General features: G+C 71.4%; 40 protein-coding genes, 7 tRNA genes and 1 riboswitch. Of the genes, 25 read left to right on the top strand and 22 right to left on the bottom strand.

Features of this window, described 5'->3' with window-relative positions; genetic code table 11:
- Positions 1 to 32: 32 nt before the first annotated feature.
- Positions 33 to 104 (bottom strand) — tRNA-Gly (locus ACZ5NW_RS13195).
- A 123-nt stretch (positions 105 to 227) separates the two neighbouring features.
- On the bottom strand, positions 228 to 545 hold the full coding sequence (locus ACZ5NW_RS13190) for a histone-like nucleoid-structuring protein Lsr2 (RefSeq protein WP_468743920.1): 318 nt from the start codon (positions 543 to 545) through the stop codon (positions 228 to 230).
- 269 nt (positions 546 to 814) lie between these two features.
- Between ACZ5NW_RS13190 and purS the strand changes: the two genes are divergently transcribed.
- The 3 genes from purS to purL are packed head-to-tail and all read left to right on the top strand — an operon-like array spanning position 815 to position 4,010.
- Positions 815 to 1,078 (top strand): phosphoribosylformylglycinamidine synthase subunit PurS, encoded by a 264-nt coding sequence (gene purS / locus ACZ5NW_RS13185; RefSeq protein ID WP_015659417.1) that lies wholly within the window; start codon positions 815 to 817, stop codon positions 1,076 to 1,078.
- Positions 1,075 to 1,755, top strand: a complete 681-nt coding sequence (gene purQ, locus ACZ5NW_RS13180; protein ID WP_468743919.1) for a phosphoribosylformylglycinamidine synthase subunit PurQ — start codon at positions 1,075 to 1,077, stop codon at positions 1,753 to 1,755. Before purS ends, purQ begins: the two co-directional genes overlap by 4 nt.
- Positions 1,752 to 4,010, top strand: a complete 2,259-nt coding sequence (gene purL, locus ACZ5NW_RS13175; RefSeq protein WP_468743918.1) for a phosphoribosylformylglycinamidine synthase subunit PurL — start codon at positions 1,752 to 1,754, stop codon at positions 4,008 to 4,010. The genes purQ and purL overlap by 4 nt, the downstream gene beginning before the upstream one ends.
- A 72-nt stretch (positions 4,011 to 4,082) precedes the next feature.
- Here the strand turns inward: purL and ACZ5NW_RS13170 are convergent, their stop codons facing one another.
- Complete coding sequence (locus ACZ5NW_RS13170) at positions 4,083 to 5,546, bottom strand: MFS transporter (protein WP_468743917.1); 1,464 nt, start codon at positions 5,544 to 5,546, stop codon at positions 4,083 to 4,085.
- A gap of 78 nt (positions 5,547 to 5,624) precedes the next feature.
- Between ACZ5NW_RS13170 and ACZ5NW_RS13165 the strand changes: the two genes are divergently transcribed.
- The 4 genes from ACZ5NW_RS13165 to purM all read left to right on the top strand — a co-directional run bounded on the left by ACZ5NW_RS13165 (position 5,625) and on the right by purM (position 9,966).
- On the top strand, positions 5,625 to 6,269 hold the full coding sequence (locus ACZ5NW_RS13165; protein WP_468743916.1) for a TetR/AcrR family transcriptional regulator: 645 nt from the start codon (positions 5,625 to 5,627) through the stop codon (positions 6,267 to 6,269).
- A 113-nt stretch (positions 6,270 to 6,382) separates the two neighbouring features.
- Complete coding sequence (locus ACZ5NW_RS13160; RefSeq protein ID WP_468743915.1) at positions 6,383 to 7,177, top strand: maleylpyruvate isomerase family mycothiol-dependent enzyme; 795 nt, start codon at positions 6,383 to 6,385, stop codon at positions 7,175 to 7,177.
- 154 nt (positions 7,178 to 7,331) lie between these two features.
- Positions 7,332 to 8,861: an amidophosphoribosyltransferase gene (gene purF, locus ACZ5NW_RS13155; RefSeq protein WP_468743914.1), complete on the top strand. Its 1,530-nt coding sequence runs from the start codon at positions 7,332 to 7,334 to the stop codon at positions 8,859 to 8,861.
- Between the two features lie 34 nt (positions 8,862 to 8,895).
- Positions 8,896 to 9,966, top strand: coding sequence for a phosphoribosylformylglycinamidine cyclo-ligase (purM, locus tag ACZ5NW_RS13150; RefSeq protein ID WP_468743913.1), 1,071 nt, complete (start codon positions 8,896 to 8,898; stop codon positions 9,964 to 9,966).
- A 101-nt stretch (positions 9,967 to 10,067) separates the two neighbouring features.
- Here purM and ACZ5NW_RS13145 read toward each other — a convergent pair whose 3' ends face one another.
- Together ACZ5NW_RS13145 and ACZ5NW_RS13140 are read right to left on the bottom strand one after the other, a co-directional pair.
- The gene (locus ACZ5NW_RS13145; RefSeq protein ID WP_468743912.1) at positions 10,068 to 10,328 is read right to left on the bottom strand and encodes a DUF3073 domain-containing protein; all 261 of its coding nucleotides are present in this window, start codon (positions 10,326 to 10,328) and stop codon (positions 10,068 to 10,070) included.
- 340 nt (positions 10,329 to 10,668) lie between these two features.
- Positions 10,669 to 11,763: a Leu/Phe/Val dehydrogenase gene (locus ACZ5NW_RS13140; RefSeq protein WP_468743911.1), complete on the bottom strand. Its 1,095-nt coding sequence runs from the start codon at positions 11,761 to 11,763 to the stop codon at positions 10,669 to 10,671.
- Between the two features lie 222 nt (positions 11,764 to 11,985).
- Here ACZ5NW_RS13140 and ACZ5NW_RS13135 point away from each other — a divergent pair, with 222 nt between their 5' ends.
- Both ACZ5NW_RS13135 and bldC read left to right on the top strand, forming a co-directional pair.
- Entirely contained in the window at positions 11,986 to 12,828 is an 843-nt protein-coding gene (locus tag ACZ5NW_RS13135) for a DUF8083 family protein (RefSeq protein ID WP_468743910.1), read from the top strand.
- Positions 12,829 to 13,359: 531 nt separating this feature from the next.
- A complete protein-coding gene (gene bldC, locus ACZ5NW_RS13130) occupies positions 13,360 to 13,566 on the top strand; it encodes a developmental transcriptional regulator BldC (RefSeq protein WP_003949541.1) in 207 nt (68 codons plus the stop codon).
- A gap of 461 nt (positions 13,567 to 14,027) precedes the next feature.
- On the opposite strand, the gene ACZ5NW_RS13125 is transcribed toward bldC, so the two are convergent.
- The 8 genes from ACZ5NW_RS13125 to ACZ5NW_RS13090 all read right to left on the bottom strand — a co-directional run bounded on the left by ACZ5NW_RS13125 (position 14,028) and on the right by ACZ5NW_RS13090 (position 21,085).
- Positions 14,028 to 14,219, bottom strand: a complete 192-nt coding sequence (locus tag ACZ5NW_RS13125) for a DUF6274 family protein (protein ID WP_468743909.1) — start codon at positions 14,217 to 14,219, stop codon at positions 14,028 to 14,030.
- A gap of 295 nt (positions 14,220 to 14,514) precedes the next feature.
- Positions 14,515 to 14,589 (bottom strand) — tRNA-Asp (locus tag ACZ5NW_RS13120).
- 95 nt (positions 14,590 to 14,684) lie between these two features.
- Positions 14,685 to 18,662 carry an ATP-dependent RNA helicase HrpA gene (hrpA, locus tag ACZ5NW_RS13115; protein WP_468743908.1) on the bottom strand — a complete coding sequence of 1,326 codons (3,978 nt, stop codon included), beginning with the start codon at positions 18,660 to 18,662 and terminating at the stop codon, positions 14,685 to 14,687.
- Between the two features lie 77 nt (positions 18,663 to 18,739).
- The gene (locus ACZ5NW_RS13110; RefSeq protein ID WP_468743907.1) at positions 18,740 to 19,045 is read right to left on the bottom strand and encodes a hypothetical protein; all 306 of its coding nucleotides are present in this window, start codon (positions 19,043 to 19,045) and stop codon (positions 18,740 to 18,742) included.
- Between the two features lie 76 nt (positions 19,046 to 19,121).
- A tRNA-Phe gene (locus ACZ5NW_RS13105) sits at positions 19,122 to 19,195 on the bottom strand.
- A gap of 24 nt (positions 19,196 to 19,219) precedes the next feature.
- Positions 19,220 to 19,294: transfer RNA gene (locus ACZ5NW_RS13100), tRNA-Asp, on the bottom strand.
- Between the two features lie 37 nt (positions 19,295 to 19,331).
- A tRNA-Glu gene (locus ACZ5NW_RS13095) sits at positions 19,332 to 19,404 on the bottom strand.
- 79 nt (positions 19,405 to 19,483) lie between these two features.
- Entirely contained in the window at positions 19,484 to 21,085 is a 1,602-nt protein-coding gene (locus ACZ5NW_RS13090) for a metallophosphoesterase family protein (protein WP_468743906.1), read from the bottom strand.
- A 105-nt stretch (positions 21,086 to 21,190) separates the two neighbouring features.
- Between ACZ5NW_RS13090 and ACZ5NW_RS13085 the strand changes: the two genes are divergently transcribed.
- The 7 genes from ACZ5NW_RS13085 to ACZ5NW_RS13055 all read left to right on the top strand — a co-directional run bounded on the left by ACZ5NW_RS13085 (position 21,191) and on the right by ACZ5NW_RS13055 (position 31,490).
- Positions 21,191 to 21,541, top strand: a complete 351-nt coding sequence (locus ACZ5NW_RS13085; protein ID WP_468744475.1) for a metallopeptidase family protein — start codon at positions 21,191 to 21,193, stop codon at positions 21,539 to 21,541.
- An 87-nt stretch (positions 21,542 to 21,628) separates the two neighbouring features.
- On the top strand, positions 21,629 to 22,174 hold the full coding sequence (locus tag ACZ5NW_RS13080; RefSeq protein WP_468743905.1) for a hypothetical protein: 546 nt from the start codon (positions 21,629 to 21,631) through the stop codon (positions 22,172 to 22,174).
- Positions 22,175 to 22,435: 261 nt separating this feature from the next.
- Positions 22,436 to 24,646: a DEAD/DEAH box helicase gene (locus ACZ5NW_RS13075; protein ID WP_468743904.1), complete on the top strand. Its 2,211-nt coding sequence runs from the start codon at positions 22,436 to 22,438 to the stop codon at positions 24,644 to 24,646.
- A gap of 232 nt (positions 24,647 to 24,878) precedes the next feature.
- A complete protein-coding gene (locus ACZ5NW_RS13070) occupies positions 24,879 to 27,980 on the top strand; it encodes an FG-GAP repeat domain-containing protein (RefSeq protein ID WP_468743903.1) in 3,102 nt (1,033 codons plus the stop codon).
- A gap of 66 nt (positions 27,981 to 28,046) precedes the next feature.
- Positions 28,047 to 29,567: an amino acid permease gene (locus tag ACZ5NW_RS13065; protein WP_468743902.1), complete on the top strand. Its 1,521-nt coding sequence runs from the start codon at positions 28,047 to 28,049 to the stop codon at positions 29,565 to 29,567.
- Positions 29,568 to 29,664: 97 nt separating this feature from the next.
- Positions 29,665 to 29,737: transfer RNA gene (locus ACZ5NW_RS13060), tRNA-Lys, on the top strand.
- Positions 29,738 to 30,206: 469 nt separating this feature from the next.
- Positions 30,207 to 31,490 (top strand): peptidase, encoded by a 1,284-nt coding sequence (locus ACZ5NW_RS13055; protein ID WP_468743901.1) that lies wholly within the window; start codon positions 30,207 to 30,209, stop codon positions 31,488 to 31,490.
- 96 nt (positions 31,491 to 31,586) lie between these two features.
- Here the strand turns inward: ACZ5NW_RS13055 and ACZ5NW_RS13050 are convergent, their stop codons facing one another.
- Together ACZ5NW_RS13050 and ACZ5NW_RS13045 are read right to left on the bottom strand one after the other, a co-directional pair.
- Positions 31,587 to 32,228, bottom strand: a complete 642-nt coding sequence (locus ACZ5NW_RS13050; RefSeq protein WP_468743900.1) for a GTP cyclohydrolase II — start codon at positions 32,226 to 32,228, stop codon at positions 31,587 to 31,589.
- A gap of 149 nt (positions 32,229 to 32,377) precedes the next feature.
- Positions 32,378 to 32,896 (bottom strand): MarR family winged helix-turn-helix transcriptional regulator, encoded by a 519-nt coding sequence (locus ACZ5NW_RS13045; protein WP_468743899.1) that lies wholly within the window; start codon positions 32,894 to 32,896, stop codon positions 32,378 to 32,380.
- Positions 32,897 to 32,969: 73 nt separating this feature from the next.
- On the opposite strand from ACZ5NW_RS13045, the gene ACZ5NW_RS13040 reads away from it, so the two are divergent.
- From ACZ5NW_RS13040 to ACZ5NW_RS13025, 4 genes are all read left to right on the top strand, one after another.
- Positions 32,970 to 34,100 carry a dihydrofolate reductase family protein gene (locus ACZ5NW_RS13040; RefSeq protein WP_468743898.1) on the top strand — a complete coding sequence of 377 codons (1,131 nt, stop codon included), beginning with the start codon at positions 32,970 to 32,972 and terminating at the stop codon, positions 34,098 to 34,100.
- A 112-nt stretch (positions 34,101 to 34,212) separates the two neighbouring features.
- A tRNA-Met gene (locus ACZ5NW_RS13035) sits at positions 34,213 to 34,286 on the top strand.
- A gap of 316 nt (positions 34,287 to 34,602) precedes the next feature.
- A riboswitch (cyclic di-AMP (ydaO/yuaA leader) is annotated at positions 34,603 to 34,762 on the top strand.
- Positions 34,763 to 34,769: 7 nt separating this feature from the next.
- The gene (locus ACZ5NW_RS13030) at positions 34,770 to 35,798 is read left to right on the top strand and encodes a M23 family metallopeptidase (RefSeq protein ID WP_468743897.1); all 1,029 of its coding nucleotides are present in this window, start codon (positions 34,770 to 34,772) and stop codon (positions 35,796 to 35,798) included.
- A gap of 69 nt (positions 35,799 to 35,867) precedes the next feature.
- A complete protein-coding gene (locus ACZ5NW_RS13025) occupies positions 35,868 to 36,812 on the top strand; it encodes an aldo/keto reductase (protein WP_468743896.1) in 945 nt (314 codons plus the stop codon).
- Positions 36,813 to 36,840: 28 nt separating this feature from the next.
- Here ACZ5NW_RS13025 and ACZ5NW_RS13020 read toward each other — a convergent pair whose 3' ends face one another.
- The 4 genes from ACZ5NW_RS13020 to ACZ5NW_RS13005 all read right to left on the bottom strand — a co-directional run bounded on the left by ACZ5NW_RS13020 (position 36,841) and on the right by ACZ5NW_RS13005 (position 41,883).
- Positions 36,841 to 38,163: a PrsW family intramembrane metalloprotease gene (locus tag ACZ5NW_RS13020; protein WP_468743895.1), complete on the bottom strand. Its 1,323-nt coding sequence runs from the start codon at positions 38,161 to 38,163 to the stop codon at positions 36,841 to 36,843.
- 63 nt (positions 38,164 to 38,226) lie between these two features.
- Positions 38,227 to 39,054 carry a tRNA (guanosine(46)-N7)-methyltransferase TrmB gene (gene trmB, locus ACZ5NW_RS13015; protein ID WP_468743894.1) on the bottom strand — a complete coding sequence of 276 codons (828 nt, stop codon included), beginning with the start codon at positions 39,052 to 39,054 and terminating at the stop codon, positions 38,227 to 38,229.
- Between the two features lie 82 nt (positions 39,055 to 39,136).
- Positions 39,137 to 40,357 carry an L-2-hydroxyglutarate oxidase gene (gene lhgO / locus ACZ5NW_RS13010; RefSeq protein ID WP_468743893.1) on the bottom strand — a complete coding sequence of 407 codons (1,221 nt, stop codon included), beginning with the start codon at positions 40,355 to 40,357 and terminating at the stop codon, positions 39,137 to 39,139.
- A gap of 101 nt (positions 40,358 to 40,458) precedes the next feature.
- Positions 40,459 to 41,883: an MFS transporter gene (locus tag ACZ5NW_RS13005; protein WP_468743892.1), complete on the bottom strand. Its 1,425-nt coding sequence runs from the start codon at positions 41,881 to 41,883 to the stop codon at positions 40,459 to 40,461.
- 706 nt (positions 41,884 to 42,589) lie between these two features.
- Here ACZ5NW_RS13005 and ACZ5NW_RS13000 point away from each other — a divergent pair.
- Complete coding sequence (locus tag ACZ5NW_RS13000; RefSeq protein ID WP_468743891.1) at positions 42,590 to 44,749, top strand: asparagine synthase-related protein; 2,160 nt, start codon at positions 42,590 to 42,592, stop codon at positions 44,747 to 44,749.
- A 380-nt stretch (positions 44,750 to 45,129) separates the two neighbouring features.
- Entirely contained in the window at positions 45,130 to 48,462 is a 3,333-nt protein-coding gene (locus ACZ5NW_RS12995) for a BTAD domain-containing putative transcriptional regulator (RefSeq protein WP_468743890.1), read from the top strand.
- On the opposite strand, the gene ACZ5NW_RS12990 is transcribed toward ACZ5NW_RS12995, so the two are convergent.
- Both ACZ5NW_RS12990 and ACZ5NW_RS12985 read right to left on the bottom strand, forming a co-directional pair.
- Positions 48,449 to 50,356: a sigma-70 family RNA polymerase sigma factor gene (locus tag ACZ5NW_RS12990; protein WP_468743889.1), complete on the bottom strand. Its 1,908-nt coding sequence runs from the start codon at positions 50,354 to 50,356 to the stop codon at positions 48,449 to 48,451. The two genes, ACZ5NW_RS12995 and ACZ5NW_RS12990, sit on opposite strands and share 14 nt — an antisense overlap.
- Positions 50,357 to 50,688: 332 nt before the next feature.
- The gene (locus ACZ5NW_RS12985) at positions 50,689 to 51,438 is read right to left on the bottom strand and encodes a TetR/AcrR family transcriptional regulator (protein ID WP_468743888.1); all 750 of its coding nucleotides are present in this window, start codon (positions 51,436 to 51,438) and stop codon (positions 50,689 to 50,691) included.
- Between the two features lie 380 nt (positions 51,439 to 51,818).
- On the opposite strand from ACZ5NW_RS12985, the gene ACZ5NW_RS12980 reads away from it, so the two are divergent.
- Positions 51,819 to 53,243, top strand: a complete 1,425-nt coding sequence (locus ACZ5NW_RS12980; protein ID WP_468743887.1) for an NAD(P)/FAD-dependent oxidoreductase — start codon at positions 51,819 to 51,821, stop codon at positions 53,241 to 53,243.
- 243 nt (positions 53,244 to 53,486) lie between these two features.
- The gene (locus ACZ5NW_RS12975; RefSeq protein ID WP_468744474.1) at positions 53,487 to 55,139 is read left to right on the top strand and encodes an ATP-binding SpoIIE family protein phosphatase; all 1,653 of its coding nucleotides are present in this window, start codon (positions 53,487 to 53,489) and stop codon (positions 55,137 to 55,139) included.
- Positions 55,140 to 55,214: 75 nt separating this feature from the next.
- Here the strand turns inward: ACZ5NW_RS12975 and ACZ5NW_RS12970 are convergent, their stop codons facing one another.
- A complete protein-coding gene (locus ACZ5NW_RS12970) occupies positions 55,215 to 56,477 on the bottom strand; it encodes an MFS transporter (RefSeq protein ID WP_468744473.1) in 1,263 nt (420 codons plus the stop codon).
- A 151-nt stretch (positions 56,478 to 56,628) separates the two neighbouring features.
- On the opposite strand from ACZ5NW_RS12970, the gene ACZ5NW_RS12965 reads away from it, so the two are divergent.
- Positions 56,629 to 57,189: a MarR family winged helix-turn-helix transcriptional regulator gene (locus tag ACZ5NW_RS12965; RefSeq protein WP_468743886.1), complete on the top strand. Its 561-nt coding sequence runs from the start codon at positions 56,629 to 56,631 to the stop codon at positions 57,187 to 57,189.
- Positions 57,190 to 57,671 lie beyond the last annotated feature (482 nt).

The following is a 57,671-nucleotide window of genomic DNA, read 5'->3' as shown; positions in this document are numbered from 1 at the left end:
GATCCACAACAGTGGTCGTGACGGCGATGCAGAGCGGGTGACAGGAATCGCACACTGCGCCTTCCCCCTGGAAGGGGGATGTTCTGCTACTGAACTACACCCGCACGGCCTTCGTGAGCTGGGCCTTTCGGCCTCGCCCCTCGGCGTGTTCCAGACTCTAGCTGATCGGGAGGGGTGCAGCGCAAGTCGGTTGTCCCGAGGGGCGGGTGAGCCGCCGGAGGCGGGGGTCACTGGGCCGCGGTGAACGCCTCGTAGACCTTCTTGGGGATCCGGCCGCGCGCGGGCACGTCCATCTTGTTGGCCTGGGCCCAGGCCCGCACGGCCGCCGGGTCGGGAGCCACCTCCGTCTGCTTGAACGCCTTTCCGGACCTCGACCGCTTGCGGCCGGCCTCCACGTAGGGCTCGAGCGCCTTACGCAGTTTCTTGGCATTGGCTTCATTGAGGTCGATCTCGTACGACTTGCCGTCCAGTCCGAAGGCGATCGTTTCCGCCGCTTCCGAGCCGTCGATGTCGTCAAAGAGAGTGACCACGACCTTCTGCGCCACGAATATCGGTCCCTTCATGCGGCACTTGCCAATTCATTTGTACAGTGCCCAGCAATGCAATGTGAAGCCTGACTAAATCCTTCCGCGTGTCCGAACGCAATAGGTTTCGGGTGTCGATCTGGGGATCTTTCCCGGAAATTTTGGTCACGGGGCCCCCGGATGCCGGATCGTGACGTGGGTCATGTAGTTTCCTACAAGTCGACGCGCGTAGAAATTTTGTGCGGGTAGTCTGAAGGAACCTGCTCAGCACCACACCACCGGGAGTGCCAGTGGCACGCGTCGTAGTCGACGTCATGCTCAAGCCGGAGATCCTCGACCCCCAGGGCCAGGCGGTGCAGCGTGCACTGCCGCGGCTGGGTTTCGAAGGGATCTCCGACGTACGTCAGGGAAAGCGATTCGAACTCGAAGTTGACGGGCCGGTCGACGAGGCCGCGCTCGCCCGCATCCACGATCTTGCGGAATCCTTCCTCGCCAACACGGTGATCGAGGACTTCACGGTGAAGGTCGAGGAAGTCGCGGAGGCCGCGAAGTGACCGCTCGTATTGGCGTCGTCACTTTCCCGGGCAGCCTCGACGACCGGGACACCCAGCGTGCGATCCGCCTCGCGGGCGCCGAGCCGGTCGCCCTCTGGCACAAGGACAAGGACCTCCACCAGGTCGACGCGGTCGTCCTCCCCGGTGGTTTCTCCTACGGCGACTATCTGCGGGCCGGGGCCATCTCCCGTTTCTCGCCGGTGATGGAGACCGTCATCGAGCAGGCGAAGGCGGGCATGCCGGTCCTCGGCATCTGCAACGGCTTCCAGATCCTCACCGAGGCCCACCTCCTCCCGGGCGGGATGCTCGGCAACGACCACCTCCACTTCATCTGCCGCGACCAGAAGCTGCGGGTGGAGAACGCGGACACCGCCTGGACCGCCGACTACGAGCAGGGCCAGGAGATCCACATCCCGCTGAAGAACATGGACGGCCGGTACGTCGCCGACCAGTACACGCTGGACAAGCTGGAGGCGGAGGGCCGGGTCGCGTTCCGGTACCTCGACTTCAACCCGAACGGCTCGCTCAACGACATCGCCGGCATCACCAACGAGGCCGGGAACGTCGTAGGCCTCATGCCGCACCCGGAGCACGCCGTCGAGCCGCTCATCGGCTCTGGCCGCACCGACGGCCTCCCCTTCTTCACCTCGATCCTCAAGAAGCTGGTCAACGCATGAGCCGGACGCCTCTGGACACGGTCGAGCACGCGGCCGCGACCCCCGACGTCGAGCTGCCCTGGGCCGAACTCGGCCTGAAGAAGGACGAGTACGAGCGGGTCGTGGAGATCCTCGGCCGCCGGCCCACCGGTGCCGAGCTCGCCATGTACTCCGTCATGTGGTCCGAGCACTGCTCCTACAAGTCCTCCAAGGTCCACCTCCGCCAGTTCGGCGAGAAGGCCCCGCAGAGCGACGCGCTGCTCGTCGGCATCGGCGAGAACGCGGGCGTGGTGGACGTCGGCCAGGGCTACGCCGTGACCTTCAAGGTCGAGTCGCACAACCACCCCTCCTACGTCGAGCCCTACCAGGGCGCGGCCACGGGTGTGGGCGGCATCGTCCGCGACATCATCGCCATGGGCGCCCGCCCGGTCGCCGTCGTCGACCCGCTGCGCTTCGGCGCCGCCGACCACCCCGACACCAAGCGCGTCCTGCCGGGTGTCGTCGCCGGCATCGGCGGCTACGGCAACTGCCTCGGCCTGCCCAACATCGGCGGTGAGGTCGTCTTCGACTCCTGCTACCAGGGCAACCCGCTGGTCAACGCCGGTGCCATCGGCGTCATGCGGCACGAGGACATCCACCTCGCCAAGGCGTCCGGCGCCGGCAACAAGGTCATCCTCTACGGGGCCCGAACCGGCGGCGACGGCATCGGCGGCGCGTCCATCCTCGCCTCCGAGACCTTCGACGACGCCAAGCCCTCCAAGCGCCCGGCCGTCCAGGTCGGCGACCCCTTCCAGGAGAAGCTCCTCATCGAGTGCACCCTGGAGGCCTTCAAGGAGAAGCTGGTCGTCGGCATCCAGGACCTCGGCGCGGCCGGCCTGTCCTGCGCCACTTCGGAGCTGGCCTCGAACGGCTCCGGCGGCATGCGCGTGACGCTGGACGACGTCCCCCTGCGCGACTCCACGCTCTCGCCCGAGGAGATCCTCATGAGCGAGTCGCAGGAGCGCATGTGCGCGGTCGTGGAGCCGGAGAAGGTCGAGCGGTTCCTGGAGATCTGCGACAAGTGGGACGTCATCGCCACGGTCATCGGTGAGGTGACCGACGGCGACCGCCTGGAGATCTACTGGCACGGCGGCAAGATCGTCGACGTCGACCCGCGCACGGTCGCGCACGACGGCCCGGTCTACGAGCGGCCGTACGCCCGTCCGGAGTGGCAGGACGCCCTTCAGGCGGACGACGCGAACAAGCTGCCCCGGCCCACGACTTCGGACGAGCTGAAGCAGCAGGTCCTGAAGCTGGTGTCGTCCCCGAACCAGGCGTCCAAGAAGTGGATCACGTCTCAGTACGACCACTTCGTGCAGGGCAACACGGTGCTGGCCCAGCCCGAGGACTCGGGCATGATCCGCATCGACGAGGAGACCGGGCTCGGCGTCGCCATCGCGACCGACGGCAACGGCCGGTACGCGAAGCTCGACCCGTACACGGGCGCGCAGTTGGCGCTCGCGGAGGCGTACCGCAACGTCGCCACCACCGGTGCCAAGCCGCTCGCCGTGTCGGACTGCCTGAACTTCGGCTCGCCCGAGGACCCGGCCGTCATGTGGCAGTTCGCCGAGGCCATCCGTGGACTGGCCGACGGCTGCCAGCAGTTGGGCACCCCGGTCACCGGCGGCAACGTCTCGCTCTACAACCAGACGGGCGAGGTGGCCATCCACCCGACGCCGGTCGTCGCCGTCCTCGGCGTGATCGACGACGTGGCCCGCCGCACGCCGGTCGCCTTCCAGGAGGAGGGCCAGCTGCTGTACCTCCTCGGCGACACCCGTGAGGAGTTCGGCGGTTCGGCCTGGTCGCAGGTCGTCCACGACCACCTGGGCGGTCTGCCCCCGAAGGTCGACCTGGAGCGCGAGCGCCTCCTCGCGGAGATCCTGATCTCGGCCTCCCGCGACGGCATGATCGACTCCGCGCACGACCTGTCCGACGGCGGTCTGATCCAGGCGGTCGTCGAGTCGGCGCTGCTCGGCGGCAAGGGCGCGCGTCTGGTCGTACCGGACGGGCTCGACGCGTTCACCTTCCTCTTCTCGGAGTCGGCGGGCCGTGCGGTCGTCGCCGTCCCGCGCTCGGAGGAGGTCCGCTTCAACGACATGTGCGGCGCGCGGGGTCTGCCCGTCACGCGCATCGGTGTCGTGGACGGTGACGCCGTGGAGATCCAGGGCGAGTTCGCGCTCACCCTGGACGAGCTGCGCACGGCCCACGAGGAGACGATCCCGGCGCTGCTGGCGTAAGCGTCCTCCAGCGGTACGACGAAGGCCCCGCCCGTTCTCCCTACGGGCGGGGCCTTCGCGTGCCCGGGGGCGTCACACGCCCACCGGCTCCAGCACCGGTTCCGCCTCCGCGCGCCGGGGCTTCGGCAGACGCAGGGCCAGCAGGACGCACAGCGCCATCACGCCGGCCCCGCACACGAACAGCAGGTCCATGGCGGAGACGTACGCCTCGATGCCGGACGTGTGCGCCGCGCCCCGCAGCGAGGCGAGGGAGCCGACGTCGCCGGGGCCGTCGTAGAGCCTCGTCAGGAGGGTGCCGAAGAGGGCGGCGCCGAGGGCCGTGCCGAGGGTCTGGAAGAAGCGGACGGCGGTCGTGGCGACGCCGAGCTGGTGGCGCGGGGCCGCGTCCTGGACGACCTGGATGAGCTGGCCGAGGAGCTGGCCGAAGCCGATGCCGACGAGGAGGAGTTCGGCGCGCAGCAGCCACAGGGACGTGCCGGTGCCGGTGGTGGCGAACAGCAGGAAGGCGGTCATGCTGACGGCGGCACCGCTGATCACGAACGTCCGCTCGGACCAGCCGCGCTCGGTGAGCTTGCCGGAGACGATGCCGACGACGGTCATGCCGATCGCCATGGGGATCAGGTACAGGCCGGCCGAGGAGCTGCTCATGCCGCGTACGACCTGGAGGTAGAGCAGGACGTAGTACATCGCGCACATCATGGACGCGCCCATCAGGCCCTGGACGGCGAAGCCGAGCCGCAGCTCGCGCACCCGGAACATCGACAGTGGCAGGATCGACTCGGCGGCCGTGCTCTGGCGCCACAGGAACAGACCCAGGGTCGCGGCGCAGAGCACGGCGAGGCCGGTGATCTGCGGGGACGTCCAGGCGTACTCCTTGCCGCCCCACTCGGTGACCAGCAGCAGCGCGGCGGAGAAGGCCGCGGCGAGGCCCGCGCCGAGGAAGTCGATCGGCCGGCGCTCGGTCTGCCGGGGCAGCTTCAGCACGAGCGCGCCGAGGGCGATGACGGCGATGCCGAGCGGCAGGTTGACGTAGAAGATCCAGCGCCAGTTCGCGTGGTCGCAGAGCACGCCGCCGAGCCAGGGGCCGAGGGCCATACCGCCGCCGGCGACGATCCCGCCGGTGCCCGCGCCCCTGCCCTTGTCCTCCTGGGGTCCCTTGAGCTGGGCGAGCACCACCATGGTGACGCTCATCAGACCGCCGGCGCCGATGCCCTGGACGGCCCGGGCGGCGATGAGCTGGCCGATGGACTGGGCGGCCCCGCACAGCGCCGAGCCGACCAGGAAGGCGCCGACGGCACCGAGGAAGACGCGCTTGGCGCCGACGGTGTCGCAGAGCTTGCCGTAGAGCGGGAGGACGGCCGCCGACGCCAGAGCGAAGGCGCTGACCAGCCAGGGGATCTTGTCGATGCCATGGGCCGGATCCAGGTCCCGGACGATCGGGACGGTGGCCGCGGACACGATCTGCATGTCCAGGACGGCCAGGACGATCGTGACGAGACAGACGATGAAGCCGATCTTGCGCTGGGTTTCGGTCATGGCACCACCATGCCCTGATTCGTGTACCGAGTCAATCTTTCATCCAGGCAAAAGATTCATCTTGGTACAGTGGGTGGCATGGCCAACGCGATGGGACTGCGCGAGCGCAAGAAGCAGCAGACCGCGATGCGGATCTTCCGGACCGCGGTGGCGCTGTTCAGCGAGAAGGGCTTCGACAACGTCTCCGTGCAGGAGATCGCCGATGCCGCCGAGGTCTCCAAGATGACCGTCTTCAACTACTTCGGCACCAAGGAGGACCTGGTCTTCCTGCCCGTGGAGGAGCACTTCGGCGACGCGGCCCGCGCGGTGCGCGAGCGGCAGCCGGGTGAGTCGGCCGTGGCCGCCGTGCGCCGGCAGTTCCTGGAGCTCGTCGAGGCGCGCGACCCGGCGGTCGGCCTGCACGCCGAGCCGTTCGCCCGCCAGGTGCGCCAACTCGTCGCCGAGACGCCGGTGCTGATGGAGCGTGCCTTCATCGCCGCCCAGAAGGGCACCCGCGACCTCGCCGCCCTCCTCGCCGAGGAGACCGGCGACCCGATGCTCGCCACGATCGCCGCCGCCACGCTGAGCGCCGCCCGCAACTCCCTCATCGAGGAACACCACCGCCGCATCGGCGAGGGCGAGCCTGCGGACAGGGTGGCAGCGGACGCCCCGGAGCGAGCCAGACAGGCTTTCGCGCTGATCGAAAACGGCTTGAGGGACTACGCGACCAGGCCGACCCCCTGAGGAAGCGACAAAGCCCCGCAGGGGCGAGTCGAAAGGGGCGCGGGGAACTGCGCGACCAGCCACAGCGCACCCGCACCCACAAGACCGCACCAGCCACCCCGGAGCCCCTCACCATGCCGCCCACCAAAAAGCGCCGCACCTACGACCCCACCAAAACCCGCACAGCCGTCCTCACCCAGTTCACCCACATCCACGAGGCGCTCCCCAAGCTCACCCCCGAGCACCTCACCCACCCCACCCGCCTCGCCGACTGGACCGTCCGCGACCTGCTCGCCCACGTGGCGATGGCGATGGAGTCGGTCAGCCGCAACATCGACCGCGAAGAGCCCCCCAAACCCGACCTCACGCTCCTCGACTGGCCCTCGGCCACGGCCGCCCGCGCAGCGGACATCGCGGAAGGCACCCGCCGCCTCGCCGAGGAGAACCCCGACCTGGAAGCCCTCTACGCGCACACGGACACCCGCATCCGCGAACGCCTGGCGCACGCCCCCGGTACCCGCCTCCTCGCCGCCCGCACCGGCGCGATGGTCCTCGACGACTACCTGGTCACCCGCACCGTCGAACTCATCACCCACACCGACGACCTGAACGCCGCCGTGCCCGGCCTCGACATCCCCTACGACCGCCAGGCCCTCGCCACCTGCACCCGCCTCCTCGCCGACGCCCTCGCCGCGAAGGCCCCCGGCGGGGCGACGGAGGTGCGCGTTCCGCCGTACGCGGTGGTGCAGTGCGTCGAGGGCCCGCGGCACACCCGCGGCACCCCGCCGAACGTCGTCGAGACCGACCCGCTGACCTGGATCCGCCTGGCCACCGGTCGGCTGACCTGGGTGGACGCCCTCGCCGACGCCAAAGTCAGCGCGAGCGGCGAGCGCGCGGACCTCGGCGGGCTGCTTCCGCTGCTCGGTTGAGCCCGAAGGATGTGCGACACCTCACTCAGCCACCGTCGGCAGACCGGCCCCGCACCCTCCGCACCGCGCTGACCAGGGAAAACGCAAACAAGATCCTTTACTGGCGGGTATCCCCAATTCGGACCAGTGGGCGACCTCGCCTACACTCGATGGCGTGCCACGTGGTGACGGTCTCCTCAATCACGATCTGCTCCCCGGCGAGAAGGGCCCCCAGGACGCTTGCGGCGTCTTCGGTGTCTGGGCTCCCGGCGAAGAGGTCGCCAAGCTCACGTACTTCGGGCTCTACGCCCTCCAGCATCGGGGCCAGGAATCCGCGGGAATCGCGGTCAGCAACGGCTCCCAGATCCTCGTCTTCAAGGACATGGGCCTCGTCTCCCAGGTCTTCGACGAGACCTCGCTCGGTTCGCTCCAGGGTCATATCGCGGTCGGACACGCCCGCTACTCGACCACCGGCGCCTCCGTGTGGGAGAACGCCCAGCCGACGTTCCGCGCCACCGCGCACGGCTCGATCGCGCTCGGCCACAACGGCAACCTGGTCAACACGGCGCAGCTCGCCGAGATGGTCGCCGACCTGCCGAAGAAGGAAGGCGGCCGCACCCCCCGGGTGGCGGCCACCAACGACACCGACCTCCTCACGGCGCTGCTCGCCGCCCAGGAGGACGCCGACGGCAAGCCGCTGACCATCGAGGAGGCCGCCCACACGGTCCTCCCGCAGGTGCGCGGCGCCTTCTCCCTCGTCTTCATGGACGAGCACACGCTCTACGCCGCCCGCGACCCGCAGGGCATCCGCCCGCTGGTCCTCGGCCGCCTGGAGCGCGGCTGGGTGGTCGCCTCGGAGTCCGCCGCCCTAGACATCTGCGGCGCCAGCTTCGTCCGCGAGATCGAGCCGGGCGAGTTCGTCGCGATCGACGAGAACGGTCTGCGGACGTCCCGATTCGCGGAAGCGAAGCCCAAGGGCTGCGTCTTCGAGTACGTGTACCTGGCCCGCCCCGACACCGACATCGCCGGCCGCAACGTGTACCTCTCCCGGGTGGAGATGGGCCGCAAGCTCGCCAAGGAAGCCCCGGTCGAGGCCGACCTGGTCATAGCGACCCCGGAGTCCGGCACCCCGGCGGCCATCGGGTACGCGGAGGCGAGCGGCATCCCGTTCGGCGCGGGTCTCGTGAAGAACGCCTACGTGGGCCGTACGTTCATCCAGCCCTCGCAGACCATCCGTCAGCTCGGCATCCGCCTGAAGCTGAACCCGCTCAAGGAAGTCATCAAGGGCAAGCGCCTGGTCGTCGTCGACGACTCGATCGTGCGCGGCAACACCCAGCGCGCCCTGGTCCGCATGCTCCGTGAGGCGGGCGCGGCCGAGGTCCACATCCGGATCTCCTCGCCGCCCGTGAAGTGGCCCTGCTTCTTCGGCATCGACTTCGCCACGCGCGCGGAGCTCATCGCCAACGGCATGACCATCGACGAGATCGGCACCAGCCTCGGCGCCGACTCCCTGGCGTACATCTCCCTCGACGGGATGATCGAGGCGACCACCATCGCCAAGCCGAACCTCTGCCGCGCCTGCTTCGACGGCGAGTACCCGATGGAGCTCCCGGACCCCGAGCTGCTCGGCAAGCAGCTGCTGGAGACCGAGCTGGCCGCCGGCCCGGCCGCCACGGCAGCGGCCGACGCGATCCGTCGCCCGTAAGCCCTGCAGTACGACACGAAAGTTCTCACCAGCCATGTCTTCTGAGACCACAGGTGCCAGCTACGCAGCCGCGGGCGTCGACATCGAAGCGGGCGACCGCGCCGTAGAGCTGATGAAGGAGTGGGTGAAGAAGACCCAGCGCCCCGAGGTCCTCGGCGGCCTCGGCGGCTTCGCCGGCCTCTTCGACGCCTCCGCCCTCAAGCGCTACGAGCGTCCCCTGCTCGCCTCCGCCACCGACGGCGTGGGCACCAAGGTCGACATCGCCCGCCAGCTGGGCGTCTACGACACGATCGGCCACGACCTGGTCGCCATGGTCATGGACGACATCGTGGTGTGCGGCGCCGAGCCCCTGTTCATGACCGACTACATCTGCGTCGGCAAGGTGCACCCCGAGCGGGTGGCCGCCATCGTCAAGGGCATCGCGGAGGGCTGTGTGCTGGCCGGCTGCGCTCTGGTGGGCGGTGAGACGGCCGAACACCCCGGCCTGCTGGGTCCGGACGACTTCGACGTCGCCGGTGCCGGTACGGGCGTTGTGGAGGCCGACCGGCTGCTCGGCGCTGATCGCATCCGTACGGGTGACACGGTGATCGCCATGGCGGCCTCCGGGCTTCACTCGAACGGGTACTCCCTCGTCCGGCACGTCCTGCTGAACCAGGCCGGGCTGGCCCTGGACGCGCACATCGACGAGCTCGGCCGCACCCTGGGCGAGGAACTCCTGGAGCCCACCAAGATCTACTCGCTGGACTGTCTGGCGCTCACCCGTACGACGGACGTCCACGCCTACTCCCACGTCACCGGCGGCGGCCTCGCGGCGAACCTCGCGCGCGTCATCCCCGACGAGCTGCACGCGGTGGTCGACCGCTCCACCTGGACCCCGGCCCCGATCTTCGACCTCGTCGGCAGGACCGGCTCGGTCGAGCGGTTGGAGCTGGAGAAGACCCTCAACATGGGCGTGGGCATGATCGCGATCGTCCCCGAGGAGTCGACGGACGTGGCCCTGACGACCCTGGCGGACCGAGGCGTGGACGCCTGGGTGGCAGGCGAGATCACCGACCGTGCCGACCGCACCACGGGTGCGGAGCTGGTGGGCGACTACGCGAACTGAGCACCTGGGGGCGGTCACCGGTTCGCCGGGATCGCCCCACAGGCAGCAGAACACCCGGTCGGTGACCGAAGTCACCGACCGGGCGGATGCTCAGTGCAGGGTCAAGCCCCGCGGCGATGTTGTGAGGAGCCTTCGTCCTCGTCCTCCTCGTCGTCGTCCTCATAGAGGTCGGCGTAACGGGAGTACAGGTCGTCGTCAAGCTCATCGTCCTCGAAGCGGTCGCCATTAGGCGGCGGCTGATTCGATGTCGACGATGCGCCCAGCTCTTCAGCCAGGCGTGAGAGGTCAGTCCCGCCGCCGCTGTTGTACTTCAGCTGGCGGGCGACCTTCGCTTGCTTGGCCTTGGCCCGGCCGCGCCCCATGGCTCGACCCCCTCAACGACGGGGCTCGACGGCCCCAGAGTCTTGACACGCGTTCATGATCTAGAACGGTCTCTCCGCAGAGGGACCGTCTGTAGGGCTTCCACGGTACCTGAGCCCGCACCCATACGGTACGTCGCCCGTAGGAAGGGCGTGTGCGCAGAACCTTCGAGGTGCCCCGTCCTCGCTGGTCAGTGGCGATTTTAACCACTTATTGGCGGACGACCCGCCGGGAAGAGTGAGAGTTCTCTCTAACTTTCCACCCGGCGGTACCGCCCAAACGGACCGACGAGACACCCCGAAGAGTTATCGGAACCTCACCATCCGCGGTGGGTCCGACGTCTCACCATCCGCGCCGCTGTGCCGCCTCGTGCATCCGCTGTTCGGCGATCCGGTCGGCCGCCGCGGCCGGCGGGATACCGTCCGTCTTCGCACGTGCGAATATGGCGAGCGTGGTGTCGTAGATCTTCGCCGCCTTCGCCTTGCACCGCTCGAAGTCGAAGCCGTGCAGCTCGTCGGCGACCTGGATGACCCCGCCGGCGTTCACCACGTAGTCCGGCGCGTAGAGGATCCCGCGGTCGGCGAGGTCCTTCTCCACGCCCGGGTGGGCGAGCTGGTTGTTGGCGGCGCCGCAGACGACCTTGGCGGTCAGCGCCGGCACGGTGTCGTCGTTCAGGGCACCGCCCAGCGCGCAGGGGGCGTAGAAGTCGAGCCCCTCGACGCGGATCAGGGTCGCGGTGTCGGCGACGGCCGTCACCCCGCTGGGGTGCGCGGCGAGAATGCGGCCCACGGCCTCCTCGCGCACATCGGTGATCACGACCTCGGCGCCCTCGTCACGCAGGTGCTCCACCAGGTGGTGGCCGACCTTGCCGACCCCGGCGATGCCGACCTTGCGCCCCCGCAGCGACGGGTCGCCCCACAGGTGCTGGGCGGAGGCCCGCATGCCCTGGTAGACGCCGAAGGCGGTGAGCACGGAGGAGTCGCCTGCGCCGCCGTTCTCGGGGGAGCGGCCGGTGGTCCACTGGCACTCGCGCGCCACGACGTCCATGTCGGCGACGTACGTACCGACGTCGCACGCGGTGACGTACCGCCCGCCGAGCGAGGCCACGAACCGCCCGTAGGCGAGCAGCAGCTCCTCGGTCTTGTCCCGCTCCGGGTCCCCGATGATCACGGCCTTGCCGCCGCCGTGGTCCAGGCCGGCCATGGCGTTCTTGTACGACATCCCGCGCGCGAGGTTGAGGGCGTCGGCGACGGCCTCCTCCTCGGTCGCGTAAGGGTAGAAGCGCGTACCGCCGAGCGCGGGGCCCAGCGCGGTGGAGTGGAGGGCGATGACGGCCTTGAGGCCACTGGCACGGTCCTGACAGAGCACGACTTGCTCATGACCGCCCTGGTCCGAGTGGAACAGGGTGCGCAGGACGCCGTCGGATACGTCGGTCACGGTGGTGACTCCTGGGTAACTAGCGGCGGTTGGGACAAAGGTCCCCGTAGGGGTGGCGGGGCCTGTGGGACGAGCGTAGAGCCTGGTGGGCCCGCCGTACGCGCAGTGCTCAGGATCACCTGCTCGCGCTGTACGGGCGTGCGACGATTCGCATAGTTTTGCGGCCCGTTTGTCGGCGGGTCCCGCAGGTTTCCCGGTCGGCCCAAAGGGGAGGGTGCAGGCGTGCCCAAGGTGTCCTCGGTGATCGTCCCCTACGCGGCCTATCTGCGCGTGTACGAGCCGCTGGCCGCCTTCCCCGAGCCGGAGCGGGACCACTGGGAGCGCTACGCCAGGCGCCCCGACCGCCCCTCCTACCAGGACGAACTGCGCCGCTCGCTGGCCGACCTGCTGCCCACCCCGCCGATCGCGGTGCCGGTGCACGAGAGCGGCGACGCCTTCGTGCTGGAGGCGGAGGGTGTGCTGTGCGTGTGCCCTTGGCGCACCCGGCTGCGCGGCTGGCAGGCGCTGGGGGCGCTGGATACGGAGCTGCCCCGGCCGGTCCTGGACGCCGTACTGCCGCCGCTGGTGCGCGACCAGGCCGCGCAGGACTACGAGCGCTGGCTGGCCCGCAATCCCGACGCCCGGCCGTGGATCCGCAGCGCGACCTGGCAGGTGCCGGTGAACTGGTTCGTGCTGGTCGCCGACGCCGAGCGGCGCTACGACAAGGGCACCGGCGAGGTGCCGCCGCTGCTGCGCTACCGCACGCCGATGGTGCAGGCGCGGCGGCGGGTGGCGCGGGGCCTGCGGGCGCTGCGGGACGCGATCGACGAGGGGCCGATCATCGACGGCCTGGTGGACGTGGGACGGTGGCTGGAGGAGTTCCATCCGCGTTCGGTCGTCGAACTCGACTACGGCGGCCTGGTGCACACCCTGCCCGCCGGGCATCTGGAGGACGACCACTCGGCGGCGGACGTGGCCGAGGGCATCGAGGCGCTGCGGCGCGGTGACGGGGAGGCGGCCGGCGCGGCGTACGCGCGGCTGGCCCAGCGGTGGCGGACGGTACGGGACCGGCGTTCGGCGAACTGACGACGCGCCAGGGGAAGCGCCAGGGGTGACGTCAGGGGTGACGTACGTCACGGACTTGAAGGCGCATAAGCGCGTACGGTCTACCGCACTTCAGAAAGTTGACGGGACGTAGGTCCCGATCCGGGCGTTTGTGTCAAGCGTGACAGAGCGCACGTACGGGGCCCTTGCATCCCTTGCCACTCCTCATGCCAAAATAGGACAAGGAGCCCGGGGAGGGCTCCGTCTCAGCATTGCATTGCACGCTTTGGGGGGTCTGGCGACTCCTGAACACCCCTGTGACTGATCGTCACAGGGGTGTGACTGTCCGCTATGGCATGGTCCATCGGCTTCCGTGGCTGATGAACACCTGGAGGGGCAATTCCATCGGTTTGGCCGACGCGGCTGGACAGATGGTGTAGTTGTAGTGCCGAGGACAAGCCGTTCGTCCTATAACCGACTCGACTCGCGTCCGCCATTTCGGGCAACGCGGGTCAAGGTGCAGAATTTAGAGGAAAGAACCGAGAAGGTTCGGTTCTCCCGAGGAGGCCGCTCATGACCGCTCGCACCCCTGATGCCGAGCCGCTGCTGACCCCGGCTGAGGTCGCCACGATGTTCCGCGTAGACCCCAAGACGGTCACGCGGTGGGCGAAGGCCGGCAAGCTCACGTCGATCCGCACGCTCGGCGGGCACCGCCGTTACCGCGAGGCCGAGGTCCGCGCTCTGCTCGCGGGCATCCCGCAGCAGCGCAGCGAGGCCTAACAACTCCATAACCGGGCAATACGGCAGTTCCCCCAACTGGCCGGGGCGCCCGGGACCTCAGCTCCAAGCGACGCGGTGTCTGCCCCAACAGGCGCCACGCCCGGGCCGATAGAGCAACTGAGGCAGCAAGACAGGGTGCGTCGTAGGTCGCGCCGGACTCCGCCGAGTCCGGCGCGATCTTTTTTGTGCGCCGGGGGCGGGGCTGTCGGGGGGCTCTGTGAGCGCCCTTGTCGGAGTCTGGGGAGGGGTGTCGGATCTCCTGTGGGGAGGCCCCCGAGAGTGGTGCAATTGCACATATTAAATTGACCCGTTGTAGGTGCCTGGTAAGAACCGGGGTCACGGAAACTTATGCGGTGACTCCCGTCACATGCCACGGGCCTTGTTGCCGCCGGTCCGGGTGCGCTAGTGGAGGCTCGGCCTCCACCGTCCCATGCTCCGGGGGGAGTTGGCGCCGGCGTCGGTCAGGCGGTCGAGGGACTTCCGCCCGGTGTGGTCTCCTCGACGTCCTGTGTACCCGCCGGCGGGCCGTCCATGGCCAGCCGCTGCAATTGCTGGCAGACCGCACAGCGTCGCGTCAGATGCCCGTACGCGGATGCGGCCGCCAGATGGGCCCGCAACAGCGCCCGAGTCGCATGCCTCCCCGATCCCGCCATACCCCACCTCCCCTGCCCTCTGACGTACCGAGCGGACAGTCTCCCGTCAACCCGCCTACCCGAAGCCGCGGGGGCACACGCGAAGGGGTACGCCCACCCCACCGAAGCCGTCGGGCATGCAAAAGAGCCCGGATCCGAAGATCCGGGCTCCTTCTTACTGCGGTCCTGACGGGATTTGCTGTGTCTGATTGCGGCTGCGCCGCGGGCGCGGCCTCCACCTTGACAGGGTGGCGAGCTGGGTGGGGGCGGGTACGCCGAAGGCCGCGCCTCTGGTGAGACGCGGCCTTCGTTACTGCGGTCCTGACGGGATTTGAACCCGCGGCCTCCACCTTGACAGGGTGGCGAGCACTCCAAACTGCTCCACAGGACCAGGTTTCGCGGCGCTTTTTCTTGCGTTGCGCTGCGAGAAGAGACTGTACAGGAGGTGAGCCCGCCTGGTCGAACTCACCCTCCGTACTCGTTCCGTCACGGCGCCGCCGCGTCGATCGCCTTCACGATCCGCTTGTCGGAGATGGGGTACGCCGTGCCCAGCGCATGGGCGAAATAGCTGACCCGGAGCTCCTCGATCATCCAGCGGATGTCCAGGACGGAGGACGGCACGGGCCGCCCCTTAGGCATCTGCTCCAGCAGCCACGCGTACTCGTCCTGCATCTCATGGACCTTCTCCATGCGCGTGGTGTCCCGCTGCACGTTCGTCGCCATCTGCTGCAGCCGCCGGTCCGCCGCGATCAGGTACCGCATCAGGTCCGGCAGCCGCCGCAGCCCCGCCTCCGTGACGAACCCGGGCTTCACCAGGGCGTCCAGCTGCTTGCGTACGTCCTGGAGGTTCGCCAGCAGCGCGGGGCTGCGTACGCCCTTCAGACGGCGCTCACAGGCCTGCCAGGCGGCCAGCACCTGCTGCACCTGCCCGACCGTCCGCACGGTCGCGTCGACGATCTCCGCCCGCACCTTGTCGTAGAGCTTGCGGTACGACTCCTCGTCCCACGCCGGCCCCCCGAAGTCGGCGATCAGCTTGTCCGCCGCCGCCATGGCGCAGTCGTCGAACAGCGCCTGCATCGACCCGTGCGGATTCGCCGACAGCGCCAGCTTCTGCGCGTTCGTCAGCTTCTCGGACGCGAACTTCGCGGGGTTCACCGGGATGTTGCGCAGAATGAGGCGCCGCGTTCCCTTCCACATCGCCTCGGCCTGCTCCGCCTCCGTGTCGAAGAGGCGCACGGAGACCGTGTCGCCGTCGTCGACCAGCGCCGGATACGCCTTCACCGGCTGCCCGGCGCGGCGCGTCTCGAACACGCGGGTGAGCGTGCCGATCGTCCAGTCGGTGAGGCCCTTGCGCTCCAGCGACGGGCCGCCCTCCCGGGACGCGGTCGCCGCGGCGGCCTGCGACAGCGCCTGCCGGGCCTTCGGCTTCAGCCGCAGCTTCAGCGCTTCGAGGTCCTTGTCCTCCGCCAGCTTCCGGCGCCGCTCGTCGACGATCCGGAAGGTGATCCTGAGGTGGTCCGGCACCTTCGCCCAGTCGAAGTCCTCCGCCTCGAAGGGCACCCCGACCATCCGCTTCAGCTCGCGCGCCATGGTGACGGTGAGCGGCTCCTGGAGGGGCACGGCGGTGTCCAGGAAGCGGCGCGCGTAGTTCGGCGCCGGCACGTAGTTGCGGCGGATCGGCTTCGGCAGGGAGCGGATCAGCTCGGTCACGAGCTCTTCCCGCAGACCCGGGATCTGCCAGTCGAAGCCCTCGTCCGTGACCTGGTTGAGCACCTGGAGCGGGATGTGGACGGTCACCCCGTCCGCGTCCGCGCCTGGCTCGAACTGGTACGTCACCCGGAACTTGAGGTTGCCCTGGCGCCAGTTGTCGGGATAGTCGGCCTTGGTGACCGCCTCCGCCGACTCCCGGATGAGCATCGCCCGCTCGAAGTCGAGGAAGTCGGGCTGCTCCTGCCGCTTCCGCTTCCACCAGGAGTCGAAGTGGGCGCCGGAGACGACGTGTTCGGGCACCCGCTGGTCGTAGAAGTCGAAGAGCGTCTCGTCGTCGACGACGATGTCCCGGCGCCGGGCGCGGTGTTCGAGTTCCTCGACCTCGCTCAGCAGCTTGCGGTTGTCGGCGAAGAACTTGTGGTGCGTGCGCCAGTCGCCCTCGACGAGCGCGTTGCGGATGAACAGTTCGCGGCTGACCTCCGCGTCGATCCGGCCGTAGTTCACCTTGCGCTGCGCGACGATCGGCACGCCGTACAGCGTGACCTTCTCGTACGCCATCACGGCCGCCTGGTCCTTCTCCCAGTGCGGCTCGCTGTACGTCCGCTTCAGCAGATGCCCGGCGAGCGGCTCGACCCACTCCGGCTCGATCTTCGCGTTGACCCGCGCCCACAGGCGGGAGGTCTCCACGAGCTCGGCGGACATCACGAACCGCGGCGGCTTCTTGAAGAGCGCCGAGCCGGGGAAGATCGCGAACTTGGCGTTGCGGGCGCCGAGGTACTCGTTGCGCCCGCCCTCCTTGCGCTGGCCGGGACCGGAGTCCTTGGACTCCTTCACGTCCTTCATGCCGATGTGCGAGAGCAGACCGGAGAGCAGGGAGACGTGGATGCGGTCGGCGTCGGCGTCCTGCTCGTTGAGGTGGATGCCCATCTGCTTGGCGACCGTGCGCAGCTGGGTGTAGATGTCCTGCCACTCGCGGATGCGCAGGAAGTTCAGGTACTCCTGCTTGCACATCCGTCGGAAGGAGCTGGATCCGCGCTCCTTCTGCTGCTCGCGGACGTACCGCCACAGATTGAGGAAGGCGAGGAAGTCGCTGGTCTCGTCGCGGAAGCGGGCGTGCTGCTGGTCGGCCTGGGTCTGCTTGTCGGCCGGGCGCTCGCGCGGGTCCTGGATGGAGAGCGCGGCGGCTATGACCATGACCTCGCGGGCACAGCCGTTCCGGTCGGCCTCCAGGACCATACGGGCCAGGCGCGGGTCGACGGGCAGCTGGGCGAGCTTGCGGCCGGTCTGCGTGAGCCGCTTGCGCGGGTCCTTCTGCTCCGGGTCGAGCGCGCCGAGCTCCTGGAGCAGCTGGACGCCGTCGCGGATGTTGCGGTGGTCCGGCGGGTCGATGAAGGGGAACTTCTCGATGTCGCCGAGGCCGGCGGCGGTCATCTGGAGGATGACGGAGGCCAGGTTCGTACGGAGGATCTCGGCGTCGGTGAACTCGGGCCGGGTGAGGAAGTCGTCCTCGGAGTAGAGCCGGATGCAGATACCGTCGCTCGTACGACCGCAACGGCCCTTGCGCTGGTTGGCGCTGGCCTGCGAGATCGGTTCGATCGGCAGCCGCTGGACCTTGGTGCGGTGGCTGTAGCGGCTGATACGGGCGAAGCCGGGGTCGATGACGTACTTGATGCCCGGGACGGTGAGGGAGGTCTCGGCGACGTTGGTCGCCAGAACGATCCTGCGCCCGGTGTGCGGCTGGAAGACGCGGTGCTGCTCGGCGTGGGAGAGCCGGGCGTAGAGCGGCAGGACCTCGGTGAAGCGGTAGTTCTTCTTCACGAGCGCGTCGGCCGTGTCGCGGATCTCCCGCTCGCCGGAGAGGAAGACGAGGATGTCGCCCGATCCCTCGGCCTGGAGCTCCTCGACGGCATCGCAGATCGCGGTGATCTGGTCGCGGTCGGCGTCGTCGGAGTCCTCCTCCAGGAGGGGCCGGTAGCGCACCTCCACCGGGTACGTCCGCCCGCTGACCTCGATGATCGGGGCGTCGCCGAAGTGCCGGGAGAACCGCTCGGGATCGATGGTGGCCGAGGTGATGACGACCTTGAGGTCGGGCCGCCGGGGCAGCAGCTGCGCCAGATACCCGAGCAGGAAGTCGATGTTGAGGGACCGCTCGTGGGCCTCGTCGATGATGATCGTGTCGTAGGCGCGCAGCTCGCGGTCGGTCTGGATCTCGGCGAGCAGGATGCCGTCGGTCATCAGCTTGACGAAGGTGGCGTCCGGGTCGACCTGGTCGGTGAACCGCACCTTCCAGCCGACGGCCTCCCCGAGCGGCGTGCGCAGCTCCTCGGCGACGCGCTCGGCGACGGTGCGGGCGGCGATACGGCGGGGCTGCGTGTGCCCGATCATCCCGCGCACGCCCCGGCCCAGCTCCATGCAGATCTTGGGGATCTGGGTGGTCTTTCCGGAGCCGGTCTCACCTGCCACGATGACGACCTGATGATCACGGATGGCGGCCGCGATGTCGTCCTTCTTCTGGCTGACGGGCAGCTGCTCGGGATAGGTCACCGCGGGCACGAGGGCGCGCCGCTCGCTCATCCGCGCTTCGGCCTTGGCGACCTCCGCCTCGATCTCGGCGAGTACGGCGGCGCGGGCCTCCGGTGTGCGGATCTTGCGCGCGCCTTCGAGCCTGCGCCCGAGCCGGTGCGCGTCGCGCAGGGACAGCTCGGCCAGGCGGGGGGCGAGGGCGCCGAGGGCGGGGGCGGGATGCGTAGACATACGCGATCCAGGATCTCATCCCGCCGAATTTCCGCGCGAACGCTTTTGCCTCCGGCGGTGGGGCCGGGGGTGTACGGCTACGGCGTGCGCTGGGCGGGAGGAGCAGCGGGGGCGGTGTCCGGGGCCGGCGCGGTCTCGCTCGGCCGGGCGCTGTCCCGCAGGGCGATGGACTTGGCGGTGTTGGAGACGGCCTTGATGCCGAGGTAGGCGGTGGTGGTGCTGCTCACGGCGGTGAAGGCGGCGGTGAGCACCCCCACGATCACGGACTTGTCGCCGTCGAGCTGCCAGACCCCGAAGAGCGCGACCGCGGCGATGGCCGCATTGCCGCCCAGCACCGCGGCCAGCCCGTACCGAGCCCGTGCCTTCTCCAACGCGTCACTCATCGCCGCCCCCTGTGTCCTCGGATGAGACCCGTGTAACACAAAACCCCCGCCGATGCTCTCGACGGGGGTTTCCTTGTGGCTGGGGCCGGGGTCGAACCGGCGACCTTCCGCTTTTCAGGCGGACGCTCGTACCAACTGAGCTACCCAGCCACGAGGTTTCACGTGAAACCTCAGCGGTCCTGACGGGATTTGAACCCGCGGCCTCCACCTTGACAGGGTGGCGAGCACTCCAAACTGCTCCACAGGACCAAGCTGTGCGTGCAACAGTGTCGCACACGATCTTGCGTGCCCCCAACGGGATTCGAACCCGTGCTACCGCCTTGAAAGGGCGGCGTCCTAGGCCGCTAGACGATGAGGGCTATCGGCCCGCCTGGGCGCTTCTCAGCGCGTCGGGGACGTGAGAAGCATATGGGATGGCGGGAGGTATCGCCAAAACGATTACGGGGCGGTGGTGGACGGGGCCGGGGCGGGGGACAGCGGCGGGGCCGGGGAGCCCGTCGGCGGTGGGGCCGGGGAGCCCGTGAGGGGTGGGGTCGGGGAGGGGGTGGCGCCGGGCTGGTTCTCCTTCGGAAGGTGGCGGCTGACCTCGGCCGTCGTCAGGCCCAGACCCCCGAGCCGGATCTCGTCCCAGGCCTGGAGGCGCCGGGTGTCGCGGTCGATGTAGAGGATCGACGCCTGGATCGGGTCCGGGTACTCGCCCTCCACCGCCCGCAGCCCGCTGCCGCCGGTCGACCCCTCCACCCGCAGCCGGGTGCCCTTCTTCATGACCTCCATCTCCTCGTGGTGGAGGTGACCGGCGAGCACCAGCGGCACCTCACCGTCCACTCCCCGGGCCGCGCTCGGTTCATGGGCGATCGCCACGTCCACGGGAGTGCCGGCCGCCCGCTGCTCCCGCAGCGCCTGCGCCAGCCGCATCCCCGCCAGCTCCTCCGCCGCTCCGCCGCCCGGCGCGGTCGAGCGGTCCGGGGTGAACTGCGGGTCGCCGATCCCCGCGAAGCGGATCCCGGCGACCGTCACCGCCCGGCCGTCGTCCAGGACGCGCACGTTCTTGATCCCCTGCAGATAGCGCTGGGTGACCGTCGAGTCGTGGTTGCCGCGCACCCAGACGTAGGGCGCGCCCAGGTCCGCGATCGGGTCCAGGAAGCCGTTCTCCGCCGCGGTGCCGTGGTCCATCGTGTCGCCGGAGTCGACGATCACGTTCACCTGGTACTGCTCCACCAGCGAGGCGATGATCTTCCAGCTCGCCGGGTTGAGGTGGATGTCGGACACGTGCAGCACCCGGACCGTGGTGGGGTCCGGCTGGTAGGCCGGGAGCGTGGACGTGACGTCGTAGAGCTTGGTCACGTTCGTCACCAGGCGCGCCAGTTCCTTCTGGTAGACGTCGAACTCCGTGACGATGCTGCGCGCGTTGCCGACGAGGGAGGGCGCGGAGGAGAGCAGGCCCGAGAACCTCGGCTCCAGGACCGACTTGGGGTTCCAGGTGGCGTACGCCGTCGCGCCCGAGGCGGCGAGCAGGGCGAGGGCGAGGCCGCCGGCGGCCAGGGCGCGGCGCGGGCGACGGTAGACCGCGAGGCCGAGGGCGGTGGCGCCGGAGACGACGGCCACGCAGGAGCGCAGCGCCAGGTCGCGCGTGCCGTGCTCGACATCACGCGCGACCTCGTCCTGGAGGCCGGAGAGGCGTTCGGGGTGATCGACCAGGGCCTGGGAGCGGGCCGGGTCGAGCTGGTCGACGTTCACGTCCAGGCGGACGGGGGCGACATGGCTGTCCAGTTCCAGCGCGCCCAGCGGCGAGACATTGATCTTCGTGCCGCCGCCGAAGGAGGGACGCAGGGTCATCGTCGTGTTCATCGGGCCGACCTGGGCGCGCACGTTCCCCACGACCAGCAGACCGAGCCAGGCGCCGACCAGGACGACGACGACCAGGCCCAGGGCGCGGCGCCACGGGTGGGCCGGCGGGGCGAGTTCGAGGATCGGGGGCCGGTGCTTCGGAGACGTCGGGGGCCGATTCGGGAAGAGCCTGGGGGCGCGGACGCGGACCATTGGTCCCGTATGCCCAGGTGCGTACGTCGATATGCCGTGCCTTCACGGCCGTCGTACGCCGGTTCGCGCCCTTCGTACGGTGGGGTCGTGCCCGACAATGGGCCTGTGCTGGAGATGACGCGCGAGGAGTTCGAGGGACTGGTCGCCGAGGCGCTGGACCGGATCCCGCCGGAATTGACGCGGCTGATGGACAACGTCGCGGTGTTCGTCGAGGACGAGCCGCCCGCCGACGATCCCGAGCTGCTCGGGCTGTACGAGGGGACTCCGCTGACGGATCGCGGGGAGTGGTACGCCGGTGTGCTGCCCGACCGGATCACCATCTACCGGGGGCCCACGCTGCGGATGTGCGAGACGCGGGAGGAGGTCGTCGAGGAGACCGAGGTGACCGTGGTGCACGAGATCGCCCATCACTTCGGCATCGACGACGCCCGCCTGCACGCGCTCGGGTACGGATAGCCGGCGCGCGAGCCCCGGCGCGTGTCCTCTTGCGGGCGGCGGGAGTTGGGCACGGCGACTCCCGCACCCCAATCGGAGGTGGCTCCCGTGCGCCCCTTGTACGTACCCGCCCGCCTGGCCGCCACTGTGCTGGCCGTCGCCGCGGCCGCCGGCTGCATGAGCGTGGGGGACGGGGACGGCGGCCAGGCCAAGCCGTCGCACTCGGCCGGGCGGCCCGGCGGCGAGGCGCCCGACGGGGGCCAGGCGGGATCGGGCGGGTACGGGCCCGGCGCGGCGGGCTGGGACGGCCGGCACGGGCACGGCAAGGGTGAGGACGGCAAGGGCGCGTCGGCGTCGCCCTCGGCCTCTCAGGCGGCGGGCGCGAGCGCGGGGCCGTCGGCGGGGGCGAAGTCCGGCAAGGGCGGCGACCAGGGCACGGGCGGCAAGGGCGGGGATCCGGCGGGGCCCCAGCCGAGCGGCGAGCCGCCGACGCCGGCCGGTCCGGAACCGACCCATGAGCAGCCGTCACCGGAACCACCCGCGTCCCCGTCCCCGGAGCCGAGCACGGCGGAACCGTCGTCCTCGGCACACGAGGACCCCCAGCCCCAACTCCTCGACCGCGAACCGGCACCGGAGGCGGGGTCGCCGGCGTGAGCGGTGATCGCCAGGGGGAGTGGCACCGGCCCCCAAATGAGGCTGTTCCCCACCCACCCCCGAGCACTCGATTTGCCTTGAGGCGGTCAGGGTGCGTATGGTGGTAGATCGTTTGATCCCATTTGCCCGGCGCCACTGCAGAGCGCGCCGTGTGGCGCGTACTCTCCCTTGCCGTGGCGGACCGCATTGAGGCGGTCGGATGCGAATCACGGAGTTGACGGGCGCGTGCCGACGAGAGACTCCGGAAGGTTTCGCATTCGCATGTCCATTTCCAGTACTGATCACTCCGTCGTGCCCGAGATCGCCGAGGCCCTTGAGGCCGCGGAGGTCGTCGCGGAGGTCGTCGAGACGGTGGAGGAGACCCCCGAGGTCACCTTCGCCGACCTCGGTCTCCCCGAGGGCGTCGTGCGCAAGCTCGCGCAGAACGGCGTGACGGTCCCCTTCCCGATCCAGGCCGCGACCATCCCGGACGCCCTGGCCGGCAAGGACATCCTCGGCCGTGGCCGCACCGGCTCCGGCAAGACCCTCTCCTTCGGCCTGCCGACCCTGGCCCAGCTGGCCGGCGGCCGCACCGAGAAGAAGCGCCCGCGCGCCGTCATCCTGACCCCGACCCGCGAGCTCGCGATGCAGGTCGCGGACGCGCTCCAGCCGTACGGCGACGTCGTCGGCCTGAAGATGAAGGTCGTCTGCGGCGGCACGTCGATGGGCAACCAGATCTACGCCCTGGAGCGCGGCGTCGACATCCTCGTCGCCACCCCGGGCCGTCTGCGCGACATCATCAACCGCGGCGCCTGCTCCCTGGAGGACGTGCAGATCACCGTTCTCGACGAGGCCGACCAGATGTCGGACCTGGGCTTCCTGCCCGAGGTCACCGAGCTGCTCGACCAGGTCCCGGCGGGCGGCCAGCGCATGCTGTTCTCCGCGACGATGGAGAACGAGATCCAGACCCTCGTCGACCGCTACCTGAACAACCCCGTCTCCCACGAGGTGGACGCGGCCCAGGGCGCCGTCACGACGATGTCCCACCACATCCTCATCGTGAAGCCCAAGGACAAGGCGCCGGTCACCGCCGCGATCGCCTCCCGCAAGGGCCGCACGATCATCTTCGTCCGCACCCAGCTGGGCGCCGACCGCGTCGCCGAGCAGCTGCGCGACGCCGGCGTGAAGGCGGACGCGCTGCACGGCGGCATGACCCAGGGCGCGCGTACCCGCACGCTGGCCGACTTCAAGGACGGTTACGTCAACGTCCTCGTCGCGACGGACGTCGCCGCGCGCGGCATCCACGTCGACGGCATCGACCTCGTCCTGAACGTGGACCCGGCCGGCGACCACAAGGACTACCTGCACCGCGCCGGCCGCACGGCCCGCGCCGGCCGCACCGGCACGGTCGTCTCGCTCTCCCTCCCGCACCAGCGGCGCCAGATCTTCCGCCTGATGGAGGACGCGGGCGTCGACGCCGCGCGCCACATCATCCAGGGCGCGGGCGCCTTCGACCCGGAGGTCGCCGAGATCACCGGCGCCCGTTCGATGACGGAGGTCCAGGCCGAGTCCGCCGGGAACGCCGCCCAGCAGGCCGAGCGTGAGGTCGCCCACCTCACCAAGCAGCTGGAGCGCGCCCAGCGCCGCGCCGCCGAACTCCGTGACGAGGCCGACCGGCTGGTCGCGCGGGTCGCCCGCGAGCGCGGCGAGGACCCGGAGGCCGCGGTGGCCCAGGCCCAGGCCCAGGCCGAGGCCGTGGTCGAGGCGGCGACCGCGGAGGTCTCCGTCCCCGAGCAGCCGATCGCGCGGGAGACCGAGCGCCCGGAGCGCGAGGAGCGTACGGCGCCGTCGTCGTACGAGCGTCGTGAGCGTTCCTTCGACCGTGACCGCCGCGACAACGACCGTGGTGGCCGTGGCGGTTTCGAGCGCCGCGACAACGACCGTGGTGGCTTCCGCCGCGACGACCGCCGCGACAACGACCGTGGTGGCCGGGGCGGTTTCGAGCGCCGTGACGACCGTGGTGGCTTCCGCCGCGACGACCGTCGTGACGACCGCCGCCCGTTCGACCGCGACCGCCGTGACGACCGCGGTGGCCGGGGTGGCTTCGAGCGCCGTGACGACCGTGGCGGTTTCGAGCGCCGGGACGACCGTGGTGGCTTCCGCCGCGACGACCGTCGTGACGACCGCGGTGGCCGGGGTGGCTTCGAGCGCCGCGACGACCGTGGCGGTTTCGAGCGCCGGGACCACGACCGTGGCGGCCAGGGTGCCCGTGGCGGTTTCGAGCGGCGTGACGAGCGCGGTGGCTTCCGCCGCGACGACCGCGCCGGTCACCGGGGCAGCGACCGTCCGTTCAACCGCGACCGCCGCGACGACCGCCCGGGCTTCCGCTCGGCCGGTCACGACCGCCCGTACGGCCGCCGTGACGACCACCGCGGCAGCAACGGCTCCTCCTTCCGCCGCGACGACAAGCCGCGCTGGAAGCGCAACGGCTGACGCGCGCCCGACGGACTGACTGACGGCTGAGCGCCGTGACCCCTTGATCGGGGGCCACGGCGCTCAGCCGTTTCCGTAGAGGCCGAGACAGGGAGCGAGAAGGGGAAACCCCTTACTCCGGGCCTGTGTTCGGGCGATACGATCGGCTCACTTCTGAGGCGGATGCGACGGCCGGGGGGCCATGGCACCAGGAAGCGGTGCACGTCCCGCCTCTGTTCCAGGGAGGGTCTACTTGCCCCGTCTTGCCCATGCACGCCTGCGCCTCATCGCCGCCTCGGCGGTCCTCGCGGCCGGCCTGAGCCCATTGCTGCCGACGTCGAACGCGGCCGCGGACCCGGCACAGGAGACGGTGGTTCCGGCGGCTCTGGAAGGCAACTATCAGGGGGCCTGGCTGGTGTGGGGGGTCGACCCCTACGCGCAGGGCGGGGCCGGAAGCGAGGGCGTCTTCCTCGACCTGGACGCTTCCGGGTCGGTCTGGATGCGGTACTCGGACGGCACGTCCACCAAAGTCGTCAGGCCGACCGGGTACGACAGGCGGAGCGTGACCGGCAGTGACACTCTTGCCTATTACTACGATGCCTCCGGCAGCGACCCCGGCCGGGTCGAGCTGCGGAACGCCGCCGACGGCACCACCCGTACCCTCCAGGCCCCGTGGGACAGCTTCATCCAGACCGCGTACGACGACTTGGCGGTCACGGACGCCTGGGTGGGGGACGACACCACGGACAAGTGGGAGAAGCACCTGCTGCTCCCGAATGACGACGGCACCACCCGTGACGTACCGATCACCGGCATCCCTGAGGGCACGACGCTGGACATCCCACTGGGCGGCAACGCGTCCGCGCTGTTCTTCGAGGCGACGAAGGACGGACAGCACCTGACCGTTCAGGTCGACCGTCGGACCGGACAGGTAATCGGCTGGACCCCACCGCGCGCCGAGAAGTACTTCTACGCGAAGGTGACCGAGGACCACCTGGTCCTCTACAACCTCCGCCAGCACGTCGTCCTGGCGTACGACACGGCCGACCTGTCCGCCGGGCCCGTCGAAGTCCATCCGGGCAGTGGATCCTTCTCCACGGACGGGGGGAACTTCGCCGTCGTGGGCGACTGGATCCTGAACCAGCCCACCGGCACGGGACCAGTGATCGCCAAGCCTCTCGCGGGTGGGGCCGGCGTCACTCTGCTGACCTGGTCGGCGCATGGCGTGGCCAACGGCCCCCGAGGCACCGCCGTCGTCATCGGCCGCACCTCCGACACCGCTGACGACTGGGGCGTCCAGCGCATCCAGCCCGGCCCCGACGGCACTCCGGTCGTCACCCAGGTGAAGACGCTGCCCAAGCCGCCGCTCAAGATCCAGGGTGTGTCGCTGGACCATGGCCAGCTGGTGGTCACCGACCAGGTGGGCCCGGTCGCGGGCGGGGGCATGCGGACCCCGCACCAGCGAACGGTCGCCCCGACCGGCACGCCGGCCTTCGGCCCGGCCTCCGCCTTCCTGATCGGGGGCATGGTCGGGAACTGCGCAGTCGATGACGTCGCCTGCTCCCAGATCTGGGGCGCCGCCGACGGGGAGCTCGTCTGGCTGGAGCACGACACAGCGACGAACAGCGACCGGCTCAGTAGCGCCGGGGCCGCCTACCCGCTCAGGGAACGGACCGTGCCCGCGGGCGGGCGGATCACCGATGTCTCCGGCCGCTATGTGATTCATACGACCGCGACCCAGCAGTCCGTCTACCGCATCGCCAGCACCAGCGCCCCGACCGTCACCCGCACCCCCGGCCCCGCCGCCCTCTCCGGTGACACCCTCTGGACGCTCGGCACGACCCCGGGCAGTGTCACCGCGTACGACCTGAGCGCGAAGAAGACCACCGAGACCCTCACCACCGACGCCGGCTGCACCCCCACCGACCTTCAGGCGCTGGGCCGTTGGCTCTACTGGACCTGTGACGGGCGCGCCGGCGTCTACGACCGTACGGCGGGCGCCTCCGTGCCCGTGCCGGTAGGCGAGGCGCAGCTGGGCGACGGGTTCGTGGTCACGCACGACAAGCAGGCCGGGAAGCTCACGCTGACGACGGTCACGGGCGGCACGTCCGCGAGCCGGGTCATCGGAGATCTGCCCGATACCGGCGTCTCGCAGCGCGGCGTGCGCTGGACGGTGGACGAGGCCGGGGCGAACGCGGCCTACGTCGACGACCAGGAGCGGGTGCACCTGGTGCCGTCCGGCGTTCCGCAGGAGCCGCTGCGGCTGCTGGAGCCCGCGCAGAGCACGGCTCAGCGAACCGCCGGCGACTTCCTTCTCACGTCCGTGCTCCTGTCGAAGCCGGCAGCGAGCTGGACGCTGGACGTCCTCAGCAGGACGACGGGCAAGCGCGTCGGCGGCACGGACGGCGGTGCCGCGCGGGGTGCGTTGAACGTCATCTGGAGCGGCCGCGACGCGTCGGGGAACCTTCTCCCCAACGGCTCGTACGACTGGACGCTGACGGTCACGCCGGCGGACGGCGTCGGTGCCCCCCTCCAAGTGCCGGGCACCGTACGGATGGTGAGCAGCGCCGCCGTCCCCCACGACTACGTGGGTCCCGGCTCGAAGCCGGACGGTGTCGGTGACATGCTGACCATGCCCTCCACCGGCGTCCTGACCTACCAGCAGGGCACCGGCCAGGGCACGTTCTCCGGCCAGGTCAGCGGGACCGGCTGGCCGAGCGGCATCAAGGCGGTGCCGATCGGCGATCTGACCGGCGACCGGTGCAACGACGTCCTGGTGCGGCTGAGCAGCGGCGCGCTGCGGCGGTACAGCACGGGCTGCGGTGGCGCGGTGCGGCCCTCGTCCCCGTACATCACGCTGAGTACGAGCGGCTTCACCCAGTTCGACGTCCTGACCTCGCCCGGTGATGTGACCAGGGACGGCCGCCCGGACCTGATCGTCCGCAACCCTTCCACCGGCAAGGTCTATCTGTACAAGGGCACCAGCGCGGGCGAGCTGGCCGCTCCCGTGAAGCTCTACGACAACTGGAAGTCCTACAAGAAGATCATCGGCGTCGGTGACCTCAACGGTGACGGCATCGGGGATCTCCTCGCGCAGGACACCTCCAACAACCTCTACCGGTACATCGGCCGGGGCGACGGCACCTTCTCCGCCCGAGTGAAGCTCTTCTCCGGCTGGGGCGGGACGTACAACGCCGTGGTCGGCGCCGGGGACATCACCGGTGACGGCAAGGCCGACCTCGTCGCCCGGGACACCGGCGGCAACCTGTACCGGCAGAACGGCACGGGCACCGGCACCTTCGGCCCGCGCGTCAAGATCGGCGCCGGGTGGCAGAACTACAAAGGTCTTTTCTGACCCAAGAGCCCTTTCCGGCCACCCTGTGATGCATGTCACGCCCCCGGCGAGGGAATCGCTGGGGGCATGACAAACGACGCCAGAGAGGCCGGGCTGTCGGACGAGGAACGGCTGGCCCAGCTCGGCTACACACAGACCCTTGCCCGCCGCATGTCGGCGTTCTCCAACTACGCGGTCTCCTTCACGATCATCTCGGTGCTCTCCGGCTGCCTGACGCTGTACGCGTTCGGCATGAACACCGGCGGCCCCGCCGTCATCACCTGGGGCTGGGTGGCCGTAGGACTGATGACCCTCTTCGTCGGGCTGTCCATGGCCGAGATCTGCTCGGCGTACCCGACCTCGGCCGGCCTGTACTTCTGGGCCCACCGGCTCGCCCCGCCCCGCTCCGCCGCGGCCTGGGCGTGGTTCACCGGCTGGTTCAACGTCCTCGGCCAGGTCGCCGTGACCGCCGGCATCGACTTCGGCGCCGCCTCCTTCCTCGGCGCCTACCTCAACCTCCAGTTCGACTTCCGGGTCACCGAGGGCCGCACGGTCCTCCTCTTCGCCGCGATCCTGCTGCTCCACGGCCTGCTGAACACCTTCGGCGTCCGCATCGTCGCCCTCCTCAACAGCGTGAGCGTGTGGTGGCACGTGCTCGGCGTCGGCGTCATCGTCGGCGCGCTCGCCTTCGTCCCCGACAGCCATCAGTCGACGTCCTTCGTCTTCGGGGAGTTCGTCAACAACACCGGATGGGGCAGCGGCTTCTACGTCGTCCTGCTCGGCCTGCTCATGGCCCAGTACACCTTCACCGGCTACGACGCCTCCGCCCACATGACCGAGGAGACCCACGACGCCTCGACCGCCGGACCCAAGGGCATCGTCCGCTCGATCTGGACCTCCTGGATAGCCGGCTTCGTCCTCCTCCTCGGCTTCACCTACGCCATCCAGTCCTACGACGGCGCCCTCTCCTCGCCCACCGGCGCGCCACCCGCCCAGATCCTCCTCGACGCGCTCGGCGCGACCGCCGGCAAACTGCTGCTGCTCGTCGTCATCGGCGCCCAGCTCTTCTGCGGCATGGCCTCGGTGACCGCCAACAGCCGCATGATCTACGCCTTCTCGCGCGACGGCGCCCTGCCCTTCTCCCACGTCTGGCACACCGTCAGCCCCCGTACCCGCACCCCCGTCGCGGCGGTCTGGCTGGCCGCGGCCGGCGCCCTCGCCCTCGGCCTGCCGTACCTGATCAACTACACCGCCTACGCCGCCGTCACCTCGATCGCCGTGATCGGCCTGTACGTCGCCTACGTCATCCCGACCCTGCTGCGCCTGCGCAAGGGCGACGCCTTCGAACACGGGCCCTGGCATCTGGGCCGCTGGTCGCGGGTGATCGGCCTCGTGTCGGTCGGCTGGGTCGGCGTGATCACCGTGCTGTTCATGCTGCCGCAGGTCTCCCCGGTCACCTGGGAGACCTTCAACTACGCCCCCGTCGCCGTCCTCGCCGTCCTCGGCTTCGCGGCGGCCTGGTGGCTGGCGTCGGCCCGGTACTGGTTCCTCAACCCCGACCACGAACGCACCCGCGCCCGCGAGGCGTCCCGGGCGCCCGCACCCTGAGCTTTGCGCCACCTGCGCACATCACCCCGGCCGTGTCCCCGATACCCGATCGGAGACACGGCCCGCTCCGGCTATGCTCGGGGAGGCAACATCACTCGGGCCGTTAGCTCAATTGGCAGAGCAGTGGACTTTTAATCCATTGGTTGTGGGTTCGAGTCCCACACGGCCTACCGGTGGCAGGCGGGGCATATGGCCCCTGACCTGCCAGGAAGCGCCTCGCCCGGCTCCGGCTGGTCGGGGCGCTTCGGCGTCGTCGGGCGCATGCGCCAGCCACGGCCCCGGCGGCTCGGGCGGTGTGCTGTGTTTCGGCCAGGGGCGCTTCCGGCGCGGGCCGTTGCCCCGGCGCGGAAGATGACAACGCTCACAGAAAACTCCCAAGAAGCGAGAGCAACTGCGTTGTTTGCCCGTTTCCGTGGGGCCCGGAATGGGTGATTCCGTGCCTTTCGGGGGGTGGCGGGATATAACCGGTGCCTGTTGCACGCATCATGGTAATACGATCACCCAGTCGGCGGCGGTGACGCGCCACTCGTCGGCCAAGGCGCGTGAGATCACGGGGTTCTGACGCAGCGACAGATGTCGCGGCCGCACCCGCGATCCATCGCATCCATTCCTGTTCTTCCGCGCCAGAAAAGGGAATTCGTGAAGATTCGTCGCACTCTCGCGACAGCTGTCGCCCTCGCTGTCACCACCCCTGTCGTGATGCTCGCCGCCAGTCCCGCCTTCGCCGACACCACCTCCACGTCCGCGTCGTCCTCGACGCCGTCCATCGAGGAACTGGAGAAGGCGGTCGCCGCCGCGAAGAAGACGTACGACGACGCCGTCGCCGCCGAGGCCACCGCCCGCCAGGTCCTTGAGACGGAGCTCTCGGACACCGCGCCGCTCGCCGTCGCCGCCGCCGAGGCGAAGAAGCAGGCCGAGGCCGCCGCCACGGCGAAGACCGCCGCCGACGACGCGGTCGTCGTCGCGCAGGCCGCCGTCGACGCCGTGATGGCGGACCCGAACGCCACGGACGACGAGCGGGTCGCCGCCCTCAGGGCCACCGTCGAGGCGAAGAAGCAGGCCGAGGCCGCCGCCGCGGCGAAGGCCGCCGCCGACACCAAGTACGCCGACGCCGACAAGGCCCGCGACGACGCGCGGGTCGACGCGGCCCGGAAGTACGACGCCGTGAAGAAGGCCCTGAAGGCCGCCGAGGCCGCCCTCAAGGCCGCCGAGAAGGCCCTCGCCGACGCCAAGGCGGACGCCGGGACCGACGAGCCGTGCGTGGCCGAGCCCGGCCTCGGCGTCTCGGTCTCCGGCCTGCCGGGCAAGATCGCCGCGGGCACCAGGGTCGCCTTCGCGATGCGGCTGACCAACAACACCAAGCGGACCCTGGACGAGGTCTACCCGTACGTGTCGGTGCACGCCACCGACACGACCGGCATGAAGGACCTCGACCACCTGCTGAAGCTGCAGTGGTCCACCGCCGCGTCCCCGGCGTGGAAGAACCTCGACCGGGACGGCTACGCGGACGCGATCAGCCCGCTGAAGGCCGGCGCCCACGCCGACGTCAAGCTGCGGCTGACCGTGAACGCCGCGGCACCGGTCGGTCAGGGCGTCGCGCTCACCGCGGGCGACTACCTCAACGACGACGGCAGCTGCGGCGGCACGCCGGACCTCAGCGCCTACGAGTTCGAGCTCGTCGCCGCCGGCACCAAGGGCGGCGGCACGGCGAAGCCCGGTACGGCGCCGCGCACGTCGGGCAGCAAGCCGCAGGGCGGCACCTCCACGGCGCCGGTGTCCACCACGACCACCTCGACGGGCACGCTCGCCCGGACGGGTTCGTCCTCCGCCCTGCCGCAGCTCGCCCTCGCGGGCGGCATCGCCGTGGCACTCGGCGCGGGTGCGGTGGTCGTCACGCGTCGCCGCGCGTCACGCTCCGACTAATGTGAGAACCCGACATGCGACAGTGCCCTGACCAGGGTTCGGAATCCTGGTCGGGGCACTGCCGTGTTCCGGCCGCGGTGGGCCCGAGAAGCCGCCTCAGCCCGCGCTCAGCTCCGTCAGCTCGCCCAGCGGCAGTGTGTGGCTGGTCTGCAGGACCTTCGCGCGCAGGTAGCGGACGTTGTGCGGGGTGGTGAAGACGCCGGTCGGGACGCGGTCGCGCACGTCGATGCCCAGGTCCCGCAACTGGCCCGCCTTGTCGGGGTTGTTGGAGAGCAGGTCCAGTTCCTCGATGCCGAGGGCGCGCAGCATCTGGGCGGCGGCGGTGTAGTCGCGGCCGTCCTCGGGGAGGCCGAGGGCGGCGTTCGCCTCGTAGGTGTCGAGGCCCTGGTCCTGGAGGGCGTAGGCGTCCAGCTTGTTGTAGAGGCCGATGCCGCGGCCCTCCTGGCGCAGGTAGAGCAGGACGCCGCCGGTCTGCGCGATCCGCTCCACCGCCTCGCGCAGCTGCGGCCCGCAGTCGCAGCGGGCGGAGCCGAAGACGTCGCCGGTCAGGCACTCGGAGTGCAGCCGGACCAGCGGGGTGGTGCCCGGGGCGGGCTCGCCGAGGACGACGGCGACGTGTTCCTGGCCGTCGGCGAGGCCGTGGAAGGTGACCAGCTCGGCGTCGACGGAGTAGCCGTCGTGGAAGCGCAGCGGTACCCGGACGCGGGCGCGCTGGGTGGCGGCGGGGGTGTCGGGCATGCGGGTCTCCCGGGGCGAGGGCGGTCGGTACCGGCAGCTGCTTCAGATTTGAAGCAGTGCGCCGGGTGAGACCCTACCCATGCTTTAAAGTTGAAGCAACCGATTTGCGGCCCGGCCCGCCCTCTGTGGTCCGGATCACCGTGAGCCGCTCACTGCGAGCCCGAACACGGAGTGGACCGCCTCCGCCACGGCAGTTCCTCCGGCGCCGCCTCGCCCTCGCCCTGGAACCCGGCCACCACCTGCGTGAAGATCTCCTCCAGCTGCCGCACCTGCTCGGGCGTGAGCCGGTCGAAGAGGGCGGCGCGGACCGTCTCCACATGGCCGGGGGCCAGCCGCTCCAGGACCGCCATGCCCTCGTCCGTCAGGACCGCGACACTGCCGCGCTTGTCCCAGCGGCAGTCCTCGCGCCGCAGCAGCCCGTCCTTCTCCAGCCGGGTCACCGCGTACGTCAGCCGGCTGCGGGTGATCTTCAGCGACTCCGCGAGATCGGTCATCCGCAGCCGCCGCTCGGGCGTCTCGGAGAGATTCGCCAGGATGGAGTAGTAGAGATGGGGCATGCCGGCCTCCTGCTGGAGCTGCCGGTCGATCGCGTCGTCGAGCAGGAGGTAGCCGGCGACATACGCGCGCCAGGCGCGCTGCTCCTCGGGGGTGAGCCAGCGGGTCGTCATGCCTCCAGTGTAGGTTTGTTTCAAACTTGAACCAAGACCGTGTTCCGTCCACCGCCCGAGGGAAGCCGCGCCGATGCCGTACCCGTACGTCCTGCTGTCCGCCGCCGTCTCCCTCGACGGCTACCTCGACGACACCGGCCCCGACCGGCTGCTGCTGTCCAGCCCCGCCGACTTCGACCGCGTCGACGAGGTCCGCGCCTCCGTCGACGCCATTCTGATCGGCGCCGGCACGATCCGCGCCGACAACCCGCGCCTGCTGGTCAACTCCCCGGACCGCCGCGCCGCCCGCGTGGCCGAGGGCCGCCCGGAGTACCCGCTCAAGGTCACCGTCAGCGCCTCGGGCGACCTGGACCCGTCCGCCAACTTCTGGCACACGGGCGGCGACAAGCTCGTCTGTACGACGGACAAGGGCGCGGAGCGGCTGAGCCGGACGCCGGTCGCGGCGGACGTGGTCGCGCTGGGCCCGGAGGTGGGCTGGCGCCCCCTGCTGGAGCACCTGTACGAGGCCAGGGGTGTCCGCCGGCTCATGGTCGAGGGCGGCGGCACCGTCCACACCCAGCTCCTCCAGGAGGGCCTGGCGGACGAACTCCAGCTGGTCCTGGCCCCCCTCTTCGTCGGCACGCCGGACGCCCCCCGCCTCTTCGGCCCCGGCGCCTACCAGCCGGGCCGACTGCGCCTGGTGGAGACCCGCCGGATCGAGGACGTGGTCCTCATGCGCTACGAGCCGACCGCCCCCGGTCCCGGCCCGCTGGCCCACGCCGCCGACCACCACTGGCTGGCCGTGGCCTGCGAGCTGGCGGACCTGTGCCCGCCCTCCCCGACCGCGTTCAGCGTGGGCGCGGTGGTCGTCGCGGCGGACGGCACCGAACTGGCCCGCGGCCACTCCCGCGAGTCCGGCGACCCGGTGGTCCACGCCGAGGAGGCGGCCCTGGCCAAGATCGACCCCGCCGACCCCCGGCTGCCCACGGCGACGGTCTACAGCAGCCTGGAGCCCTGCGCCCACCGCGCCTCCCGCCCCGCACCGTGCGCCGAACTGATCCTGCGGGCGGGCGTACGCCGGGTGGTGACGGCCTGGCGCGAGCCGGACACGTTCGTCACGGCGGCCGATGGAAGCGGGCTGCTGGCGGCGCGGGGCGTCGAGGTGGTCGTCCTCCCGGAGCACGAGCCCACCGCGAAGAGGCCGAACGCGCACCTCCTGGGGTGACCGGCTCACCCCCGTCGTCCACCCCGCGCGCCCGCTGTCTCCCGGCGTGACCCGCGCCTCACCGAGCCGTTTCGCTTTCCGTCCCCCGCATGACGTATGCTGGTTTCACCGACGCGGGGTGGAGCAGCTCGGTAGCTCGCTGGGCTCATAACCCAGAGGTCGCAGGTTCAAATCCTGTCCCCGCTACTGAAGGCCGAGGGCCGGAATCCGAAAAGGGTTCCGGCCCTCGGTGTTTTCTCAGCGCGTGCCGTGACCGGCTCCTCCTCACGCATCGTGACCGTGCGACGCCCCTCCGCATAACATCTGAGTCACCATCAAAAACCGTGAGACTCCTGATGCGGCCTCGATGCCGGGTCAACTCGCCCGTTTTTCACCGGTCCTGGCATGAAAGTCCAGGCCAAAAATGTAGTTGATCAAGTCGAACAGCTTGGAAACCGGCCCCCAGGTCTATTAACGTTCGATAACGCAGCGCGGTCGTCCCAGCCGTCACAAGAGATGGCTCCGTGCGCACGCGCCGAATCCCGCAAGGGAACCGGGGAACCACCACCTTGGGGTGAATCACGCGGACACCGCCGTGCGACAACGGCCGGTTTACGCGCGTAGGAGACCTTCCCGCTCCGAACCCGTCAGCTAACCCGGTAGGCGACGGAAGGAAAGGAGTACGCCCGCGTGGCGTCCAACCGGCCTGCCCCAGAAGCCCCGCTCGCGCCGACTCCGCGGGTCACCGAGACCTTCGGCTACGGCAGCTATCGCACCGACGAGGGCCCCTGGGAGGAGTGGAACCCCACCGCGGACTCCCTTCGCCCCGTGCGTGGCCGGCACCGCGTCGCCAAGCAGCGCGGCGGACTCGCCCGCAGCTCCACGGTTCTCGGCGTCGGCGTCATCGCCGCCGTCGGCGCGGGCGGCATGGCCAGCGCCAACACCGGCAAGCCGCCGGTCTCCATCTCCCTTCCCGACCTGCCCTCCGTCGGCTCCCTCATCTCCGACGACGAGGAGCCCCAGGACAGCGCGCCGACCCTGAGCAGCTTCGCCGCCACCGCGGACGACAGCGCCGAGGGCTCCGCCGACGCCGGCGAGGCCCTGCGCAACCGGATCATGGCGCAGGCCGAGTCGCAGCAGACCCAGGTCGACACCAAGACCCTCGCCGCCGCCGACGCCGCCGCGGCCAAGGCGGAGGCCGACGCCGCCGCCCAGGCCAAGCAGCAGGCCGACGCCGCGGCCGCCGCCGCGAAGAAGCAGGCCGACGCGGAGGCCGCCAAGAAGGCCGAGGCCGAGCGCCTCGCCGCGCTGGCCAAGCAGTACACGCTGCCGACCTCGTCGTACACGATCACCTCGACCTTCGGCCAGGCCGGCTCGATGTGGTCCTCCGGCTACCACACCGGCCTCGACTTCGCCGCCCCCACCGGCACCCTGATCAAGGCCATCCACGGCGGCACGATCACCGAGGCGGGCTGGGCCGGCTCCTACGGCTACCGCACGATCCTCACCCTCGACGACGGCACCCAGCTGTGGTTCTGCCACCAGTCGTCGATCAGCGTGAGCGTCGGCCAGAAGGTCGGCACCGGTGACGTCATCGGCCGCGTGGGCGCGACCGGCAACGTGACCGGCCCGCACCTGCACCTGGAAGTCCACCCGGACGGCCAGTCCGACGGCATCGACCCGATGGCCTGGCTGCGTGGCAAGGGCCTCAACCCCTGAGCCACGCCCCGCTGTCGGAAGAGCGGAATAGCGGAATAGCGGCTCACGGTACGGCCGTTGCAGCTGAGCATGACTTCTCTGCGCAAGCTCGGCTCCTCGGACCTTGAGGTCTTCCCGCTCGCCCTCGGCGGCAACGTCTTCGGATGGACCGCCGACGAGGCGGCCTCCTTCGCCGTCCTCGACGCCTACGCGGCCGCCGGAGGCAACTTCGTCGACACCGCCGACTCCTACTCCGCGTGGGTCGACGGCAACAGCGGCGGCGAGTCCGAGACGATCATCGGCAACTGGGTGCGGGCCCGCGGCAACCGCGACGACATCATCATCGCCACCAAGGTCAGCCAGCACCCCGACTTCCCGGGCCTGTCCGCGGCCAACATCAAGGCGGCCGCCGAGGCGTCCCTGCGCCGCCTGGGCACCGACCGCATCGACCTGTACTACACCCACTTCGACAAGCCCGAGATCCCGGTCGAGGAGATCATCGGCGCGCTGGACGAGCTGGTGAGGGCGGGCAAGGTGCGCCACATAGCCGCCTCCAACATCACCCCCGAGCGGCTGCGGGCCTCCCTGGACTTCTCCGACCGGGAGGGCCTCGCCCGGTATGTGGCCCTCCAGCCCCATTACAACCTCGTCTCCCGCGACACCTACGAGGGCGCCCTGCAGGACCTCGCCGTCAGCGAGGGCCTGGCCGCGGTGCCGTACTACGCCCTGGCGTCGGGCTTCCTCACCGGCAAGTACCGCCCCGGTACGACGGTGGACAGCCCCCGGGCCCAGGGTGCGGGCAGGTATCTCGCATCGGACCGGGGTGTCCGTGTCCTGACCGTCCTGGACGAGATCTCCGCGGCGCACGAGGTCCCGGTGGCCACCGTCGCCCTGGCCTGGCTGGCGGCCCAGTCGAGCGTGGCGGCCCCGATCGCCTCGGCCCGCGTCCCCGACCAGCTCCCGGCCCTGCTGGGGGTGGCGGACCTGAACCTGACGAACGACGAACTGGACCGCCTGACGCGGGCATCGGCGTAAGCCTCCCGCCCGCTCGGTCCAGACCGGTTCACGTGCGATACGGGTTGTACGCGGGATACGGCGCCGCCGGCTGCCCGTACCGGTACCCGTAGCCATGCCACGGCACCACCGGCACCGGCATCGGCGCGACGATCCGCGCCGCGTAGTCGAGGGCCGGGCGGGCGACCTCGCGGCGCCGCCACAGCTCCTGCAACAACTCCCGTTCCCGTACGACGAAGTCCGCGCCGGCATTGCCCAGCCGCCCGCGGTGCCGCAGGAACGCCAGCGAGGTCGCGTACGCCTCGTACTCGGCGACGGCCCGCGCGGCCTGCTTCCCGTACTGCCGCTTGGCCTGCTCGCGGGCGAGTTTCCGGGCCCGCATCGAGCCGAGCGCGACCGGCTCGCCCGGGGTCAGCCATCCGGCGAGGGCGTAGGCGGGCAGCTCGTCGCGCACGGTCTGCAGCTCCCGCTGCCGCGTCCAGATGACCAGCCAGGTCAGGACCGCGAACAGGGGCACCATGAAAGCGCCGTAGACGGCGAAGAACCCGAGCCCGCCGAAGGTCGCGGAGCCGTTCCACAGGGCGTGCATGCCCATGGCGAGCAGCAGCCCGGCCGGCGGCAGCAGCATCCGCCGCGCCCGCTGCCGTTCCGCGGACAGCGCGGCGATGCCGAAGCCGATGCCGGTGAGCACGGTGAACAGGGGGTGCGCGAAGGGGGACATGATCACGCGCACGAAGAAGGTGGCGGCGGTGACGGACGCGATGCCGCTGTCGCCGGTGACCTGGTCGGTGCCGAAGGCGTTGCCGAGATAGAGGATGTTCTCGGTGAAGGCGAAGCCGGTGGCGGTGATGCCGGCGATCACCACGCCGTCGACGATCCCGGTGAAGTCCCGTCTGCGGAACAGGAAGACGAGGAGGATGGCGGCCGCCTTGGCGGACTCCTCCACGATGGGCGCGATGACGGTCGCACCGAGCGTGTCCGCGCTGGCCGGATCGGCGGTGGACGTGGCGATCCACTTGGTGGCGAAGCTGTTGGCGACGATCGCGATGAGCGCGGCCGCGCAGGCTCCCCAGGCGAAGGCGAACATCAGATTGCGCCAGGGCCCGGGCTCGACCCGGTCGAGCCAGCGGAAGGCGGCTATGAGCAGCGGTACGGGCAGGACGGCGAGCCCGAGCCCGACGAGGAAGCCCTGGGTGCCGGTCTGTTCCCGCACGAGGGCGAGAATGACCAGCCCGGATATCGCGAGCAGGGTGATGAGGGCGCCGTACCGCACCCATCGGCGCTGCCACCAGTGCGCGTGCCGAAGAGCACCGTCACCGGCGGGACCGCTGGGGGGTGTCGGGTACGACGGGTACGGGGGACTGATGGCCACGGCATCGACCCTAACGAGGGATGGCCGCGCCCGCGATGGTGCCGGGAGCGGGGCGGGGATCGGTCAGCGGTGCTGGACCCGACGGAAGAGCAGGTCGTGCACCACATGGCCCTTGTCCAGTCCCTGTCCCTCGAAGCGGGTCAGGGGCCGGAAGTCGGGCCGGGGCGCGAACCCGCCGTCGGCTTGGGTGTTGTCGAAGTCGGGGTGGGCGCTCAGCACGTCGAGCATCTGCTCGGCGTACGGCTCCCAGTCGGTCGCGCAGTGCAGGATCGCGCCGGGCCTGAGCCGGGACGCGGCGAGCGTGAGGAACTCCGGCTGGATCAGCCGCCGCTTGTGGTGCCGCTTCTTGGGCCAGGGGTCGGGGAAGTAGACGCGCAGCCCGTCGAGGGAGTCGGGGGCGAGCATCTCGCGGAGCAGGATGATCGCGTCGCCGTTGGCGACCCGGACGTTCCGGAGTCCGCCGCGGTCGGCGAGGCCCAGCAGATTGCCCTGGCCGGGGGTGTGGACGTCGACGGCGAGGATGTTGGTGTCGGGGTCGGCGGCGGCCATCCTCGCGGTGGCCTCGCCCATCCCGAAGCCGATCTCCAGCACGACGGGGCGGTCGTCGCCGAACAGTTCGGCGAGGTCGACGACCCGCTGCCCGTCGATGTCCAGCCCCCACTGGGGCCACAGCCGCTGCAGGGCGTCGGCCTGCCCGGCGGTCACCCGGCTGCGCCGCGGCTGGAAACTCCGGATCCGCCGCTCGAAGTGCGACCCGGCGGGATCGGCCTTGGGCCCGTCGGGAAACCGCGGCTCCCCCTTGGCCCGGGTGTGCCGCACGGACACACCGGGAAGATGCCGCGGGGCGGAGGCGGACCGGGGGGCTTCGGGGGAGTTCAACGAGTCAGACACAGTGGGATCGATTTTACGGGTGCCGTCCGGCCGCCCGAGTCGGTCCCGCTGGAGCGGGTCCCACCGTGCGCGAGCGGGTCGATCACGATGCCCCGAGCACACCCAACGCCCTCCGGCCCACCTCTCTGCCGATCAGCAGGGAAGCCGTCGCCGCGGGTGAGGGCGCGTTCAGCACGTGGATCGCCCGCTCCCCCTCCCGTATCAGAAAGTCGTCCACCAGACCGCCGTCCCGCAGCACCGCCTGCGCCCGCACTCCCGCCCCCGCCCGCACGAGATCCTGCGCCTCCACCCCGGGCAGCATGCGCCGCACCGCCTCCACGAACGCCCCCTTGGACACCGACCGCCGCAGCTCCCCGGCCCCGTACCGCCAGTGCCGGCGGCCCATCCGCCACACCCCGGGCCACGCCACGGTCCCGGCGACCTCCCGGGGACGTACGATCCCCCAGCCGTACCCCTCCCGGGCCAGCGCCGGCACCGCGTTGGGGCCGACGTGCACGCCTCCGTCGATCCCCCGGGTGAGATGCACCCCGAGGAACGGGAACGCCGGATCCGGCACCGGATACACCAGCCCCCGCACCAGATCGGGCCGCACCAGCTCGTAGTACTCGCCACGGAACGGCACGATCCGCACCTCGGGCTCGTCCCCGGTCATCCGGGCGATCTCGTCGCAGTACAGCCCGGCGCAGTTCACGAGCACCCGCCCGCGCACGACGTCCCCGCGCGCGGTCCGCACGGCGACCCCGAGACCGGCCCGCCGGTCGATCCGGACGACCTCCGCGCCGTAGCGGATCTCCGCCCCGGACGCCTCTCCGAGCCGCCGTGCGACGGCGCCGAAGTCGCAGATCCCGGTCGTCCGCACGTGTATGGCGGCGAGTCCGCGCACCTCCGGCTCGTACTCCGCGATCTGCGCGGCTCCGAGCTCGCGGACCGGAATGCCGTTCTCCCGGCCGCGCTGCACGAGCGCGTGCAGCCGGGGCAGCTCCTCCCGCTCGGTCGCGACGATCAGCTTGCCGGTGACGGCGTGCGGAATGTCGTACTCCGCACAGAATTTGACCATCTCGGCGGCGCCCCGCACCCCGTAGCGCGCCTTGAGCGAGCCGGGCCGGTAGTAGATCCCGCTGTGGATGACCCCGCTGTTGCGCCCGGTCTGATGGCGTGCGGGCCCCGGCTCCTTCTCCAGCACGGTCACCCGGGTCCCGGGCGCGGCACGGGAGATCGCGAACGCGGTGGACAGCCCGACGATCCCCCCGCCGATCACCAGCACGTCGCAGTCGTACGCGATCCCCAAAGACACGGACACCACCTCCCACGTCGATAGTGCACTGCACCACTGACAGAGCCCTTAAACCCGGGGAGGACCGGCGTCTGCCCCCTACGCCGGAGCCATGAGGACCGGCGTGCTCCCTACGCCGGAGCCATCAGCAGCGGGCGGGCCCGCTCCCGGAGCTCCACCACGCGGGGTTCGTCCCCGTACGGCTCCAGCCGGTGCAGCAGATCCTTCACATACTCGGTGGTCCGGGCGGAGGAGATCCGCCCGGCGACCTCCACGGCCCGCACGCCCTGCTCGCAGGCCGCGTCCAGGTTCCCGGACTCGAGCTCGGCCACCGCCGAGACGACCAGCCGCAGCCCGTGCGACCGCACGAACTCCTCGGTCGGCTTGGACAGCGCCTGCTCGGTGAACCTGCGCACCTGACGCGGCGCCTTCAGGTCCCGGTAGCACTCGGCGGCGTCCGCGGCGAACCGGTCGTAGGAGTAGAACCCCAGCCACGACGGGTCCGGATCACCGTCCCGGGCCCGCTCCAGCCACCCCTCGGCGGCCTTCAACGCCGCGCCCGCCGCATGTGCGTCGCCCGCACGCGCGTGTGCCCGTGCCTCGACGAGCCGGAAGAAGCTCATGGTCCGGGCCGTCGCCAGCCCCCGGTTGCGCTCCAGCGCGGCCTGCGCGAGATCGACACCCTCGTCGCCGAACCCGCGATATGTCGCCTGGAGCGACATGGACGCCAGCACATACCCCCCGAGCGGCACGTCCGCCGCCGCCCGCGCGAGCCGCAGTGCCTGGATGTAGTACCGCTGCGCGGCCTCCTGCTGACCGGTGTCGAAGGCCATCCAGCCGGCCAGCCGGGTCAGTTCGGCGCTCGCCCCGAACAGCGCGCGCCCGACCTCGTCGGAGTACGACCCGAGCAGCAGCGGCGCCGCCTCCACCCGCAGGCACTCCGGCACCATGGACGAACGCCAGTCGCCGCCTCCGTACTTGGAGTCCCAGCGCCTGGCGTCCTCCGCGGCCTCCCGCAGCTTCTGCACATCGCTGTGGCCGACTTTGATCGGTGCGCCGGAGCCCTCCGCGGAGAGCGCCTCGCGCGCCACCGAGCTGTCGGCCGGGGTTATCAGCCAGCGCGAGGCGGGCGTTGCGTATGCGCTCACTGCGAACGAACCCGCGAGCGACTGCCAGATGCCGCCCGAGCCGGCCCGGCGGCCGGCGAGGTCGAGACGGTACAGCTCGGTCGCCGACCGCACCGCCTGGCCGACGTCCCTGGGGAAGGCGAGGCCCACCTCGGGCGCGGGATCCGCGTCGGCCAGCCCGATCTCGTGCAAGGGCACCGGGCGGCCGAGCTTCTGGCCGATGGCGGCCGCGATGAGGTGCGGCGCGGCGCCCTGCGGCACCATGCCCTTCGACACCCAGCGCGCCACCGACGTCTTGTCGTAGCGAAGTGTCAACCCGCGTTGCGCGCCGAGGTCGTTGACGCGTCGTGCGAGTCCTGCGTTGCTGATTCCCGCGAGGGCGAGAACGGCGCCGAGCTTTTCGTTCGGCCCGCGTTGCTCCCTGGACATTGCGCCACCCCTCGACACAGACGGCTGCCGCGGTGGCATAACCACGCGGCATTCGTAAACCCAGCGTAGTTCGCCGGATCCCAAGCGTTAAGGGGCATTGTTCCGGTTGGCGGGATTGTGGTCCGTACGGCAGTACGGGTGCACATACGGACCGTCGCGGCGTGCCCCCGCCGTGTGGCCGTGCGCCCGTGCGTGCGCTCTTCTCCGGCCATCCGGGGAGCGGTTGCATGGGGCTTGCGTGGGTCGGCCCGCTGTACTGGATCCAGTGGGCTGGGGGACACCGCCGCCTCCATCCCCGCGGGCGGCGGAACGGTCCGGGAGGCGGAGTCCGCCTCCCGGACTGGCGCGTGGCGCGCGGGGCGTGCCGTTGTGCACGGAGCGTGCGCACGTTCGACATGACGAATAGTCAAGATCCTTTGTGCGCAACCGATTTGGCCGAAAATCGACCCTGCCCGCGACGGCCCATCACGCCTCCCACCATGGAAATCGAGGGCGCGCGAGGCGTTTTGGGGGAGCGTATCGGGGGCGCATTCGCATCGCAGCGCTCGGGGTGCGCGCGGGCACTCGCGCCAAAGTGCGCGACTTCGCGCGGGCGCACTCCCCGGATCACAAGCCGTCCCGCCTTCCCTCCTGGTCGCGTTCTTCGTGGCAGCATGGTGAACCGTTCGTACGGTGCACTGGTTGTCCACAGTCCGTGGAGGCGTCGATGCGGTGGTTGGTGGGATGGAGCAGCACCGCCGACGGCCGCGGCGGCTACGGCGGATACGGCACGTACGGCGCCGACGGTACGTACGGCGCGTACGGCCCCTACGAGTCCTACGACGAGCGGGCCGGCCAAGTCGGCCCCGACGGCGAGACCGTGCACCCCGTGGGCTCCCAACTCCTGTGGGGCGACCCCGATCCGCTGTGGGCGGTCGGCGACTGGCGGCCCGACGAGGTCCGCGTGGTGCGGCTCGACCCGCAGACCCGCATCGCCGTCCTCGGCCTGTGCGGAGCCTCCGACGAACAACTGCGCGTGGGACTGCTCGCCGCGCGCGGGGGCGCGCTGCGCCATCTGACGGCCTGGGCGGGCAGCTACACGGCGGTCGTCCAGGTCGGCCGCCGGATCACCGTCTGCGGCGATCTGGCCGGCGCCCGCCCGGTGTTCTACACGCCCTGGGCGGGCGGCACCGCCTACGCCACGGCCGCGCTGCCCCTGGCCGACCTCATCGAGGCCAACCTCGACTACGTCCACCTCGCCGCCCTGCTCGCCGCCCCCGACGTACCCGCGGCCCTGTACGGCTCCACGCCGTACGACGGCGTGCGCCGCATTCCGCCGGGTCACGCGCTCATCCTGCGCGCGGGCGCGCGCGAGATCGCCGGGTACGAACCCGTCGCCTCCCTCGCCGTGGCGGCGGCGCCCACCGACCCCGACCGCGCGGTCGACGGCGTGCGCGACGCCCTCGTCGAGGCGGTACGCGCGCGCCTGGCGGCGCCGCGCCACGTCCCCGGCGCCGACATGGACCCCGGCCCGGTGCCCGGCATGGGCCCCGCCGAACGGCGCGCCGCGCGCGGGATGCCCGTCCCCGGGATCGGCGCGGACCTCTCCGGCGGACCGGCCTCCGGCACCCTCGCCCTGCTCGCCGCGGGCCTGCCCGGCATGCCCGGCACGGTCCTCGGCCACGGCACCGGCGCCGGCGAACGCCTCCTCGCCGTCACCTTCAACGACCTCGCGGTCGGCGGCCACGAGGCGGAACTGGAGCGGGCGGGCACGCTGGCGGCCAACCCCCGCCTGCACCACGTGGTGGTGACCGGCGCCGAGGAGACCCTGCCGTACGCCGACCTGGACGGCCCCCTGACGGACGAACCCGGCCCCAGCCTGGTGACGGCCGCCCGGCACCGCGCCCGCCTCGCCGCGGGCAGCGCCGACCACTTCACCGGCTACGGCGCCCGCCAGGCCCTGGACGCCCACCCGGCCCGTCTTGCGGACCTCCTGATGGACCGCAAGCGCCGCCATCTGGTCCGGCCGGTCGCCGCGCTGACGAAGGCCGACGGCTCGGTCCTCGTCCCCGCGCGCGTCTACGGCGCGGCCCGCCGCCTCGCCCGCACCCCGTACCGGACGGGCGTGGAAAGCCTCGCGGAACGCCTCCTGGACCGCCGCTTCGACGATCCCGGCGGCGCGGTCGGGGCCTCCCTCGCCGCGCTGACCTGGGCCGCTCCGGGGCCGGCGGCGCGCTGGCTGACGGGTGAGGCGCTGGCTGAAGTATCGGTTCGGCTGCAGGACGCGGCCACCCGCTCACTGGCCGGAGTCGGCCCCGGTCAGCGGCCCGGCGACTATCGCGCGCGTGCGGCGCTGGCCCGGCACGCGGCGGACCTGCGCATCCTGGAACAGGCCGCGGAGATCCGCTTCCAGCGCCTGCACGCGCCCTTCCTCGACAACCAGGTGGTCCGCGCGGCCAGGGCCCTCCCCGAGACACTGCGCGTCCAGCCGGGCGCCAGAGCGGCGATCCTGCGCACCGTCCTCAAGGGCGCGGGCGTGGCGGACCTCCCGCCGGGCTGGGGAGCCCCCTCGCACGCCTCGACCGCGGCGGCGGCGAGAGCGGGCCTCAGACTGGCCACGGACCCCCTCATGGGCCTCTTCGACACCCCCCTGCTGGCACAGGCGGGCCTGGTCGAGGCCCGGGTCATCCGCAAGGCGCTCCGCGCGGGAGCCGCGGGCGACCCCCTCCCCCTGGACGGCCTGGCCGACCTGGTCTCCCTCGAACTCTGGCTGCGCCGCCTCCTCTCCCGCCGAGGCACCTGCTGGACAGGCACCCCGGCCCGCGCCCGCGCGGTCCCGGCGGGAATAGCCCCGATCAGAGCCACACTGTCGTCGGGACGGGGCTGATACCTCCGGCCCCTGTCCGGCTGTTTCGGCGTCCGTCGTGCGGTGGCGGGTGCCGCGTTGTCGTCGGGCCGGGGCCGGCACCCGCCGTGCCTGTCCGGCGGTTTCGGCGCCGGTCGTGCGGTGGCTGCCACGCTGTCGACACCGGGCTGTTCCTCATGCGTGTGCGTTTCTCGGCCGAGGCGCCGGTGACCGTGGAGAAGCTGCGGGCGAACTGGCCGGGGCCGGCACCCCCCGGCTCCTGTCCGGCCGCTTCGGCGCCCCCCCGTCCGGCCGTTTCTGCGTCCGCCCGGCAGCGACGGGTCCGGGCGCCGTGGCCGCGGGCGGGACGGCCCAGTGGGAAACCCCGTGCCCCCGCTCCGGCCACCAGCGACAATGTCCCGGTGCGGTACAGAATCCTGGGCGTCACCCAGACAGAGGACGACCACGGCTCAGCCGTACCCCTCCCCGGCCCCCGCCTCCGCGCACTCCTCACGGCCCTGGCCCTCCGCCCCGGCCGCGTCACCACCCCCGACACCCTGATCGACGAGATCTGGCCGGACACCCCGCCCCAGGACGCCCCCGCCGCGCTCCAGGCCCTCGTCGGCCGCCTGCGCCGAGCCCTCGGCAAGGACACCGTCACCTCCGAGCCCGGCGGCTACCGCCTCACCGCCACCGAGGACGACGTCGACCTCTACGTCTTCGAGCGGCTGGTACGCGACGGCACCCGCGCCCTCCACCACGGCGACCCCGCCGAGGCGTCCCGCACCCTCGACACCGCCCTGGCCCTGTGGCGCGGCCCCGCCCTCGCCGACCTCCCCGACCGCACCCCGGCCGCCCGCCCGGAGGCCCTGCACCTGGAGGCGACCCGTGCACGGGCCGAGGCCGACCTGCTCCTCGGCCGCGCCCTGGACGCCCTACCGCGCCTGAAGGAACTCACCGCCGCCCACCCGTACGACGAACCCCTGCACGCCCTCCTCATCCGCGCCCTGCGCGACACCGGCCGAGCCGCCGACGCCCTCGCCGCGTACGCCTCCGCCCGCACCGCCCTCGCCGACGGCCTGGGCACGGACCCCGGCCCGGAACTCCAGGCCCTGCACGCGGAGTTGCTCCAGCACAAGCCGACCGCCGCCCTCGCCCCCCAGCCCCCCGAGCGGACCGGCAACATCCGTCCACGACTTACCTCTTTCGTGGGCCGGGAACCCGAGATCGCGGCCATCCGTTCCGATATGCACAGGGCCCGCCTGGTCACCCTCACCGGACCGGGCGGCTCGGGAAAGACCCGCCTCGCCGAGGAGGCCGCCGCCGGCCTCCCCCAGGCGTGGCTCGTCGAGCTCGCCCGGCTCGACCGGCCGGAGGCGGTGCCGGGTGCGGTGGTCAGCGCCCTCGGTCTGCGCGAGACCGCTCTGATGACCACCGATCTGGCGCTCCAGCAGGACGACCCGGTCGCCCTGCTCGTCGAGTACTGCGCCCCGCGCAGCCAACTCCTGATCCTTGACAACTGCGAGCATGTCATCGACGCGGCCGCCGGCCTCGCCGAGACCCTCCTGACCCGCTGCCCGGGGCTCACGATCCTCGCCACCAGCCGTGAACCCCTGGGTGTCCCCGGCGAGTCGGTCCGCCCGGTCGAACCCCTCGTCCCCGACCAGGCACACCGCCTCTTCCAGGAGCGCGCGGCGGCCGTCCGCCCCGCCGCGGCCGCCGGACCGCGCGACGAGGAGGCGGTGGCGGAGATCTGCCGCCGCCTGGACGGCCTGCCCCTCGCCATCGAGCTGGCCGCCGCCCGGCTGCGGCTGCTGACGCCCCGCCAGATCGCCGACCGCCTCGACGACCGCTTCCGCCTCCTCACCTCCGGAAGCCGCAGGGTCCTGCCCCGCCAGCAGACCCTGCGGGCGGTCGTCGACTGGTCCTGGGACCTGCTCGACGAGCAGGAGCGGACGGTGCTGCGCGAGCTGTCCGTGTTCGCCGGCGGCTGGGACCTGGAGGCGGCGGAGACGGTGTGCACGGGCCCGGTCGCCGAGGCCGTCGGCGCGCTCGTCGACAAGTCCCTGGTCGTCGCCACCCCGTGCGAGCGGGACGGCGGCGACGGCATGCGCTACCGCATGCTGGAGACCATCCACGAGTACGCCGTGGAGCGCGCGGCCGAGGTCCCCGGGCTGCGCGCGGCGGCCGAGCGCCGGCACCGCGCGTGGGTGCGCGCGCTCGTCGAGCGGGCCGAGCCGCTGCTGCGTTCCGCCGAGCAGCTTCCGTGGATCGCCCGCCTGGAGGCCGAGCTCGACAACATCCGCGTGGCGATCGACCGCGCCCTGACGGCGGGCGACGAGGTGGAGGCGGGCGCGCTCTGCCTCTCCATGGGCTGGTTCTGGTGGCTGCGCAACTACCGCCAGGAGGGCGCCGCCTGGACCGACCGCGCCCTCCGCCTGGGCGTGGCCCTGGACACCATCGCCGCCGAGTCCGCCGAGGCCACCGGGGCCCCCGCCACCCCCACCGACCTCCGCTCCCGCATGGCCGAGGTCGACCCCATGGGGGCCTTCCTCGCCGACCCCGAGGCCGAGGAGGGGCACCCCCGTCAGATCCTGCGGATGAACCTGCGCATGCAGCACATGTTCATGCTGTCGGAGAGCGAGCCGAAGACCCGCTGGGACGACCCGCATCACCGGGCGTACCTGACCCGGCTGCGCACGCACTACGAGCGGGGCGGCCCGGAGGCGGCCCGCATGCCCGGCCTGATCTGGCCCATGACGGCGTTCGAGCTGCGCGGCTCGGTGGACGTCCGCCGCACCCTGGACCGGGCGGTCGCCAACTGCCGCAGGCACGGCGGTGACTGGGAACTCGCCTGCACCCTGATGATCCGCACGCACACGGTGGTCGACACCCGCGGCGGCATGCGGGGCGTGGACGAGGACCTGGCGGAGCTGCGGGAGCTCGGCCGGCGCACCGGCGACCGCTGGATCACCGCGCAGGTGCACAGCGCGGCCGGCGAGGCGGCCATGGCCCGCGCCCGTTTCGCGGAGGCGGAACAGGAGTACTCCGCCTCGCTGCGCCTGGCGTACGAGGTCGGCGCGCACACCGAGACACCGTTCCTCCTGGCCCGGCTCGCGGAGATCGCCTACCGCTCCGGCGACCGCTCCGGAGCCCTGACCGCACTCGACGAGGCGAGCGTGGCCGCCGATCGCTACGGGGTGCCGGACGCCCGGGCGTTCATCGCGCTGCTGCGGGCCTTCCTCGCGCTGGACGAGCAGGACATCCCGCGCGCGCGGGAGTGGTGTGACGCGGCGCGGGCGCAGACGGCGAGGGGGACTCCGCCGCCGCAGTTCACGGCGGCGCTGGACATGGTCGACGCGAGCGTCACGGCCGCCGAGTCCGGCCCGGCGCACGGCCTGCCGATCCTCGCCGACGCCTTGGAGCGGGCGCTGGCCGCCTCCTGCGCGGAACCGGTGACCGCGGGAGTCGTGGGCGTCGCCGCGGACCTGCTGGGCCGGTTCGGCGACTTCCCGCGCGCGGTACGCCTGCTGGCCGCCGCCGACCAGTTGCGCGCAGGTCTGCCGAGTCCCGGCCCGGAGCTCACCCGCGCCGAGCAGACCGCCGCGGAGGCCCTTACCGCTCTGGGCTCCGAGCGCTACTCCGCCGAGCACGCGCGCGGCACCGCCCTCACCCCCCAGGACGCCCTCGCCGAACTCACCGAGGCGGTGCGGGCCGCCGCCACGGCGCGGGAGAACAGCCCTAGGAGCAGCTGAACTTCGACTCCGCCCAGTCCCCGAGGGCCACCGGGTCGAAGTGGCTGTGGGGCTCGACGACGAGCCGTACGGTCCGGTAGCCGGCGATGTCCACATGGACGGGGACGGCGGGGTCGCCGCCCTTGACACGGCCGGAGCGCCACAGCCGGACCCCGTCGCCGTAGACGGAGAAGTACAGCTGCCCGAGCTTCATGGTCAGGTCGTCGACGCCCACGAGCGCGTCGTAGGAGGTGCACGCGCGGTTGAGGTCGACGGTGATGGAGGAGTCGCCGTGGACGGTCACCCCGCGCGCGTACTGCTGCCCGGCGACGGACACCCCGGAGCGCTGCCACACCCAGCTGCTGCCGGCGAGCCGGATCTCGGGGCCGGTGCCGTCGCCGGTGACGTCGAAGGACAGCTCGCTCAGCTCGTAGACCGCGGGGGGCGGCGGGGGTGGCGGGGGAGGGGGCGTCGGGGTCGGTGTCGGGGTGGGGCTCGGGGTCGGTGTGGGGGTGGGTGTCGGGGTCGGCGACGGTTTGGGTGTCGGCGTGGGTGTGGGGGTGGGCGTCGGGGCCGGTTCGACGACCGGCTCGGCCCGGGGCTCGGGCGGTGCGGGTGTGGGGGTGGGCGTCGGAGTCAGCGGCTCGGGTGCGACGACCGGCGCGGAGGCGGGCGGCCTGGCCTCCGGCTTGCGCGCGGGTGAGTCGTCGCCGATCAGCGCGAGCGCGACGGCGGCCGCCGCGACGGCGACCACACCGGCCGCGATACCGGCCTTCACCGGCGCGCCCACGCCTTCCGAGACCGCGGCGCCACCGGCGCTCGCCCCGCCGGAGGAACCGCCCGCCGCGGCGGCCGCACCCGCGGCTCCCGCCGCCCCGGCACCGGCTCCGCCCGCGATGAGCGCGAGCGCCTTGGCGTACCCGGCGGCGCCGAACCAGCCGATGACCGCGATCGGCACGACGGCGGGAATGCTGCCGGCGACCTCCTCGATCTGGGTGGCGGCCAGCCGGCACCGGGCGCATTCCTCCAGGTGCTTGCGCAGTCCGCGTTCGGCCCGCACGCGCAGCCGGCGGCGGGCGTAGGTGCCGAGCTGGTCGGCGTAGCGGGAGCACTCCTCGTCGCTGGTGAGGGTGGAGCTGACGTGGGCCTGGAGGTAGGCCTGCTTGAGGCCCTCGCGGGCGCGGCTGGCGAGCACGCGCGTGCCGTTGGCGTCGAGGCCGAAGAGGACCGCGACCTCGCTCGGCGACTCGTCCTCGACCTCGGTGTGCCACAGCACGGCCTGCCAGCGCTCGGGCAGCGAGCGGAAGGCCCGCATGGCCATGGACTGCTCGGCCTCGTGCATGGCGCGCACGTCGGCGCCGAGTTCCAGGGTGTCGTCGTCGGAGATCTCGGTGGAGCGGGCGGCCTGCGCGGCGAACAGGGCGAAGTCGTCGACGAGCTGTTCCCGTCTGGCGGACCGGGTCCAGTTCGCGGCGACGCGCCGCACGGAGGTGAACAGGTAGGCGCGGACTGCGTGCTCGGGCCCGGAGCCGCCGCGCACGGCCTGGAGCATGCGCGCGAAGACCTCGGCGGTGAGGTCGTCCGCGGTGTGGGCGTCCCGGCAGCAGGTGCGCGCGTAGCGGCGTACGGCGTCGGCGTGGCGCCGGTACAGCTCCTCGTAGGCGGTGTCGTCGCCGGACCGCATCCGGGTGATCAGGTCGGCGTCGGCGGGCGGGAGGTCGCGCGGCGGTGGCAGGATGCCGTCCTCGTGCCGTTCGCGCTGGGCCGGGACGCTGTTCTCCGGCGGCGTGGGGACCGGGCCGCCGCCCGGGGGTCTGGCCGCGCGGCCGCCCTGGCTCGGCACCTGGGGTGAGGTCCGGCCGCCGGTCTCCGCTTCGCCGTCCCCGAGTGACTCGTCACGTCCGTCAACGCTCATCGCGGAAAGCCCCCGCCGCCTGCCCTACCGGTCCCGACCACCGGGTCAGAGTGCCACAGGGAAATTTCGTCAGTAAGGCAAGGGCGGGGTCATCCACTCGTCCGAGCGGACTTGTCATGGCGCGCTATCGACAGCCACTCGAACGGGGTAGGTTCAACCACCGCTCACGGGGCAGCTGTTGAGATCTTTGCCGGGAATGCCCGGTTGTCCGGTTCGGTGGGGTGGGGCGATGTGCCGTCACACCGTCCCACCCCGCCATCACTCGATCGAGTCACGCTCGCCGGAAGCCCTTGACGGGCCCCGCCCGAACCCGAGGGGAAGGCCTCGCGGCCTCACACCGACGGGCGGGAGCGCAGTCCCTCCAGCAGGATGTCCAGCAGCCGGGCCGACGCCGCCGCCTGCTGGGCCGGGTCCGGCAGCGAGGGCGCCGCCGTCGCGATGACCAGCAGGACGTCCGACACCGATACGTCGGGCCGCAGTTCGCCCGCCGCCCGCGCCCGCTCCACGAGTTGGCCCACGACATCGAGCAGCTCGGCCGCCCCGGCGTCGTCGTCGCCCAGCACCGGTGCGCCCTCGGCCACCAGCCGCAGTTCACCGCCGCCCGGCTGGGTCCGCTGCTGCGGCACCCGCGCCTCCTCGGCGGCGTCCTCCGCCACGCCGACCCGCAGCACCTGCGGCGGCAGCAGCCGCCCGGCACCTGAGGCCACGGACGTGCGCAGGAAGCGCGACAGCGCCGACCACGGCTCGTCCTCCTGCCCCAGCGCCGTCCGGGCCTGGTCGGTCAGCCGCGAGGTCTCCTCCTCGGCTATCCGCCGCACCAGGACGTCCTTGCTGGGGAAGCGCCGGTACACCGTGCCGACACCGACCCGGGCGCGCCGCGCCACGTCCTCCATCGGCGCGCCGTACCCCAGCTCGCCGAACACCTCGCGCGCCGCCCGCAGCACGTGCTCCAGATTGCGCTGCGCGTCCACGCGCAGCGGCGCCGAGCGCGATACCTCCCGTCCGTTGCCCGCTGCCGCGTTCAACGCCCCGCTGGTGGCCAGGGCGGACGCGGATGACCAATGAGAGTCCTGAATGTGCATGAATGTTCCCCCGGTAATGACGTCTCCCCCCGGAGACTCTCCCCGCCATCGAATGCCGGGGCGCGTGGAAACCGGGCTCGTGTCCTCGGGCCCGCCCTTCGCGGATCCGAAGAGACACCTCCCCCTACACCCCGTCGACACACGAACATAGTTGAGAGGGAGTCAATTCAGAAGGGGGAGGTTCCGCACGGAGCGCCCCCCGATCGGAGTACGGGTCGCATACGTCCCGATTGCAACCCCTTCCGCACCCCGGCGCACACCTTCTGACCTGCGAACCGACCGCGCACCTCAGCGATTCGGCCAACCCTGGCCGCGCGCGGCCCGCGGTCACACAAATTGCCGGGGCTGTGGACAAACAACGGAGTCGGGTGCGTCATGGGATGGTGAAGGAACGTGCGCGCATTCTCGTTGTCGGTGGTGGCTACGTCGGGATGTACACGGCACTGCGACTCCAGCGAAAGTTGAAAAGCGAACTGAAGCGCGGAGACGCGGAGATCACGGTCGTCACCCCCGACCCGTACATGACGTACCAGCCCTTCCTGCCCGAGGCCGCCGCGGGCTCCATCTCCCCCCGCCACGTCGTCGTCCCACTGCGCCGCGTCCTGCCCCACTGCCACGTCGTCATCGGCGAGGTCACCGCCATCGACCACGCCAAACGCACCGCCACCCTCACCACCCTCGCCACCGACGAGGAGGGCACCGGCCCCGCGCACCTGTCGTACGACGAACTCGTGCTCGCCCCCGGCTCGGTCTCCCGCACCCTCCCCGTCCCCGGCCTCGCCGACCACGCCATCGGCTTCAAGACCCTCGAAGAGGCCATCGGCCTGCGCAACCACGTCATCGAACAGATGGACATCGCCTCCTCCACCCGCGACCCCGCCCTCCGCGACGCGGCCCTCACCTTCGTCTTCGTGGGCGGCGGCTTCGCGGGCGTGGAAGCCCTCGGCGAGCTGGAGGACATGGCCCGCTACGCCGCGCGGTACTACCACAACATCCAGCCCGAGGACATGAAGTGGATCCTCGTCGAGGCCACCGACCGGATCCTCCCGGAGGTCGGCGAGGACATGGGCCGCTACACGGTCAGCGAACTGCGCCGCCGCAACATCGACGTACGGCTGAAAACCCGCCTCGACTCCTGCGCCCACCGCGTCGCCGTCCTCAGCGACGGCTCCCGCTTCCCCACCCGTACGGTCGTGTGGACCGCCGGCGTCAGACCCCACCCCCTGCTCGCCGCCACCGACCTCCCCCGCACCGAGCAGGGCCGCCTGCGCTGCACCCCCGAACTGACCGTCGAGGGCACCACGCACGCGTGGGCCGCCGGCGACGCCGCCGCCGTCCCCGACGTCACCGCCGCCGAACCCGGCCGGGAAACCGCCCCCACCGCCCAGCACGCCGTCCGCCAGGCCAAACTCCTCGGCGACAACATCGCGCGCTCCCTGCGCGGCGAGCCACCGCAGCCGTACGCGCACGCGTACGTCGGCTCGGTCGCCTCCCTCGGCCTCCACCAGGGCGTCGCCCACGTCTACGGGCGCAGACTCAAGGGCTACCCCGCCTGGTTCATGCACCGCGCCTACCACCTCAGCCGCGTGCCCACCTTCAACCGCAAGGCGCGCGTGCTCGCCGAATGGACCCTGTCGGGCCTCTTCAAACGGGAGATCGTCTCCCTCGGCTCCCTCGAACATCCCCGCGCGGAGTTCGAACTCGCCGCCGGTGGAAAGCCTTCTGACAGCCAGAAGACCCACCGCACGGACCACCCCGACAGCGAACGGCGCCAGGAAACCGGCGACGACGACCCGAAGGGGTAGACCTCACCGGATCCAGGAACTCCACCGACCGCCCCGGCGTCTGACGATTGTCGGCCCGGACGGCCACACTGCCAGACTGCTCCCGAGCCCCGGCGGGCCACCGCCCGCCCCGCGACCCACGAGGCTGTTCCCAAGTGCTGCTTTTCCCGGGTGCTGCGACACCGTGCGGCCACCGCCGCGCCGCTCCCGGAGCCCAGGCCGCCCCCCGACCCGGCCGACGACGACTACACGAGGCAAGGATTCGTGAACTTCACGCGCTGGAGCGCCCGACTCCCCGGAACGCAGCGCCGCGCCGCCGCGCGGGCCGACCACCCGGTCACCCCCGACCGGCGGAGCGAGGGCTCCGTACCCGCGGCCCGCGCCGAACAACTCACCGACGAGCCGCCCCCCGCCCCGGCCGTCGACCACCTCCCCGTCCGTGAGGTCCTCGACCGCGTCCCGGCCCTCGTCGCCCTGGTGCACGGCCCCGACCACCGCCTCGCCTACGTCAACGACGCCTACGAGTCGGCCTTCGGCCTCCGCCCACCCGGCGAACCCGCCGCCCAGACCCTCCCCGAACTGCGCGACCTGGGCCTCCTGCCCCTGCTCGACCAGGCCCTGCGCAGCGGCAAGCCCCGCACCCTGAAGTCCCGCAAGGCCCCCGACGGCCGCTCCTACACCTTCACCTGCACCCCCGTCACCGAGGGCGAGGACGAGGGAGCGGTCCTGATCTTCGCCACCGACGTCACCGACCACGCCGAAGCGGCCGAGCGCCTGCGCGCCAGCGAGCGCCGCCAGCGCGAGACCGCGGTGACCCTCCAGCGCTCCCTGCTCCCCCAGGAACTCGAACAGCCGGACGACCTGCGCATCGCGGCGACCTACCAGCCCGGCGGCACCGAGGCCGCGGTCGGCGGCGACTGGTACGACGTCATCACCCTCGGCGGCGGCCGCACGGCCCTGGTGATCGGCGACGTGATGGGCCGAGGCGTACGGGCGGCGGCCGTGATGGGCCAGCTGCGCACCGCGGTACGCGCGTACGCCCGCCTCGACCTTCCACCCCACGAGGTCCTGCAACTCCTCGACGGCCTCGCCACCGAGATCGACGCCAACCAGATCGCCACCTGCGTCTACGCCGTCCACGACCCCAACGAGGGCCGGCTGGTGTATGCCTCCGCGGGCCACCTGCCGATCCTGGTCCGCGACGAGAGCGGAACCGTCCAGCGCGCCGACGAACCCACCGGCCCCCCGCTCGGCACCGGCGGCTGGATGCACGCCTCGGGCTCGGTCCCCCTAGGCCCCGGCTCCACGGCCGTCCTCTACACGGACGGCCTGGTCGAACGCAGGAACGAAGACCTGGACGAGGGAATCGCGGCGCTGGAAGGCGCCCTCGCCGGCGCCACCGGCACCCCCCAGGTGATCTGCGACCGCCTGGTCCGCTCGGCGGGCGTGACGGCCGACCACGACGACGACGTGGCGGTCCTCGTCCTGCAACAGCCGGCCCGCACGGGCACCGACGGCGAACTCTTCCGCAACGCCGCCCTGGAACTCCTCGGCGGCGTCGAAGCGGCCCCCCGCGCGCGTGCCTTCGCCTCCGGCGTCCTGACCAGCTGGCGCTTCCCCGTCGACCTGCACGACCTCGGCGTCCTGGCGGCGAGCGAGCTGGTCGCCAACTCCCTCCAGCACGGCACACCCCCCATGCGCCTGCGCCTGCGCCGCACCGACCGCCGCCTGATCATCGAGGTCACCGACGGCGACGACCACCTCCCCCGCCGCCGAAGAGCGGAACCGGCCGACGAGTCGGGCCGAGGCATCGCCATCGTGGCGACGATCGCCTCCAACTGGGGCAGCAGAAGAACCCCGGGCGGCGGCAAGGCGGTGTGGTGCGAGTTCGCCCTGAAGAAGGAGTCCGGAGAGTAGGAGGAGAGCCTCTCCGGGCATACGCGAGGTGAGCCGAGCCGGGGCCACCGGCTCAGCCCACCGTGGACCTTCCGCTCACGCCTCCGCGGCGACCGGCTCCGCCACCGCCGGCCCACGCGCGACGATCCGCTGCCGCGCGCGCCACGGCTGGTCCTGTACGGCGGTGAGCCGCCGCCCCAGCCGCAGCGCCAGCACGGTGATGCCGAGGGAGAACAGCAGGAACGTCACCACGTACGGCGCGTGCAGCGACGCGCCCATGGGCCCGCCCACCGCCGGCCCGACCGCCAGCGCCAGCTGCTTCACCAGGGCGAAGGCCGAGTTGTACTGCCCGGCCAGCCCGCTCGGCGCCAGATCGGCCACCAGCGGGGCGACCGTCGGCGACAGCATCGCCTCACCCAGCCCGAACAGCGCGTACGTCGCCACGAAGGCCGCCGTGGCCATCTCCTGGCTGCCGTGCCCGAGCCCCGCGTACCCTGCGACACCCCACGCCACGGCCCAGAGCAGCCCCACGCTCGCGATCACCCGCGAGCGGCGGCGCCGCTCCACGAACCTCAGCACGGCGAACTGCGCGACCACGATCATCAGCGTGTTCGCCGCCAGCGCCGTCCCCAGCGCGGATGTGGAGATCCCGGCCGCCTCGACGCCGTAGGCGCTCAGCCCCGACTCGAACTGGCCGTAACACGCGAAGAACAGCACAAAGCCCAGGACGCACAGCTGCACCATGGCCCGATTGCCGAGCAGCTGCTTCCAGCCGCTGCCCGTCGACCCCTGCGGCGCGTCCACGACCCGCGGCGCGTGCGGCATCCGCACCGTCGCCATCACCACGACCAGCAGCAGGAACATCGCCGCCTCGATCGCGAAGAGCAGCGTGAAGGAGGACGCGCGCGTGGTGTCGACGAGATGGCCGCCGATGAGCCCGCCGACACCGAGCCCGAGGTTCTGCAGGAAGAACTGCATGGCGAAGGCCCGCGACCGCGTCTCCGACGTGGAGCAGTCGACGATCATCGTGGCGAGCGCCGGCTGCATCACGGCCTGTCCGGCACCCAGCGCGGCGGCCGAGGCCAGTACGGCGATGGCGTTGCCGGCGAGCCCCAGGCTCAGCGCCCCCACGGCTGCGGTGACCAGAGCGGTGAGCAGCACCGGAAGCGGACCGCGCCGCACGATCGCCCGGCCGGCGAACGGCAGCACGATCAGCGCGGCCACGGCGAAGACGGCGAGGACGAGCCCCGCCGTCATGGCCCCGAGCCCCCGCACCTGCGCCACATAGACGTACAGGTAGGGAACGGTGAAGCCGAGCCCGAACGCGCTGAGTGCGTTGCCCACGTGGATCCGGCGCATCGCAGCGCCCTTCGCCCTGGTCACGTTCACCCCTCTTAGGTAGTGGAGAGTCTCAGTACTTAGAACCGAAGACTTCGAAGATAAATTTCGAAGCTAAACTCTACACACCGAAGGACTTCAACGCCAACGACCCCATGCGATACTGACGCCCATGGGTGACACCCCCGACGGCATCGGCCTCGGCAGCGAGCCGACACTCGAAGAGCAGATCGCCGCCTACCAGCGCGAGTTCCGGGACCTCGACCCCCAGGTCGAGAAGATCGTCTCGGCCCTGTCCCGACTGAACCGGCGGATGAACGTCGCCTACGGCCGTCAGACCGCCGCCCTCGGCATCAGCAGCGCCGACTGGGAGGTCCTCAAGGCCCTCGTCCTCTCCGGCGCCCCGTACCGGATGGGCCCGAGCGACCTCGCCAAGCGCCTCGGCCTCACGCCGGCCGCCATGACCCATCGGATCGACCGCATGGTCACCGAGGGCCTGGTCACCCGCGAGCGGGACGAGTCCAACCGCGTTCGGGTGATTGTGGAGCTCACCCCCGAGGGGCGCGAGAAGTGGCTGGAGGCCATGCGCCTCGCCTCGGTCTTCGAGGAGGACCTGCTCCAGGACCTCTCCCCGGAGGAGCGCGCGACGCTGGGCGACGTCCTGACGAGGCTCCTCCGGCGCGTCGAGCACGCCCAGCCGGACGCGGGCGGCCGGCTCAGCGACCTGGACTGAGGGCCTCCTGTGGACTCCTAAAAGATCTTGACAGGGGCCACTTGACACCCCCCTGCCCGATCCGTAGAGTTCTTCGGGTTGTCGCAGAGCCGTAACGGTTCTCCGGCAGCACTCCGCCGCAGAAGCGGCACCACAAACCACCAGCACGATCACTCCAAGCGGGGTTGTTTTCGGCGTGCCCGAATTCAATTCGATTTGGGTCCGGCAGCCGATTAGGACTTGCCGGGAAGGATCCGCTAAGGTTTGAGACGTCGGAACGGCCCAACAGCCGCGAAGGCAAAACCCGCTGACTGGGAATCAGACACCGCGAGGATCTGATAGAGTCGGAAACGCCGGAAGGGAAACGCGAGAGCGGGAACCGGAAAGCACCGAGGAAATCGGATCGAGAAAAGATCTGATAGAGTCGGAAACGCAAGACCGAAGGGAAGCGCCCGGAGGAAAGCCCGAGAGGGTGAGTACAAAGGAAGCGACCGTTCCTTGAG

Source organism: Streptomyces sp. NPDC032126, from assembly GCF_055580085.1.
Note: the sequence above shows the minus strand (reverse complement) of the source record. Positions and strands in the feature narration are given on the sequence as shown.

Bases quoted from the DNA above. Each gene is read 5' to 3' on its own strand.
- ACZ5NW_RS12970 (WP_468744473.1), bottom strand. From the start codon at position 56,477: ATGCGCCGGATCCACGTGGGCAACGCACTCAGCGCGTTCGGGCTCGGC.
- hrpA (WP_468743908.1), bottom strand. From the start codon at position 18,662: ATGTCTACGCATCCCGCCCCCGCCCTCGGCGCCCTCGCCCCCCGCCTG.
- ACZ5NW_RS13000 (WP_468743891.1), top strand. From the start codon at position 42,590: ATGCGGTGGTTGGTGGGATGGAGCAGCACCGCCGACGGCCGCGGCGGC.
- ACZ5NW_RS13025 (WP_468743896.1), top strand. From the start codon at position 35,868: ATGACTTCTCTGCGCAAGCTCGGCTCCTCGGACCTTGAGGTCTTCCCG.
- ACZ5NW_RS13160 (WP_468743915.1), top strand. From the start codon at position 6,383: ATGCCGCCCACCAAAAAGCGCCGCACCTACGACCCCACCAAAACCCGC.
- ACZ5NW_RS13165 (WP_468743916.1), top strand. From the start codon at position 5,625: ATGGCCAACGCGATGGGACTGCGCGAGCGCAAGAAGCAGCAGACCGCG.
- ACZ5NW_RS13005 (WP_468743892.1), bottom strand. From the start codon at position 41,883: ATGTCCAGGGAGCAACGCGGGCCGAACGAAAAGCTCGGCGCCGTTCTC.
- ACZ5NW_RS13125 (WP_468743909.1), bottom strand. From the start codon at position 14,219: ATGGCGGGATCGGGGAGGCATGCGACTCGGGCGCTGTTGCGGGCCCAT.
- ACZ5NW_RS13090 (WP_468743906.1), bottom strand. From the start codon at position 21,085: ATGGTCCGCGTCCGCGCCCCCAGGCTCTTCCCGAATCGGCCCCCGACG.
- ACZ5NW_RS12965 (WP_468743886.1), top strand. From the start codon at position 56,629: ATGGGTGACACCCCCGACGGCATCGGCCTCGGCAGCGAGCCGACACTC.
- ACZ5NW_RS13170 (WP_468743917.1), bottom strand. From the start codon at position 5,546: ATGACCGAAACCCAGCGCAAGATCGGCTTCATCGTCTGTCTCGTCACG.
- ACZ5NW_RS13065 (WP_468743902.1), top strand. From the start codon at position 28,047: ATGACAAACGACGCCAGAGAGGCCGGGCTGTCGGACGAGGAACGGCTG.
- ACZ5NW_RS13110 (WP_468743907.1), bottom strand. From the start codon at position 19,045: ATGAGTGACGCGTTGGAGAAGGCACGGGCTCGGTACGGGCTGGCCGCG.
- bldC (WP_003949541.1), top strand. From the start codon at position 13,360: ATGACCGCTCGCACCCCTGATGCCGAGCCGCTGCTGACCCCGGCTGAG.
- ACZ5NW_RS12980 (WP_468743887.1), top strand. From the start codon at position 51,819: ATGGTGAAGGAACGTGCGCGCATTCTCGTTGTCGGTGGTGGCTACGTC.
- ACZ5NW_RS13145 (WP_468743912.1), bottom strand. From the start codon at position 10,328: ATGGGGCGCGGCCGGGCCAAGGCCAAGCAAGCGAAGGTCGCCCGCCAG.
- ACZ5NW_RS13050 (WP_468743900.1), bottom strand. From the start codon at position 32,228: ATGCCCGACACCCCCGCCGCCACCCAGCGCGCCCGCGTCCGGGTACCG.
- ACZ5NW_RS12990 (WP_468743889.1), bottom strand. From the start codon at position 50,356: ATGAGCGTTGACGGACGTGACGAGTCACTCGGGGACGGCGAAGCGGAG.
- purL (WP_468743918.1), top strand. From the start codon at position 1,752: ATGAGCCGGACGCCTCTGGACACGGTCGAGCACGCGGCCGCGACCCCC.
- purM (WP_468743913.1), top strand. From the start codon at position 8,896: ATGTCTTCTGAGACCACAGGTGCCAGCTACGCAGCCGCGGGCGTCGAC.
- ACZ5NW_RS12985 (WP_468743888.1), bottom strand. From the start codon at position 51,438: ATGCACATTCAGGACTCTCATTGGTCATCCGCGTCCGCCCTGGCCACC.
- ACZ5NW_RS13040 (WP_468743898.1), top strand. From the start codon at position 32,970: ATGCCGTACCCGTACGTCCTGCTGTCCGCCGCCGTCTCCCTCGACGGC.
- ACZ5NW_RS13045 (WP_468743899.1), bottom strand. From the start codon at position 32,896: ATGACGACCCGCTGGCTCACCCCCGAGGAGCAGCGCGCCTGGCGCGCG.
- ACZ5NW_RS13075 (WP_468743904.1), top strand. From the start codon at position 22,436: ATGTCCATTTCCAGTACTGATCACTCCGTCGTGCCCGAGATCGCCGAG.